Origin of the sequence: Segetibacter sp. 3557_3 (assembly GCF_004354985.1) — a bacterium.
Lineage (GTDB): Bacteria > Bacteroidota > Bacteroidia > Chitinophagales > Chitinophagaceae > Segetibacter.
In genome coordinates this window covers 1-57,671 of record NZ_SMSK01000006.1, presented here as the reverse complement: position 1 = coordinate 57,671, position 57,671 = coordinate 1, and the positions used below count along the sequence as shown (strand labels likewise).

Below are 57,671 nucleotides of genomic sequence, written 5' to 3'. Positions count from 1 at the left end.
TAAATTTTTAAACTTGGTAAACGCTACTTCTAATGACGGTTTTATTGGTGCAAAGCCTGTTAAACCAGTAAAGATTGTCCTGTTCGTACTTGTCCTGCTGTTTATTGACCAGGCTGTTAAGTTGTACATCAAGACGCACTATTATCTTGGGGAAGAAATCCGCGTCTTTGGTCAGAGCTGGTTCCGTCTTCACTTTGTAGAAAATGAGGGAATGGCCTGGGGCTGGAAGTGGGGCGGCGAGTGGGGTAAGGTTGTTCTGACGCTATTTAGGCTGGTGGCGGTTATTGCGGGTACGTTCATTATCCGGAATTTCATACGCAAACAGTACCACCGCGGGTTCATTCTTTGCGCTTCCCTGATTTATGCAGGAGCATTGGGCAATCTTATAGATAGTATGTTCTATGGTTTGATATTCCAGGAGAGTGATCCTTACATTCAAAATGTGGCCAAAGTAGTTCCTGTGGGGCAGGGATATGCTGGTTTTCTGCACGGCAAGGTAGTAGACATGTTGTATTTTCCAATCGTTTCCAACGCCCGCTATCCTGAATGGTTTCCGTTTTGGGGCGGGGAAGATTTTGAATTTTTCCGACCTGTGTTTAACATCGCAGATGCCTGCATTTCGATCGGCGTAATTACGATCCTGATTTTTCAAAATCGCTTTTTCAACAAGCAAACCGAAGAACGCCATACCACGGTTGAAACAAACGCTCCTGTCGACGACAATGTTCAGGTGCAGTAGCCCCATACTCAATTCTACTAATTTGAAACTGGGTTAAGCCATTCTTCCGCTTATCATAAGATCGTCGAACCGCTTATATACTGCTACTTTTCAACGAACTCCTGCTTAATGTTAATGGCAGAGTGGGTTGGTCAATACCGCCCATAGCTAGTGCGTTTCACATCAACCTAACATCGCTTTTTTATCCGCCTTTTACCACTACCTGTTTACCCAGCACCTTAATACCTCAATACCCGATACCTCAATACCCAATACCTCAATACCTCCACACCCAACACCGGCTACCGATAATAAAAAGGGTTGTCACCGTTCTGCGATAACAACCCTTTCTTATTCATGCTGAGGTTCTAATTAACCACAGCCCTAAACTTCCCGTTTGTAATTGGAACATTGGCACCAGTAGCATTTTTAGCTGTTCCGCTAAAGGTACCCTCTATAATCCTTGTCAGGGGTGCATAGCTGGTGACAACCACGTTTGTTACTACACCCGTAGTTTGTGGATCCGCTGCGTAGATGTCTCCTGCAGCGCTGTAAAAATTGAATATACTGCTGCTAACGGTTGGATAAGTTCCAGGCTGTATAGAGGTGCCTGGGAATAATATATCAATTTCCAACGTGTCGCCAGGTACGTTTGTTGACGGCCCGAAAAGTACCAGCGCGAAACCCAGTCCAGGTATCGTTGCGGTGAACGCAGTATCAATTTTTCCCCTGAAAAAGGTAGTTCCCTGGTTGAAAGACCATGCGCTGTCAGACTGGTTGATATTGCCGCCGCCTGAACCGGCAGTTACGTTAACAATGAAAGAACAGGTTGTTCCGCCACCTGTGAGGGCTATCGTAGCCGGACCAGCCGTTGTTGGTGTTCCTGATGCAGTTAAGGTTACTGTTTGTACACCTGTTGTTGTGAATACACCGCTCCCCGTGAAAGTAATGCCTGAAACAGGAGTAGAGCTAATCTGATAAGTTCCTGGTGTGGTTACGTTAACCGAAACATCTGCGCGGTTTGCGGGCGTTAAGGCTGTACCCGTTGCGTAGGTGCCCTGAGCAACTGTGCTGGAGCAATTACCGGCAGTACCAAGCGCGAAAGCTGCAGCAGGACCGGCCTGGGTAACGTTTACATTGAATGTACAGCTGCTTCCTCCGGCGGTTAAGGTAATGGTGTTGTTTCCTGCTGTTGTAGGGGTACCGGTACCCTGAAGAGTCACTGTTTGCGGTCCGGTAGTAACAAATGTACCTGTCGCCCTGAACGACATACCGCCGGCTGTTGTTGTAGTGATACTGTATGTGCCGGGTGTAGTTACGGTTAGATTTATAACTACCCTATTATTCGTTGACAAAGGGCTGCCAATCTGGTAAGTGCCTTGTACGTTTGCTTGCGTGCAGGCGCCTGCTGTTGTGCCAAGTGTAAAGTTGGCTGCTGAACCTGAAACGCCCGTAACTACACTAAACGAACACAGGCTTGTACCAAAGCTTAAGGTGTAGTCATTTGGACCCGTGAGCACCGGCTTTCCACGCCCCTTTAATTTAAATGTCTGAAGACCGGTTGTTGGGATAAAGCCTGAATCTCTGAATGAGATGCCATTTACAACATCGGTAAAGATTACGTATGATCCGGGATTGGTGATGTTTGCCTGAACCAATACATAATTGCTGTCTGTTAATGTAGAGTCTTGCAGGTAGGTGCCAAATACCGTAATCGGAAGGCAATTATTTGAGGTATCTTTTAAGCTTCCCGTTGCTACACCATTGGCGCCGGAGCCTTCTAAACTATACTCCTTCTGGCATGCCCAAAACAACAGGACGGTCGCCAATACCAGGGTAAAATGCTTGATAACTTTCATGGAACAAAGAAAAAGTTTTTTAATGAAACAAATCCTACCGCTTAGAGTTTTCTAAGATGCCTTGCGCTGCCCGACTTCAAAAAAATCGCTGACCAGCCGATTAACAGCCCTCAATTTTATCAACTGTTAAGGTTGTGTGCAGATGGCAATAGCGCAGAAGAAAATACGGCATTGTGATGCCGGAATGTTGGATTAATAACCGGTTATTAAGCGAGTAACGTAGATTGCGCGACTAAATTGTTCGACAGCAATAAATTTTGAACATTTTGTAAGGTAGTCGCTGCTATCTCATCCAGCGCCTCGCGGGTGAAAAATCCCTGGTGAGCGGTTACCAGTACATTTGGGAAGCTCATAAGCCTGCTGATAACATCATCATCTATGATGTTTGTCGACAGGTCGTGAAAAAACAGCTTTTCTTCCTGCTCGTAAACATCGATCCCCAGGTAGCCGATCTTTTTTGTTTTTAAGGCCTTTATGGCCGCCCTGGTATCAACAAGGCCACCCCGGCTTGTATTGATGATCATTACCCCGTCCTTCATCATGCTGATTGTTTCATCGTTAATGATGTGCCGGGTTTGCTCGTTTAAGGGGCAGTGCAACGAAATGATGTCGGCCTGGTCGAGGATGTCTACTAATGGAAGATATTTTACCCCGAGTGCCTCAACGTCGCGGCTTGCGATAAGGTCAAAAGCAATTACCTCTGCCCCGAAACCTGTCATAATCTTACAGAAACTCCGTCCGATGTTTCCTGTTCCGATAACACCAACCGTTTTACCACGAATATCAAAGCCCAGTAAACCGTCGATCGAAAAGTTTTGTTCCCGTACCCGGTTGTAAGCCTTATGCGTTTTCCTGTTAAGGGTTAAGATCATCGCTACCGCATGTTCCGCAACCGCCTCGGGTGAATAAGACGGCACCCTGCAAACGCGTAGGCCCATCTGCTTTGCCGCAACAAGGTCCACATTGTTGAACCCTGCACATCGAAGGGCGATCACCCTGATTCCGATTGCAGATAGTTTTTCGATAACTGCTGCGTTGAGTTTGTCATTTACGAATACACATACGGCATCAGACCCCTGCGCGAGGCCGGTTGTTTCAGCTGACAATGGTTCCGTAAAAAACTGAAGTTCCATATCGAAAGTGGCATTGTGTGCCTGGAAAAACAGTTTATCATAAGGTTGGGTGGAGAAGAATGCAATTTTCATAGTGTTGTAGTTCTCGCCGCCTTTAGTTGGCGAGCGTATTGTTAATTGTAGCCGTTTTGCGGAATGGTTTCGGGTAAACCAGTAAATGGCATTAAACCTGGAAGATATCTGTTATCCAGGGTATGCCGTTGCCATGATTCTGCAAGCACCGGGATCGGGTGCCCCTCCCTCCTGCAGCTTGCACCAAGCCATCGTAGGCCAATGTCGTTTAGTTAAGCATCCGTTTATTGTTGTGGGAACCTCACCTGTGAAGCTTCACCCGGTGAATGTTGAGGCAACAAGAAGAATTTACTGCTTAACTAAACGGCATGTTCCGGATATTACATTATGCTTTTGATAGATCGCCAACCATGTTGGCTGGTATTACAGCCTCGTCGAATTCCCCTTCCGTGAGGTAACCAAGTTTCACTGCCATTTCTTTTAAGGTGGTACCTTCTTTGTGTGCTTTTTGAGCGATTTCAGCCGCTTTATAATAACCAATTTTTGTATTGAGTGCGGTTACCAGCATGAGACTATTGTCAACATGGGTTTTGATATTTGCCGGGATTGGCTCCAGGCCGGCAGCACATTTGTCGTTGAAGCTCACGCAACCTTCACCAATAAGCCGCGCACTGTGCAGGAAATTATAGATCATCAAAGGCTTAAATACATTCAGTTCAAAATGACCAAGGGAGCCGCCGATGTTTATCGCAACATCATTGCCCATCACCTGTGCGGCAATCATGGTTAGTGCTTCCGACTGGGTTGGATTGACTTTGCCGGGCATTATCGAGGAGCCGGGCTCATTGTCGGGTATAAACAATTCACCAATACCGCTGCGAGGGCCACTTGACAACATCCTGATATCATTTGCAATTTTCATCAGGCTTGCTGCAACCGTTTTTAAGGCACCATGTGCCTCTACGATTGCATCATGCGCCGCAAGTGCCTCAAATTTGTTTTCGGCAGTAACAAATGGAAGCGCTGTAAGTGAAGCTATGTGACGGGCCACATTCTCCGAATAGTTTGGAGGGGTGTTAATACCCGTACCAACTGCTGTTCCACCGAGTGCAAGCTCGCTAAGGTGCTCCAGGGTATTTTTGATTGCTTTTAACCCATGGTTCAATTGACTTACGTAACCACTGATCTCCTGCCCCAGCGTCAGGGGTGTGGCATCCATAAAGTGGGTACGCCCAATTTTAACCACCTGCATATGCTCTTTACTTTTTGCAGCAAGGGTATCGCGAAGTTTTTCGATGCCGGGAATGGTGACTTCTGTTAGCGTTTTGTATGCAGCAATGTGCATCGCTGTAGGAAACGTATCGTTGGACGACTGCGACTTATTTACGTCGTCATTTGGGTGCAGGAATTTTTCTTTGTCAGTAAGTTGACCGCCCTTTAAAACGTGACCTCGGTAAGCAACCACTTCATTTACGTTCATATTGCTTTGTGTACCACTGCCTGTTTGCCAAACCACAAGAGGGAATTGGTCATCCAGCTTGCCCGATAAAATTTCATCACAGACCTGGCCGATCAAATCAGATTTTTCTTTGGGCAGAACTCCGGCCTCGAAATTTGTAATTGCCGCAGCCTTTTTCAGGTAGGCAAAGGCCCGGATAATTTCGCGGGGCATACGGTTGGTGTCCTGTGCTATTTTAAAGTTTTCTATACTACGCTGAGTCTGGGCTCCCCAGTACACATCGGCGGGTACATTTACTTCACCCATCGTATCTTTTTCTATACGGTATTCCATTTCGGTTTATTTAGTGATGTATTTAGAGCGCAAAGGTAAGTTTTCACACTACGTTTTAAAGGACTCAAATGTATACGGCCAATGGTGAAGGTGACTACTGGCCGCCTTAAAAGATATAAGCTGCCTGCCTTAAATGACGTATATGGACGTCCTTCTATCTGCAGGCACAACCCAGTTTGTCGCGTTGGATAAGATCGTTAGTGGAATATGCTGATGTTTAGTTGCCGGTAAATAGCGGCTTGCGTTTTTCGAGGAAAGCTGCGGTACCCTCCTGCATATCTTTTGTTCCAAAACAGGCCCCAAAACTATTAAGTTCAGCTTCGTAGCCGTTGCTTGACTCATCAAAAACTGCGTTTGCTGCCTCTATGCACATGCTTAATGCACGTGGTGCCTTCGAGTTGATGGTAACCAACAACGCCCGTGCATTAGCGATAAGCTCCTCTGATTTTACAACGGCATTTACCAGTCCATATTGGAGTGCGACACCTGCCGTGATCATATTGCCGGTAAGCATCATTTCCAGGGCCCGGCCTTTTCCAATCAGTTGTACCAGGCGTTGTGTTCCGCCATAACCGGGTATCAGGCCAAGGTTTACCTCGGGTTGTCCGAAACGTGCATTTTCACTTGCTACACGAAAATGGCAGGCCATCGCTAATTCACAACCACCCCCCAGTGCAAAACCATTAACTGCAGCTACAATGGGTTTAGGGGATCGTTCAATTTTCATGAAAAGTTCCTGCCCGGTTCTTGCTACCGCTTTGCCATCTTCTACAGACAATCCCATAAACTCGCTGATATCAGCACCTGCAACAAACGCTTTATCACCGGCACCAGTTAACAATACAGATCGTACGGAGGGGTCGTTATAAACCTCTTCAACAACAAGGCCCAGCTCGTGCATGACCTGCCGGTTTACTGCATTAAGTTTTGTTGGTCGGTTGATGGTGATCGTAAGGATGTTTTCTTTTAACGAGGTCAAAAGCGTTTCGTACATACGGCATTGGTTTAATCCATTCAAAGGTATGGTTAATGCCTTTTTGATAACAGGAGGATTCCGATCAGTTTATGCCGGGTAAGTATGAGCAAATGGATTCGGAGGGTAATTCAACTTACCGCCATGCATTTTGATAAGCTAAAGCCGAAGGTTATGGAACGATTGGTGCGGCATGGCTGCACTACCCGGCAGACATAGCATACCTGTGTGGCAATAAGGTTCCACCTGCAAACCTGCCTGTTGGGAGTAAGTTTAGTTTCGATTAATTTGTCAGCCGGTATAATGGCGGCTAAAACACGCAACTCAGCTGTTATTGCTGCTGTTGTTGCTGTTGTTGTTTTTGTTGTACTTCAAGATAGTGGCGATAGGAGTTAATTGGTTCGCCCGGATTCTTGGCCTGGTAGTTAAACACTGGCAGGGTAGGCCTTTCTTCCGAACGCCTAACATTCCCATTCGTGATCTCTACAGACACTTCAAGGGTGTGTTCGCCGGAACCCTTATAAGTACCTTTCACAGGGGTGCAATCATAAAAGTTTCTGCCCACTGCAAGCCTAACATGGCGGTCATTTACAATACAGTTATTTGTTGGGTCAAGTCCAAGCCAGCCGTAGCCTGGGATGTGCGCTTCAACCCACGCGTGTGTCGCCCCTTCGCCCCGCATCTCTTTATCTTTCGGACAGATGTAACCACTGATGTACCGTGCCGGAATATCATACATTCTTAAAAACACCAGCAGGATGTGCGCAAAGTCCTGACATACCCCGGCCTTTAGTCGCCACACTTCTTCCGTGGGCGTCTCCACGTTTGTGACCCCTTTCTGATAATTGAAGTTGTTGTAAACATAGCTCGACAGAGCCTGTCCGTTTTGCAATGGCGATTTTGAATAATCGATGAGGGAGTTTAGTTCGCCCCGAACCTCTTCTTCTGACGGAAAAGGCTGTTTGGTCAGGAAGTCCATATACAAAACATGATCTTTCAAATCGTAAAGGTGCTGCCATTGTTCGGCAGCCGGTATACCATCAATGGGCGGTTGCACGGGTTTCGTCTCTACGTCTGCGATTGACTCAATAAGCAATTCGGTATGTGGCTTAATAACCGAAAAAACACCGATATAGTTGCCAAAGTAATCAACAAAGGTTTCGATTACAGGATTATGGGAAATCTTAACCTCGTGTTTCTTAACCTCCAGGTTTGTATCAACGATGGGGTAAAGCATCACCTGGTTTGTACAGTCGATTACGGTTGATGCATAGGTGTAACGGGTAACATGGATGATTTTATAGGATGCCATAGTGCCTCAATTAGGTTTTACCAAAATAGAATTTGCTAAAGGAACCAGCGATCTCTACAAGGTCGGTCCTGGCTTTAAATAAGAACTCACCCAGCGATAAGGGATTATCTGTGTTGATATGGGTGTACTTGATGCTGTTTATCGTTTTGCCGATAAGGAAATCGAGTTGCTCATAATTCTCCGGCAAGCTTTCCGGCTTAAGCCTTTCGAAGAGGCGATACAGCCTGTCGAGGCTGTACAACACGGAATGCGGAAAATCGGTGTTGTACAACAACAGGTGCAATACACTCTGCGCATTAAACTTGCCCTTGTAGGTTTTCAGAAAGATCTCAAATCCGTACAGTGAATAAAGCAGGTAACGCAATCCCGGGGCACCTCCCGGGTTATTTGCCTCCTGTTTAAGGTCGGTAAGCTTAATTCTTAAAACATCAGTTATCTGTATAGACCTTTCCAGCAGTTTACCAATATTCATAAAGGTGAAGCCTTCATCCCTGGTCATGGTATTATCGACCGTTCCGGTATAGAGCAGGCATTTTTTAATCATCTCATCGATGGCCGAGAGGGGGTCACCAAACTTAACTTCCTGCTCAACATACGGTTCCTTAATAAAATGGTAAAAGTCGTTTAGGCACTGCCAAACCTCTTTGGTGATGTGGTCCTGTATGGACCTGGCATTTTCACGGGCCTGTACAATATTGTTATATGCAGAACCGATATTGCTCTTATCGAATATCAGGTACTCCAGCACCTGCCGCGAGTCATTTTCAATAGCCTTCCCTTCATCGTTTGTAAGCTGGCCATATTGTAAGATGATAGGTCGCCAGGGAAAGTTATGTACCTGGTCCTGGGAGGCAATGTAATTGGTTCGCAATACCTGTAGCATGCTACTGGTACGTTCCATATACCTGGCCTGCCAGTAAATAGTTTCTGCAACACGGCTTAACATCTATATCGTTTAGGTTTAAGTGATTTAGCGCCTGAGTACCTTTACTCCCCCGCTATGTTTTAGATGAACCAATCGTATCGTCCGGCGTGAACAAGCAAGAACTGTTCTCCCCCTGATGTATTGCCAGTTCGCTAGTAAAGGCTATTAACCACCATTGAGTACCCAGGTGTCTTTACTGCCACCGCCCTGTGACGAATTCACCACCAGTGACCCTTCCCTTAGGGCCACCCTCGTTAAACCACCCGGAACGATGTCTATTCCATCGGGTCCATAGAGCGCAAAAGGTCTGAGGTCAACCCTTCTCGGTTGTAATACCCCATTGATATAACATGGTGTTGAAGAAAGGCTGATTATTGGCTGTGCAATAAAGCCCCTGGGATCCGCAATTATCGCTGCTTTGAACTTCTCCATTTCCTCTTCGCTGGCACTATTACCCATCAACATACCATAACCGCCCGACTCATTTGTTCTTTTGATAACCATCCGGTTCATGTTCTCAAATACATGCTGGCGGCTGTCAAGGTTATCCATCTGGTAGGTCGGAACGTTCTTGAGTATAGGCTCTTCATTCAGGTAATACCGGATCATATCCGGCACGTAGGCATAGATGGCCTTGTCGTCGGCCACACCATTTCCGGGAGCGTTTACCAAAGCAACATTGCCCTTGCGATAAGCCCAGTAAATCCCTGGTACGCCAAGCATACTATCGGGTCTGAACACCAATGGATCAATAAACTCGTCGTCTACCCGCCGGTAAATCACATCAACTTGTTTGAGCCCTCGGGTTGTTTTCATGTAAACATGATGGTTGTCTACAATCAGGTCTTTGCCTTCAACCAGCTCGATACCCATTAGCCGGGCGAGGGTGGTATGTTCGAAATAGGCAGAATTATAAATACCCGGGGTTAGCAGTACGACTGTTGGATCGCTGATTTGCCGGTTGGCGACTGCCTGTAAATTTCTAAACAGTAGATCAGGGTATTCTTTTACTGAACGGACATTGTTTTTTGGTATGAGATCGGGAAAGATCCGGTAAGTGATACTCCGGTTCTCGAGCATATATGATACCCCTGATGGCGTTCGCAGGTTATCTTCCAACACATAGAACTTTCCGTCGCCATCCCTAATCAGGTCCACCCCCGCAATATGGGTATATATGTCAAATGGCACATCTACGTTAACCATTTCCCTTAAGAAGTAGGGACAAGTATAAATGAGTCGCGCAGGGATAATCCCGTCCTTAATAATAAACTGGAGATGATAGATGTCTTTTAGAAATACATTCAATGCCCGGAGCCGCTGCTTTATACCTGCTTCGATTTCGTCCCATTCGTCTTTTGTTATTATCCGGGGAATAACGTCAAAAGGAAAAATCTTTTCGATACCCTCTCCGCTGCTGTACACCGTAAAGGTGATGCCCTGGCTCATGAACAGCTTCTTGGCCATTTCATCTTTATGGGTCATCTCCAGCTCGGGCAGGTTTTCAATCGCAGATACAAAATTCCGATACTGCGATCGCACCCCATTGGAGCCAAACATTTCATCCCAAACTTCCGGTTGATCCTGGTAGGATTGTAATAAAGAGTGCTCCTTCATAATAATTGAATATACAAAACAATAAAAAGGGAATCCAATCCGGTTAAAAATACAGAAATGAAGGCAAACAAAGAGACACTTACATCGATATGAAAAATCTTAATATGTTTATCGGGAACTTGTCTGCTATAAAATGGCTGATTAGCTCTAAAATAAGTGAGAAAATTAGACCGGTTCCGGCTGGAAGAGCTGTTTTAGCAGAAATTATTTAAAAATGGCGGTGCGTTGCAACCCAGTCATTTATGTAACCTGCAATCTCAGTAGTAGGAGTGCCCGGGGGAAAAAGTTTGCCAACCCCCATAGCCTGCAGTGCTTTCATGTCTTCTTCAGGGATGATACCACCACCGGTTAACAATACATCGTTCATGTTCCGGTCTTTCATCAACGCAATTACTTTAGGAAATACAGTCATATGGGCGCCGCTGAGTATGCTAATGCCAATTGCATCAACATCTTCCTGTAAAGCTGCCTGTACAACCATTTCCGGCGTCTGCCGAAGACCGGTATAGATCACCTCCATGCCCGCGTCGCGTAAAGCCGTGGCGATCACTTTAGCCCCCCGGTCGTGACCGTCGAGTCCGACCTTTGCTACAAGAACCCTTAACCGCCGCTTACTTTCTTTTTGCATGATCGCTTATGTGTTTACTTCCGGTTACAAAACTCTTGCTTATTGGAGCATTGCTGCGGGTTAACCGTTGGTACAAGAGTGCGACGCAACGACAGCTTCATAGATGAACTTATGCCGGGTCCATAAAAAAACATTACCCGCGCAGGAGCCAAAGTTATAGTTGCAAAATGATTTTCATTATTGACATTTCATACCAGGTTCAGCCATGATGGGGCCGGACTAATGTGCAAAACCAGGGCGGCCGTTACCCTAATTAACTCAGGTATTTGCCAACAATGGGCATTCTTCGGCCTACGCCAAATGCCTTGGGACTGATGCGAATGATCGGGCAAAACTGGTTTCTTTTGTATTCATTTGTATTCACCAGTTTGATGATCCGATCTACCAGCTGTGCATCAAAGCCCTTTGCTTTAATTTCATTTGGGCCCTGGCGACGTTCGATATATTGGTAAAGTACCTGGTCTAATACCGGGTAATCAGGAAGGCTGTCGATATCTTTTTGGTCGGGTCGCAACTCGGCGCTTGGCGGTTTGGTGATGATGTTATCGGGTATAATTTCTTCGTTGCGGTTGATGTATTTGGCAAGCGTATAGATCTGCATCTTATAGCAATCTCCCAAAACCCCTAGTCCGCCGGCCATATCGCCATAAAGGGTTCCATAACCCGTAGCCAGTTCGCTTTTGTTAGAGGTGTTTAACAGAATATAATTAAACTTGTTGGCGATCGCCATCAGGAGGTTTCCGCGCGTGCGGCTTTGCAGGTTCTCCTCAGCAATACTAAAAGGCAGGTCGTTGAAAACAGGCTTCAAGGTACCCAGCAGGCTTTCATAAACCTGGTCTATCCGGATGATGTCGTACGGGTTTTGAAGTTTTTTGCTGAGGTTCACGGCATCATCAACGGAATGGCTGGTGCTATAAGGCGAGGGCATAAGAATGGCGCGAACATTATCTTTACCCAGTGCCTCACAGGCAAGGGCGAGGGTTACTGCACTATCGATACCACCGGAGGAACCGAGGATCGCCTGCTTGAAGTTCATCTTGGTAAAGTAGTCGCGTATACCAAATACAAGCGCGCGGTGAATAAACGAAATATTGCGCTCATAGTCGAGCTCGGTTGGGTTTGGCTTGTATTGCGATATCGGCTTTATGTCACTTGGGGTTTCGCAATTTGTTGTTCCGTCTTCATTCAGGATTACGCCATCAATTGCCTCGTCGAACAGCGGAAGCGCCTTACAAAGCTTTCCATTTTTATCGAAGATCAGTGAAGCTCCATCAAACACAATCTCAGTCTGGCTGCCTGTGGCATTACAATAAAACATGGGTAGTTTGTACTTAAGCACATTCGCCTTTATGATGGACTGCCGTTCTTCTTCGTGGATATAATCAAAAGGCGACGCGCTCAGGTTGATCATCAGGTCGGGGTTTTGTTCCATGAGTTTATCCATGGGTGCCGAACGGTACAGCGGATTGTCGCCCAGGTTCCAGATGTCTTCACAAATGGTAACGGCAAGGCGTTTGCCTTTAAACTCGAGCACCTTCCATTCATACGCCGGTTCAAAATAGCGGTATTCATCAAAGATGTCGTAGGTGGGCAGAAGTGTTTTGTGAACCTCACCTTTTACCTGTTTATCGTAAAGCAGGAAGGCCGCGTTAAAGAGGTCCTTGCCTTCGATGGTTGGATTTCTTGCCGGCGAACCCACCAGCACCCCAATGGTGTCGGCATGTTCTTTTATCCGGTCGATAGCTTCGTAACATTTATTGATGAAGTCGTTAAACTCAACAAAGTCGCGGGGAGGATAGCCGCAGATGCACAACTCGCTAAACACAACAAGGTCGGCTTTCTGCCGCTTGGCTTCATTAATGCCGTCGATGATCTTTTGTGTATTGCTTTCGAAATTTCCAATGTGGTAGTTCTGTTGCGCTAGTACTATTTTCATAATCTAAATTACTATTAAGATTGATTTAACCGCAATGTTCATGTCATAATGTAATTTGCCCGCAAAGTAGTTACATGAAAAGATTGCTGTGGCTGTTGTTGCTTTTCTGCTGTGTGTCGGCGTGCAAAAATAGAAACCTTCCCGATGTATCGGGGATAAAGGTTAACCTGCCACTTCAACGCTTCGAGCAAGACTTCTTTGCGATTGATACCACCAATATCAACGTTGCCCTTGAGCAGCTGAATCAAAAGTACCCTGGTTTTCTACAAGACTTCATCTTTAATATTCTTGCGCTGCCGGCCGAACCCGACAGCATCAGTGCGGTTGAAAATGGGGTTCGTTCGTTCATCAGTTCGTACCGCGAAATAAAGGATACCAGCGATATTGTATTTCGCGATCTGGAGGGCATAAACAAATCCATCGAAGAAGGTCTAAAGTACGTCAAGTACCACTTTCCAACGTATAAGCTGCCTGCAAAACTCATCACCTTCATCGGGCCCATCAACAGTTATGGTAACATCATAACCCCCGATGCGTTAGGCGTAGGCCTGCAATTGTACCTGGGAAAAAACTACGGGCTTTATGCTTCGGAAGCCGGCCAATCGCTTTACCCGGCATATGTATCACGCAGGTTTGAGCCGGTTTATATACCAGTGAACACCATTAAAACAGTAATAGACGATATGTTTCCTAACAATAGTGGAGGGAGACCGCTTGTTGAACAAATGGTAGAAGCCGGTAAACGGCTTTATGTTCTGGACCAGTTACTACCGGGAACGGCCGACACGCTTAAAACAGGATATACCGAAGAGCAGCTTAAAGGAAGCCGGGAGAATGAGGCCCTGATTTGGGGACTCTTTTTACAAAATGAGATGCTGTATTCAGCTGACCCTGCCGTTACCAAAGACTATATGAATGATGCTCCAAATACTCCCGTATTGGGTCCTGGATCGCCTGGGTTTATCGGGCAGTTTGTAGGTTGGCAGATCGTTAAAAAGTGGATGGATAAAAACGGGGAAAGCTCCCTGCAGCAGCTGATGGAAACAGGTGCCCGTAAAATTTTTGATGAGGCTAAGTATAAGCCAAAGTAGCCTTAACATTAAATCATACAAATAAAAAAGGCTGCCTTACAAGGGCAGCCTTTTTTGTTGAAGATTTATGCGTGTTAGTTCATTTTAAATGGAACAATCATTTCAAAAGCAGGAATATTTACTTCAAAAGTTTGTTTGTTGTTCTGGTTTTCCATTACGTACTTACCATGCATTTTGCCCATCTCCGTACGAAGATTGCAGCCACTTACATACTGAAAATGTTCGCCCGGAAGCAATACCGGTTGCTGCCCAACAACACCTTCGCCCTCTACTTCTTTGTACTCACCATTGCTGTCGAAAATGTGCCAGTGCCTGCGCAACAATTGCACGGTAAAAGCATTGTGATTTTCGATAGTGATGCGGTAGGCAAACATAAACTCGTTATTGCCCGGATTGCTATAGTCGGCCTGGTAAAATGTTTCGACACTTATTAAAACGCCATCGGAGATTTTCGATATCATAACAAAAGCATTTGATGGAGGAATTCAGCTAAAAGAAGGAATTTGAAAAGCCGTGAAGTTTGTTAGAATTAACGCTACCTAAAATTAACAATATTGCCAGAAGAAGCACATAAAACAAAATTAAATTTTGCATTTCTTTTTCAGATCAATCAGCCGTTGTTCTTTCTGGAAAAATGGCTGTTTCAGGCAACCTGTACTTAACAAAAAAGGTGCCGGGTACTAGGGTCTCAATCCGCCAACACCTACCTTTGCCTGCCTTTAGTATAGGTTTAAACGTTCTATTATGAGAAAAATTGCAGTGGCCAACGGAGATGGTATCGGACCTGAAATTATGCAGGCAGTATTGCACATATTTAATGCAGCAAACGTACCGCTGCAATACGATTTTGTCGACATGGGTAAGTGGGTGTTTGACAAGGGCTTTAGTAATGGCATGACTCCTGAAGCACAGGAAACCATCGAAAAGGTTGGTATCCTGTTCAAGGGCCCAATGGAAACGCCGAAGGGTAAAGGGGTAAAAAGCGTAAACGTTACTGCGCGCAAAACCTGGAATACCTACGCTAATAAGCGCGTATTTCAAACCCTGCATGGTGTAGACACAGTATTTTCGAAAGCCGGTATACCCATCGATATAACTATAGTTAGAGAGAATATTGAAGATACCTATGGCGGTATCGAGCACATGCTTACCCAGGATGTTGCGCTTAGCCGCAGGTTTATCACCCGGCCGGGAAGCTTGCAGGTGATCAAATACGCTTTTGAAATGGCAAAGAAAAAAGGCGCCACGAGAGTGACCTGCGGCCATAAGGCAAACATCATGAAGCTTACGGATGGATTGTTCCTGGATACCTTTTACGAGGTTGCTAAGGAGTATCCTGAGCTTAAAAGCGACGATATTATTGTTGACGATCTGGCGATGAAACTTGTTGTTCGGCCACATGAATTCGACGTAGTTGTCATGACCAATTTACAGGGCGACATAATAAGTGACCTTTGTGCAGGCCTCGTTGGTGGTCTTGGTTTTGCCCCTTCCGCAAACATCGGTGACCATATCGCAATCTTCGAAGCAGTACATGGTACGGCCCCCGACATTGCCGGCCGCAACATTGCAAACCCAACTGCCCTGTTACTTAGTGGTATTACCATGTTACGACACCTTGGGCTAATGCAAAGCGCAGCAACAATTGAAAACGCGCTGCTTTATACACTTGAGCAGGGCGTGCGTACCGGCGACTTTGGCGATAAATCAAAGGAAGCCAAAAACACCACCGACTTTGCTGAAGCAATCATCGGGAACTTTGGACAGAACCCGCAACATGCTCCAAAGCCTATGTTGCCCGATATGCCGGTGACCCAAACGATATTCAAACTTGAGGGCAACCCTATGCTGGGTAAAAAGGCAATTCACGAAGCAACCATTGTGGGTGTAGATATGTTTATCGAAAGCGCAGAACAACCCAATGTTGTTGCGGAGAAATGCCTTAGGTATACAACCGACCTGTTCAAATTGGTAACGATCAGCAACCGTGGAACCCAGGTATGGCCCAAAGGCAGCATTTTTACCAACCTCGTAAATCAGTATGCGTGTCGGTTCGAAAGCATTGGTGAAATTGCCGTTACGCAAACCGATATTATAGAGCTGTATAAGCGATTGGCGACAGAATTCAAAATATGTTCAACAGAGCTGCTGAACGTTTGGGATGGAAGAAAGGCTTATTCCCTTGCACAGGGACAATAGTCTCCTTATAGTAATCGGGGCGGCCAAAAAGAGGTTTATTTGGAGGTCGGCAGAAGATCAGGAATGAGACATCCTTGCGACGCTCCATTCAACTGTATAGCTATGAGGAGCTTAACTTACCCGTTGAGGATGGTCGCGGATTGGTGAACTACGGCGCTGCTGCGGTCATAATTTCCTGGTATTGTTGTAACCATTTTTCAGCAGCCACTGTAAGATCTTGTCACGTTGGTCGCCCTGGATGATTACGAGCCGGTCTTTTACGCTTCCGCCAGTGCCGCAATGGTTTTTTAGCTTTTTACCGAGGTCTTCAAGGTCGTCTTCGATCCCGATAAAATTTTGTACAAGCGTCACTGCCTTGCCTGCCCTCTGTTTTGTATCAAGCTTGATGCTTAATTTCTGCTTTGCAGGGGGTAAGGTCTCCTCTTGTTCGTTTGCTTCTGATTCGTATTTAAAGTTTGGATCGGTACTAAATACAATACCCCTGGTATCTGGTTTATTCTTCTTGCTCATGGCAGGCCTATTCGTTTGTTGTTATTTCAGCTTTCAGGCTAAGATCCAGGCTTTGCGCCTGGTGAATTAATGCGCCGATGCTGATATAGTCAACTCCCGTTGCAGCATAAGCTTCCATATTCTCCAGGTTTATTCCCCCGCTTGCCTCGGTTTCAAGTTGTCCGTTTATTAATCGCAGCGCTTCCAATATTTGTTCGGGCTTAAAGTTATCCAGCATAACCCGGAACACTTTGCCGGCACCCACGTTGAGTACGGTTTTAACATCCTCGATGCTGCGGGTTTCTACTTCTATCTTCAATTCCGGTTTGTGGGTTTGTACATATTGCCAGGCCTGGTTTATTGCGGGTTCAATACCGCCTGCAAAATCAATATGATTGTCTTTTAGCATAATCATATCAAAGAGGCCGAAACGGTGGTTTATGCCACCGCCTATTTTTACCGCTTCTTTTTCGAGCAACCTGAAATTTGGGGTAGTCTTGCGTGTATCAAGAATACGGGTGCCATACGGCGCCAGCTTGTCCACATACTTTCGGGTAAGTGTAGCAATCCCGCTCATCCTTTGCATACAATTTAATACCAGCCGCTCGCAGGTAAGTATCGTGCGAATGTCGGCATAAACGTCAAAGGCTTTTTCGCCAATGTCCATGAGCTCGCCATCCTTTTTAAAAGCTACAAACCTGGTACCTGGATCAACTATGTGAAAAATCTGTTCGGCAACCCCTATGCCTGCAAGCACACCTGCCTGTTTTATCTTCAATACCGCTTTACCTTTTGCGCCTGCAGGAATACAGCTCAGGGTTGAGTGATCACCATCACCTGCATCTTCCTGCAATGCTTCATACACGAGGTGTTGTAATCTTTCATTGAAATTCATGTTGACAAAACTACAAGAATTGAATCACGCAAGATTAGGCCACGGGAGAATTTGACTTCAACCAAATATAAACTGTGAAGATTACCACAAACAAAAAGCCCCGCGATGCGGGGCTTTTTGTTTGTTAAGTATGAATTTAATTAATTCGAACCGTAATAATTTGCTGTTTGTCCTCCTTGCTCTTCATCATGAGGGTAAGATTAAAACCCTTGGCATCATTAAGCAATTTACCGGTGATATACATGGTACCGCCCATTTCGCGCTGAGAAGCAAGTTCAAATCCGGTTATGTTATTTTCACTGAAAAAGGATTTAAGCGCAATGCTAGCCTGGTTTTTTCCTATACTTTTAATTTCATCTTTTTCAGGAAATTTAATATCCAGAAATTTGTCGAAATAAGACCCTACCTCGGTTGCATCGCCTGCTTTAAGCGCCTTTACTATATTCCCTCCATCCGCCTGTCGCACAAACGACAAGGTAAGTAAGGAGAATATAGCGATTAGAACTGTTTTCATAATTTTTTCTTGAACGCAAATGTTCTTGCGAAAAATATGCCAAACCTCAGATTATAAATTCAATATGAATGCTTCCTCTCACAAATCACCAAATACAGTAGCTTTAGCCCATGGAAAATAAACGTGTTATCCTTGTTATCATGGATGGATGGGGTCTAGGTAAAGTCGACTCCAGCGATGCAATCAAACATGCCAAAACACCCTTCGTGTCATCATTATATTCAACCTATCCAAATACCACCCTCGTAACTTGCGGCGAAGCGGTCGGCCTGCCGGAAGGGCAAATGGGTAACAGCGAAGTAGGTCACCTTAACCTAGGTGCAGGCAGGGTAGTCTACCAGGAGTTGCAGCGTATAAATGTAGCCATTCGCGACGGATCTTTTTTTAGTAATCCGGTTTTGCTCGAAACCATCGACTACGCCAAACAAAACAACAAACCTTTGCACCTGCTTGGCCTGGTAAGCGATGGCGGTGTTCACAGTCATACCAGTCACCTGCATGCAATTCTGAGCCTGTGTGCAGACAGGCAGGTATCCGAGGTTTATGTTCATGCCTTTACTGATGGCCGTGATACCGACCCGAAAAGCGGGCTGGGCTTTTTAACAGCGCTGGAGGAACATTGCCGTAACACCGGTGCACGTATAGCAAGTGTTAGCGGCAGGTATTATGCCATGGACCGCGATAAAAGATGGGAGCGGGTTAAACTGGCATACGATTGCCTGGTAAACGGTGAAGGTCCGAAAGCAACAGACGCCCTGGCTGCTGTACGCGAATCTTACGACCATGACATTACTGACGAGTTCCTGCTGCCAACGGTAATTGTTAACCAGGATCAAACACCCGTAGCTACAATAAAGGATGGTGATGCGGTCATTTGCTATAATTTCAGAACGGATCGATGCCGGGAAATAACGGTGGTGCTTACACAAACGGATATGCCGGACTATGGTATGCATACCCTGGAACTAAACTACACCACAATGGCGGAGTACGACGCCAGTTACAAACACGTGAACATTATTTTCGATACTGATAACCTGCAAAATACCCTTGGGGAGATCATTGCCAATAACGGTAAAAAACAGATACGCATAGCTGAAACAGAAAAATACCCGCACGTAAGCTTCTTCTTCAGCGGTGGCAGGGAACTGCCTTTCGAAGGCGAAACAAGGATCATGATACCCTCACCAAAGGTGGCCACCTACGATCTTCAGCCCGAAATGAGTGCCTTTGAACTTACCGATGCCATAATCCCCGAAATCCAAAAGGAAAATCCCGACTTTATATGTCTCAATTATGCGAATACCGACATGGTTGGTCATACAGGCTTTTTTGATGCAGCAGTAAAGGCCGCCGAAACAGTTGATCAGTGTGTTGAGCGGGTTGTGAATGCTGCACTTGAACACAACTACACGGTTTTCCTTACAGCAGATCACGGTAATGCTGACTTCATGATTAATGAAGATGGTTCGCCTAATACCCAACATACCTTAAACCCTGTTCCCCTGTTTGTTATCGACAAAGAATGGCGGGGATCACTAAAACCTGGTAAGTTGGGCGATGTTGCTCCAACAATCTTAACCATGATGAATTTGCCCATACCAAATAAGATGACCGGTGAAGTGCTAATTAATCCTTAGCAACCTTCGCCACTGTCTCAAGTCATTTGGTATAATTACTAGTGGCGTTCAATCGGCATGCTAACGCGCAACTCAAAGAAACTACCGGAGGCTCAGTTGACGCGCTTCCGGTATTGAAGAGGATCAATGAAAATACTCAGAAACATAACAGGTGCCCTCTTCGTTGTACTGGCTGTAGTGCCTGTTGTATTTTCAGCGCTGTTTCTCTGCCAACAACATAATATCAGGGAGCAGATGGAGATGGCTTTGGAAGAAGATGAGCTGGTTACGGTTCTACTATCCTCCAAAGCTTTGCTCTGGCATAAAAAGCATAAAGAGATCCTCCTCAATGGTCATCTTTTCGATGTTCATTCAATAATTGAGCTGGAGCCAGGTATTCTGGAGGTGAAAGGCTTGTATGATCACCAGGAGCAGGCACTGCATACCAGGATCAACGACCTGCTTTCTGGCAGAAGCAAATCACTGCCTGCGTTTCAAGGGTTCACCAGATGGTTTTCGATTCTTTACCACGATCAATTGCCATGTGATACATTACCAAAACCTCCGGTTCTGAACGGGCTAGTGGTTTACCTTGAACTCAGGGTCCAACTTACTCCTGCATTTACCACAATAGAATTTCCCCCTCCGCGACGGATAGCTAACGATTTTGCTTTTACGCACCGATCCTGGCAAGACTAGCTGGTATGCGGTTTCCATAATGACAACCACCAGTATCAAAGCTGCAGTAGTTCCGGGAAGGCTGAGTGTACCGCATCTTCAATGGGATTACCAACCATTCGCCATTAGGGGACTAACATCGACGGGTACGAACTCCTCTTGGCGTACCCCGGGGGAAGAAGGCCATTCCTAACTTATTTGGTCGGATTTTGCCATTGTAACCTGTGAGGTATAATGAGGTGTACCAGGTGCGTTGCCAGTCCGGAACTCCGTTCGTAAGCGGGTCGGCCCTGATCTTTTTAATCTGTTTCGCTGTTCGACTTGTGCAGCGCTTCGGGCATAAGAGCCAAAAGGAAATCACATCATAAGGTTTTCCTTGATCAACAACATCGATTTGCTATAACGAGTCGGGTACTCCTGTTGTTTCCAACAGCAACAACTTCAAACAATAATCTATGATTCGAAATATATTCTTGTCCGGCGTATTTGCCTGTATCACTGTAATGCTTTCTGCACAAAAAAATGGAACAGACACGTTAACCGGCGATCTTGATGACATATACATTTCTGCAAACAAATGGGAACAGAACCGCAACGAAATACCGAACGCCATCCTCCGGGTGAGCCGAAAGCAGGCGATACTGCAAAACCCCCAAACCGCTGCCGACCTTTTAGGTATGACTGGCCAGGTGTTTATTCAAAAGAGTCAACTGGGTGGTGGCAGTCCTATGATCCGCGGATTTTCAACTAACCGGGTGCTGATTGTTGTCGATGGAGTGCGGATGAACAATGCCATCTACCGGAGCGGCAACCTCCAGAACCTGATCTCGCTGGATGCACTTTCAACCCAAAGTGCTGAAGTCGTTTTTGGTCCGGGTTCCATCATATATGGAAGTGACGCGATTGGTGGGGTCATGGACTTCCACACCCTTCAACCTACCCATAGCAACACCACAAAAATGCTCGTAAAAGCAAACGGCGTCATCCGGCATTCAACCGCAAATAACGAACAAACCTCTCACCTGGATCTGAACCTTGGCTTTAAGAAATGGGCCTTGCTCGGTAGTGCTACTTATAGCGACTTCGGCGATCTGAAGATGGGGAAAAACGGCGGGCAGGACAGCTATCTTCGAAATTTCTATGTTGAACGCATCAACGGAAAAGACAGCGTATTGTTTAACCCCGATCCTTACCGGCAAAAACAAACCGGTTACCACCAGTTAAATGCCCTCGCAAAACTGCGCTTCAAGCCCAATGAGCACTGGGACCTGCAATATGCTTATCACTATTCCGCAACAGGCAATGTGCCGCGCTACGATCGCCTCATAGAACTAACCGGCAGCACCCCCACCTATGCGGAATGGTACTACGGTCCCCAGGTTTGGAAAATGCACCAGGTGCGGGTGGATCATGCTACCCCAACGACGATGTACGATGATGCCCGGCTCATACTGGCAATACAGGATTACGAGGAAAGCCGGAACGATCGTCGCATCAACAATGCAAGGCTTCGAAACCAAACGGAAACTGTCGACGTTTTTTCGGGCAATCTTGATTTTGACAAAAAGTTCGGCGACAAAGCAGAACTCTTTTACGGACTTGAGTATGTACACAACAGCATAGGCTCTGTTGCGCGGCGTACCAATATCAATAATGGTTCAATAGAAGGAACTGCCACCAGGTACCCGGATAATTCAACCTGGGCCTCCGCCGGCCTGTACAGCAGTCTTAAAACCTACCTCTCAAAAAAGGCTACGCTATCAACAGGCATTCGGTACAACCATGTAACCTTAAACGCGCCGTTCGATTCTACGTACTTCAAATTTCCGTTTCATAGTGCCGAAATCAGGGATGGTGCTGTTACCGGTAATATCGGGCTTGTTTTACGACCCTCAACCGAATGGCAGTTGAATGCTAACCTCTCAACAGGTTTTAGGGTACCTAATATCGACGACCTTGGAAAGGTGTTTGACTCGGAAGTAGGGAACGTGATTGTTCCCAATCCAAACCTGCAAGCTGAGTACGCTTACAATGCTGATCTCGGTATTGCCGGCAAGATTAGCGACAAGCTCACATATGATCTGACGGTATTCCATACCATTCTCGATAATGCAATTGTACGTCGGCCCTTCACCTTCAATGGAGAAGACACCATTATCTACGAAGGAGTACGAAGCCGGGTACAGGCGCTTCAAAATGTAGCACGGGCAAAGGTCTGGGGTGTACAGGCGGGGTATAATTGGAAGTTTGCCAAACACTTCAGCTGGGAAACAAGGGCAAATTACATCGATGGCCGGGAAACAGATGATACACAAAATAAAGATGTGCAGTTGCGGCATGCCCCGCCATTTTACGGGAGATTGGCCATTGCTTATGAACGTGAAAAGTTGATGATCGAACTCTCTTACAATTTTAACGGCTCGGTAGCAGCAGCAAACCTTGCACCTTCAGAACAGAGTAAGCCATTCATTTATGCGACAAATGCTGCCGGTAAACCTTATAGTCCATCATGGTATACACTCAACTTAAAATCGGTTTACCGCTTTAGTAAACACCTGACCGCTACAGCGGGATTCGAGAATCTAACCAACCAACGTTACCGTGTTTATTCATCTGGTATAGTATCACCCGGCACAAATTTTATAGTATCCCTTCGTGCAGGTATATAACCCCATGCTGTACTGCAACCACCCGTTATCACACAGGAAAAGGCTTCTACGGACAACCTTTCACCGGCACAAATATCATCCGCTATGGAAAAAATTGTAACTCTTACACTTAACCCCGCAATCGACAAGAGCACAACCGTAAAGGCAATTGTACCCGACAAAAAGCTAAGATGTGCTGATCCGGTTTTCGAACCGGGTGGGGGTGGGGTAAATGTTTCGCGCGCGATCAGGAAACTCGGCGGAACATCAACAGCCGTATACCTTGCAGGTGGCTATTCTGGTAAACACTACGAGCACCTACTACACGAAGAAGGCCTTAACTCTAATGTGGTTGAGATCTCCGGGCACACCCGCGAAAACCTGATTGTCATGGATGAGTCTTCGAACCTCCAGTATCGTTTTGGTATGCCCGGTCCACGAATAAAAGAACACGAATGGCAGAAATGCCTGCAAATTCTGGAAGAGGCTCAAGGAGTTGAATACATTGTTGCCAGTGGAAGTTTACCAGAGGGTGTGCCGGTCGACATCTTTGCAAAACTTGCTGCGATAACCAGGAGGAAAAACGCTCGGCTTATTCTTGATACATCCGGGGAGCCGTTAAAACAGGCTATGGATGATGGTGTTTTCATGATAAAACCCAACCTTGGAGAACTGAGTGCATTACACGGTGTTGAAGAACTTCACCGTGAAGACGCTATTGAAGCCGCTCAACAAATCATCCGCCAGGGTGGTTGCGAGGTCATGGTTATCTCGATGGGACCTTCAGGGGCAATGTTAATTACGCGTGACAACGTTTATCAATCACCGTCACCAACCGTAAAACGGAAAAGTACCGTTGGGGCGGGAGATACAATGGTTGCCGGTATGGTACTTTCTTTAACCCGGGGTTGGGAATGGGGTGATGTATTGAAATACGGGATTGCCGCGGGTACCGCCACTACCTTAAATGCCGGTACCGAACTTTGTAAATTAGCGGACGTAGAAAAACTTTACAAACATCTGAAGAGTGTTAAGGTGGACGCTCATTTTGCCTGAAGCCATTATTAAGGTTCCTTTGTTCGTGAAACACATGAGCTATCATTTACAAATGCATCATCTATTTATATGTTTAAAGCACCCTGGTTATTTACAGTCCTCTGCTGTGCCATTGTATCTGCATCATGTAACAATGGAGCTCAAACGGCACCGCGTGACAAAGACGGCGACACAAGTGTGGTGAGCATCAAGGAGGAGGCGGTAACCTACGCCTTGGATACGGTTACCCTGAAAGGTTACATCACTTACGATCAAAACTCAGAAGCCGTCCGCCCAGCCGTATTGGTTCTCCCGGAGTGGTGGGGCCTGAACGATTATACCCGCTCCAGGGCACGGCAACTTGCTTCCCTGGGTTATATTGCGATGGCAGTAGATATGTACGGACAAGGGAAAATCGCTGCGGACCCAACGGAGGCACAAGCACTGGCTACCCCATTTTATATGAACCCGCAACTCACCAGGTTTTATGTAGATGCTGCACTCTCCAAACTAAAAACTTACAAACAAGCAGACACCTCGAATCTGGCGGCAATTGGTTACTGTTTTGGGGGTTATGTTGCATTGAATGCCGCCAAGCTTGGGGCTCCGCTTCAGGGTGTCGTGAGTTTTCATGGGAGCCTTGGCGGAGTGGCACCCGCAAAGGACCTGTTGAAAGCTAGGGTGCTTGTATGTCATGGCGGGGCCGACAACTTTGTTCCCGACGCGGAGGTGAATGCATTTAAGAAAAGCATGGACTCCGTAGGTGCGGACTACACCGTGAAAATTTATCCAAACGCGACGCATGCGTTTACCAACCCTGATGCTACCAGGACAGCCGAAAAGTTTAAAATGCCTATTCAGTATAATCCTGCAGCCGACAGTGCATCGTGGAACGATATGAAAGCCTTTTTCCAGGCAACATTTAAGAGGTAAAATTTATTTGGTCCCCAACCCAGGTTGTTGACCGATCAATTGAATGGCTCAGGCACTAGAATCAAAAAGCCGGTCAACCGCAAATGGATGACCGGCTTTTCCGTCAATTGCAGCTACACAGTAGTTTTCTGCTGAGGAACCAACTCGTGGTTAGAGAGGGAATAATAAATATTTTGAAGCTGGTGTAAAAACCGGATTTTCTCTATTGGAACACTTTTTAGTTCTTCTTCAATTCCCCAAAAATAAGAGCCCTCATCGATGCCGATGTAAAGCTTTTTAACGTCTCCCACGGAATTTATAAACTCCTTATAATAATCTGACTTTGTTCCCTTTTTAAAACCGAATTGCAACAGTATTTCCGGCGTAATTAAGATTGCCTTGTATGCAATCAATCCATTGCCATTGCTGATCTGCAACAGCTTGGTAATTTGATCAATCTCGGACCCCGTAGCAATTTGTTTTGTTGTATAAATATCTTCTGTTATGGAAGTTTCACTCAGCATTGCAATCCAGTTCCCAATTCTTAACTCTTTCCCTTTTAGCATATATGCGGCGAATTTACTGGTAATTAGAATTGCTTGCAGGTAAGGAAATGTAAATTTATATCTCTTTTTAATGTGGTTCCCCAACACGTCTCCGGAAGAAAACCTCGGTGTCGGTAGCAACCCACCGGCCCGGGCCAGCGCTTAATTGGTCTCAAGCGTCCACTTAGCCATCCCATGGATCCATTAAGAAATCCCAGGAATGAACTTCCTTCAAATCTCATGACTTATATAATGGAACATCATCATGTTTAGCTTTTTCGACCCGCTAACTGCTGAAAACCCTTGGCTTTTCCCCTTCATTCGTTACTTTTGCACCCAGTTAGGAAAATTGGGGCGGAAACTGGTGCCATTTCAACTAGTATTCGTCTGGTTTTCAAGAGGCTATTCCCTAAAATTCTGAATCAACAAACATGAGCGGCCAATTAAAAGAGGTTCGTAACAGGATCAAGAGCGTACAAAGCACCCAACAGATTACCAAGGCTATGAAAATGGTAAGTGCAGCAAAACTACGCCGTGCACAGGAAGCTATTGTTCAAATGAGACCTTATGCCGAAAAGTTACAGGAAATGCTCAGCAACATCGTTAGCAATTCAGAAGGCGATATTGGTGGATCCCTTGCTACTGACCGCGGCAATGAAAGGGTACTCTTCATTGTTATCACCAGCGATCGGGGACTGGCCGGTGGTTATAACGCTAACATCGTAAAAACAGCACGCCAGGCCATACAGGAGAATTATAGCAGCCAACAAAAAAAAGGAAATGTTACCATTTGGAACATTGGCAAAAAGGGGTACGAGAGCCTGAGCCGTGGTGGTGAATACAAAACGAACGCAGATCATAAAGACGTTTTTCTAAATCTTACTTTCGAAACAGTTCAGGCAGTAGCCATTGCAGCAGTGAAAGCCTTTGAAAACAAGGAATTCGATGTAGTAGAAATTATTTACAGCGAGTTTAAAAATGCCGCTACCCAGCGCTTTGTAGTTGAAAGATTCCTTCCCATCCCAAAGGTTGAACGGCGTGAAGGGGCCAAGAAAGCAGATTTCATCTTTGAGCCCGCCAAAGAACAACTTGTAGCTGAGTTGATGCCAAAAATCCTGAATACCCAGCTCTTCAAAGCAATACTAGACGCCAACGCCAGCGAGCACGGCGCCCGAATGACGGCAATGGATAAGGCCAGTGAAAATGCCAATGAACTGCTGAAAGTGCTTAAAATTTCTTACAACCGCGCAAGACAGGCGGCCATCACCACTGAACTTACCGAGATTGTTAGCGGTGCAGCGGCACTCAACGGATAGTACCGTTAATACCAATCAAACACTTTTTTTGAGCCAAAAGCCGGAACTTAAAACAGCCCCTTAGGGGGTTTTTGGGGTTATGGAAGTTTCTGAGATCATTCCACATATCGAAGCATTAATCTTTGCCAGCGATAAACCGCTGACAAGCCTCGATATTGTCGAATTGATCAACAACGCCTTTGGCTTTATGGAAGAAAGGATTTCACTTGACCAGGTTGAGGCTGCAGTCGAAGGTATTCGCGAAAAATATAACGCTGAGTTTTACCCCTTCGAAGTAAGGGAGAGTGGAGGGGGTTGGCAGTTTCTGACAAAAAAGGAATTTCACGCTACAGTAGGCCAGCTAAACGGCGACAAATTCCTGAAACGCTTATCGAATGCAGCATTGGAGACCCTTGCAATCATTGCGTATAAACAACCAATCACGAAGGGCGAAGTTGAAGCCATCAGGGGGGTCAACAGCGATTACTCTGTTCAAAAATTACTCGAAAAAGAACTGATCGTCATCTCGGGCAGAAACGAAAACCTGCCAGGCAAGCCTCTTGTTTACGGAACGTCGAAGTCGTTCATGGATTACTTTGGGATCAATGATACCAACGATCTGCCAAAGATCAAGGAAGTACTTGCAGAGCAGATGATTGAAGCAACCGTCGTCAATTCCGCCCTTAATGCACACGAAGATGGCGCATACCGCGAAAACCTTATTGACGATACACCCAAGCAACAAATCGAACTTTTTGTTGAGGGGCAATCCCATCCGGATCACAATCCATCAGAGTTTACCCAAATAGCTAATGCACCTATACCACCAGAGGCTGTTCACGGGCCGCAACCTGAAGTTTTAGAAAGTTTAGCCCCCGGGAGCCCCGCTGCAGAAAATCTTCCGCCTGCCGACATCGAAACTACGCCCCCAGCAGCAGAGGAAGACAACGCCACTGCAAGTGAACGAAAACAATTTGAATCACCCACCGAAGAAGCACCTGCTGCTGAATAGTAACCGCCTCAATTACCATCTAAGACCCGATACAATGCCGCAATCTCTTTCTCACAGCGCACTCATCGATATTGCAAACACCTTTGGAACGCCATTATACGTTTACCATGCGGAAAAGATCAAGTCGCAGTACGAAAAACTGGTGAATGCGTTTTCCAATAGCGATGTAGTTTTCTTTTATGCCTGTAAAGCACTTACCAATGTAAATGTGCTCAGGTATGTCCGTTCAATTGGTGCAAGCGTCGATTGCAGCTCTGTTAACGAAGTAAAACTTGCGATGCACGCGGGCTTTACCCCAACAAATATTCTTTATACCTCCAATGGCATCTCTTTCGAGGAAATCGAAGAAGCGGCATCACTTGGTGTAAACATCAATATCGATAGCCTTTCCAATCTCGAAAAGTTTGGTAGAAAGTACGGCCATTCCTATCCTGTTAGCGTTCGGTTACGCCCCAACATCATGGCCGGCGGACACCTTAAAATATCTACCGGGCACGACAAAAGTAAATTTGGGATCCCTGTTGAACAGGTTGGTGACCTCGTCACCCTGGTGAAGGAACATAACCTGTTTATCCGTGGCCTCCACATCCATACCGGGAGCGAAATAAAAGATGTAGATGTCTTCCTTAAAGGAATTGAAGTGCTATTCGAGATAACGCCAATGTTCAACGAACTCGAGTTTATCGATCTTGGCGGAGGATTTAAAGTGCCTTACAAAGAGGGTGACGAAGAAACAGACATCAACCTGCTTGCAACGAAAGTTGCTGAAGCGTTTGCCAGCCATCCCAATCCCAATAACCGGCCATTGCAAATCTGGTTCGAACCTGGTAAATACCTGGTGAGCCAGGCGGGCTATTTTATAACAAAGGTGAACGTAATTAAGCAAACAGGCTCTACCATATTTGCCAGCGTTAACAGTGGCTTCAACCACCTTATCCGGCCTATGTTTTACGACTCCTATCACCATATCGAAAACATCAGCAATCTTGGTGGAGCGCTAAAGAAGTATTCAGTTGTAGGAAATATCTGCGAAACCGACAGTTTTGCCTGGGACCGGAACCTTAACGAAGTTAGCGAAGGCGACTACCTGGTGTTCTATAACGCCGGCGCTTACGGCTTTGAAATGTCAAGTAATTATAATTCGCGTTTTAAACCAGCTGAAGTTTTGGTAAAGGATGGTGTCCCGCACCTCATCAGGCAGCGCGAAGAATTTAACGACCTTCTTCGAAACCAGGTCGAATTATCATTCTAAACTTCAGGCATTTATTCAAGGGATAGGGTTTACTGCCGGGCGACAGGTTTTTTTTATGGACCAGGCACTGGTTCTTTTATTTAGCCCCGGTTGCGTCGCACTCTTGTACCGAATCACACTCTTCACCCCGGCGAATACAATTGTTACCGCCATTGCTGTAAAATAGATTTACAACGGCTGATATAAGAACCGCCAAACAGTACGGCATGAACAAGTAACGGGTACAATTGGGTTAAACTTACTCTTGTTCGCCACTGCTTTTCGAGCCTGAAATTGCTTTCATAACATTCATAGAACCGGCTGTGAAATCCGCCAAAAAGCAGGCTCATTCCCAGGTCCATTTCGTGATGACCAAAATACACAGCAGGGTCAAACAATGCCGGCACAACCTTCGCTTCTGCACCAACAACCGCAAGAAAGTTCCCGCTCCATAAATCGCCATGTAATAAAGCTGGTGGTTCTTCCGGGAACAACCCTGGCAAACGTTTGCAAACCGCCTCTGCATCTTTAAGGTCGGCATTGTCAAAGACCTTGGAATTATACAGGACTTTCACCAGGGGCATAATCCGCCTTGTGGCATAGAACAAGCTCCAGCTTTCCTGCCATTCATTTGATTGAACCAGTGCTCCTATATAGTTGTTCCCGTGCCAGCCAAATTGAGGGTTGGTCTCATCGTGTATCATTCCAATTCCAACAGCCAGTTCATCCCAGAAGTCGGGGGGCGGTGTACCGGAGTCCATCCATTCCAACCACAGGTATTGCAAATTGTCGTGGTGTCCAGCTGCAACTGCAGCAGGAATTTTTAATTTACCTGCTTTAGCCAGAGCTTGCAGTCCTTCGGTTTCTTTTTCAAACATGCCCGGGTATTTTGTAGCATCATTTAGTTTCAACATCAGTTTGCCTTTGTCAATGCTTACACAATAGCTCCGGCTCATATCGCCACCACTAACCACTTGCAAACCGCTCACCCTAAATCCAATCTTTTCTGCGATTGCTCTTATAACCTGCTCCATAGTTTTGTCATTATAGAAATCGCAGCGTTGCCGGGTCAGTTGGTTTTGCATACATCATCACCAGCAAACTGATCTTTTATATATTTTGCATATTTGCCCTAAGTTAATTCCGTTATGACTATCGAAGAATTTACAACCAGCCTTTCTCAACCGGCACCTCCGCCAGGTTTATCAGTATACGCCCGGGCCTTGTGGGTCGATGCAAGGGGAGATTGGCAGGGTGCGCATGCACTCGTACAGGAACTGAATGATGATCAGGCAGCATGGGTGCACGCCTACCTCCACCGCAAAGAAGGCGACACCTGGAATGCGGATTATTGGTATAGCCGGGCAAAACAAAAACGACCTGATCTTAAGCTTCCTGCTGAGTGGGAGCAACTGGTTGTCTATTTTTTAAAGGATAATAGCCATTCCCGTTGAACACACTATTCTCATTGTGGAGGCTCCAGGTTAACGCTCAATCCTGCATCAACAAACATTACTCGTAAGACTATGGACATAACCACAGAAGTACTTGGTTGGGCAGAAATATTATGGGATTATCACCATTTGCACAACGAACTGCAACCAGCGGATATCATCCTTGTCTTGGGAAGTCACGACACCAGGGTTGCCGACTGGGCAGCAAGCCTTTTCCTCGAAGGCTGGGCTCCTTTACTAATGTTTTCCGGGGGGCTTGGGCGTTTGACAAGCGGGGTTTGGCAGGAATCGGAAGCGGATAAATTTGCCCGGATTGCCACCGAACAGGGTGTTCCTTGCGAACGTATTTTAATAGAAAATCGTTCGACCAATACTGGTGAAAATATCGCGTTTTCCCGTTACCTCCTGCAGGAAAAAGGGTTGGATCCAGAGAGCTTTATCGTTGTGCAGAAGCCCTATATGGAAAGAAGAAGTTATGCCACTTTCAAAAAGCACTGGCCCGATAAGGATTTATTGATCACTTCTCCCCAAATCTCATTTCATGATTACGCCACTGCAGAAATCCCGATGGAAAAAGTGATTAACATTATGGTTGGCGATTTACAGCGCATAAAACTTTATCCCGAAAAGGGGTTCCAGGTCTATCAACACATACCGGCATACGTCTGGGAAGCCTTTGAAAAGCTGGTTAGCTCAGGTTACAACAAACAACTCGTTCAATAACGGTTGCGCAAAAATTTGGGGTTGAAAAATAATAGGGCTGGGTGTAGGTTATCAATCGGCTGAGTAAGACGTCCTGTGTTGCTATTCAATGTTGTCACTCGGTATATGACTCCGGTTTTTACGGCTACTGTTTGCAACCGAGTAAATGATAATGCCAATAACGGCAACGACGACAATAATAAACGGAACAAGCATATAGATAGATTTACTGGAGTGTCCTACAAGATACAAAGCATTATGAATGTTTTTGCTTTTATATGTTGAAAGATTGTTAATGGACCCGACTTTTCACCGGGTTGTTTAACCATCCTTTCCCAATACTTCAAAGTTCCGGGTAACCACTTCTCCTTCACTGTCCACAAGGGTAATCGTATGCTTCCCTGGAAGTGGATTTAGCGCCATTTGATGAAACCTTACCGTGGTGCCCAGGTATTGATTGTCGAGGTGCCAGAATATCCGCTCATTTGTATTTCGATGTGCTGCCGTGAAAACCGTTTTGCCCCGGTTGCCGGTAATCTCAAGTGGCACATAAATTTTAGCGTTCGCTTCCGGGTAAACGAGTTCAAGCTGTTGTGCGTTTGTTGCCATGCAACCCGGTTTATAGGGCGGTAATGGTTTGTAGTCCGGGTGTTTTTGCCTGTAGTAATACTCCATTCCTGGCGGAAGTACAAACCATTTAGGATGAACCATTGCAGATGGCTGCTCGCAATTTTCCAATACCCGAAAACTGCCGGTTCTATCAAGGTGAAGTACCCGGTGGTATGGACATACGGGAGCGTTTTTACCCCGCATAGATACCATCATCGTATCAACCCGTGCGCAGTCAGTACCTGCTTTGAAACCGCTTTCGTGGCAAACGGGTAACCAGGCAAAATCGTACGTTGGCGGCTCAAACCAGGGTGAGGCTGGCAACGCCCTGAAAATGTCGAACATAATGGGCGCTGCCGTATTAATACCCGTCAGGTCAGGTCTGCCTTCCCCATCCGTATTGCCCACCCAAACGGTTACACAGTACCTGGGCGTAACGCCAATGGCCCAGCCGTCGCGGTAACCGAAACTGGTTCCCGTTTTCCAGGCTACTCTTTGTGCAGCATTAAACAGGTTCCATAATCCTTCTTCGCCCGGCCGCATAATTTCCTGCATAGCATTGAACATGTGCCATAGCGATGTGTAGTCTACAAAGTCAATCGTTCCGTCTTTGCTTTTTTTGTTTAACTGAGGCGCGCCATTATCCGCTTGATATCGGGGCATGTGCCAGTCGGCAGCAAGCACTTTGCCTTTGTTTTTTCTTTGGCGATTGTAACTGCGGGCAAGGCTGCTGTAAACACCGGCAAGCTCCCAGGGGGTAATTTCACATCCACCCAGGATCAGGCTTAACCCATAATAGTCTGCAGGTTGTTTTATGGTGGTAAATCCAAACTGCTGTAACAAATCGTAAAATCGTTGGTATTTAAACTGCTGCAGCATTTTTACGGCAGGTATGTTCAGGCTTCGACTTAGCGCACGGTTTGCGGGTACAGCACCATCAAATTCAAGATTAAAGTTTTTGGGGGTGTAGCTGCCAATTTGTGTGGGCACATCGGGTATAAGCTGCTTTGGTAGCAAAACGCCATCACTTTGCATCGCCGCAAACAGCAAAGGTTTCAATGTGCTCCCGGGGCTGCGCACAGCGGTAAGTACATCAACATGACTTTCAAGTTCGGGATTTGCTACATCGTAGATGTTGCCGACATAGGCCAGGGTATTGCCACTTTCTACATCCAGCACCAGCGCAGCCGCATTGTTTATGCCATTGCCTTTAAATCCCTGGTGGTACCGGGTAACAATCTCGCTCACTAATTTCTGTAGCGAGGCCTGCAGTGTTGTTGTTATTGCCGTTGACTGCTCCTTAAATGAGCGGCTGTAAAAGTCTTTCCTGAAACGGTTAAGTAGATGAGGCGCCAAAGCAGGTAAAGGCAGGGGATTACCTGGCAACGGTTCAGCTTTAGCCAGGCCGCAGGTTTCCTGGTCAATGATGTTTTGGGTGAAAAGTTTATCCAGCAGTTGATTCCTCTTCGTCAGCAGAATAGTGCGGTTACGGCCGGGATGGACCAATGTTGGTGCATTCGGAAGTACTGCCAAGGCGGCCATTTCTCCCCAACTCAACTGGTGTGGACTCCTTCCGAAGTATCGCCATGCAGCAGCATCAAGACCAACAACGTTACTGCCAAACGGTGCATTCGCAGCATATAGCGCAAGAATTTCATTTTTGTTGTAACCGCACTCAAGTCGTATCGCCTGGATCGCTTCGATACTTTTTTGAAAATAGCTGCGGTCTCGTTTACGGCTTAGGCGAATCACCTGCATCGTTAAGGTGCTGCCGCCACTTATTACCTGCCGGCTGCTAACGTTCTGCCAGCCGGCCCGGCCTAGAGCAACCGGGTCAACACCAGGATGGTAGAAGAAGCGTTTGTCTTCAAAGGTAGTTATGCAGCTGATAAATTTTTGGGGCACTGCTCTGCCAGGTGGAAAACGCCATTGCCCGTCGGCTGCTATAGATGCGCCTAATAATATTTCCTGGCTATCGCTGATAACAAAGCTTGTGGGCGACTTAAACAGCGTATGAGGCAAACAAAAGTAAAACAGGGTTGCCAGCCCAAATACAACCACTAACCAGGGTCTAAACGAAATCGTAATGGCCCCGAGTCTTATCGTTATGTACCTGTAGGTGGTATTGTTCATAGGTTGTAAAAAAAGGTTTCTGCCTCAGGCGACTTCAAATGACTGGTAATAACAGCATGGAAAGTCTTATGCTTATGGAACTTTCGCTGTAACCTCCGCGCAGCCATAACGTTTAAGGCGGGTTATCACGTTTTCCGGTAACCAGGCCCCAGGTGCCGAACCGTTTCTTATAAGCGAACCGGCGCTGTCAATTAGGCGTTTTTATTGCACCTGCACCCATCTTCCATTTACTGCAGCACTAACGCCGGGCTCATACATAGCCTGGCAGTAAACGCCCGGCCAATAAAATTTGCCAGGGTACGCAGCATTTAGGTGAACATAATACGTTAACGTCTCACCCGCTTTGATGTCGAAGTAATGGTATACACGGTCGTCCCGGATGTCCATATACGCCGACGGAGACGACTTATAAGGTCCTTCCGCATTATACAATCTCGTGTTCAGGATTTCCCATCCGCTTGGGAAGATCGACGAAAGTGCCATTTGCGAAAAAGTGCCCCGCTGACCAGGGTTCCTTACCGTAACTTTCGCAACAAAATCAGTTCCCTGCCGGATAGCCCCCGGATCCAGCGTTTCCCCGGTGTTAGAAAAGAAGTTGACCGAGAGTCCAAGAATGCCCGGATCGTTTTGCACGCTCATGCTGTCACCGGCAACAGGCTGGCCCTGGTTAATGACCCGCACATACAGAACATTGCTGCCTTTATTAGTGACCTGTACCGGCACTTTGCCGTTGTGAAAAACGATATTAGCCTGGGACAAATAGTTTTTTGAATTTATATCAAGGTTGTTGTCACCCACTTTGCCCGTAACCATCAACTTGCTACCATTCTCATTTTTACCACAAAACTCGGCAATAGCGATAAGGGCATACGCAGTAGTTTGCGTGCTGTACCAGGTTTGCTGCGAGAGCTTTGCTGCAATCGTGCGAACGAGCCGTTCAGCTTCCGCCCACCTGCCCATAATTGTGAGCGTTTCGAGAACCATTGCCTGGTCGCGCAGATCGCTTCCAAAGGTTATCCCCGGAGAAGGCCGTGGTGAGAAGGTGGTGGGTAAACCACTGATAAGCTGGAGGGCCATGCCCGTTTGACCTGCAATATGGTAGGCAGCAGCCAGCCGCCATTTTGCCTCAGGGGTTAAAAACCGGTATTCCCTTAGCCTGTTCATGGCCCCTAACTCGGGTGCTTTAGCAAGTGCCAGCAAGTATAAACGGTAAGCCTGAACCAGGTCGCCGCCGTAGTAAACCGGCCCGGTCTGGTTCCATGCATTAGCTTTCGCGCGCTCATATGCACGCCAGGGCTGCAACATGCCGCCGGCAACGTTAAAGCCGCTTTCGCTTGCTTCAAGTAAGAAGTGTCCGGCGTAGTTGGTGCCCCATTCGTCCGAAGCATTGTCATTTGGCCAGTAGCTAAAGCCGCCTTCTGTTGTCTGGAAGTTTGTTATGCGGTCTATGGCTATTCTCACATTTGCGTCTGCCTGGCGTTTTTCAGCATCATCAAGTTCCATCAACTGCTGTAATACGAGTTGCGGAAAAGCTGCGGAGGTTGTTTGCTCTACACAGCCATGCGGATATCGAATGAGGTAATTCAGGTGTTTCGCAAGGTTGATAGAAGGGATACTCGAGATCTCCAAGACGGCCTTGTTGGTTCCTGCCGTACCAATGGGGGCAACAGTACTGCTCCAGCGCTGACCAGCACTAAGAGTGAATTCAGTAACACTCGTAACGGGTGGATTTGGATTGCGAATATCAATCTCGACCGCATAAGTACTCCTTTCCTTGCCGCTTGCGGCGGTAATCTGCACTGTGCCGATGCCGGTTGCCGGTTTAACAGTGGCATCAAAATACACCAGCTGTTCACCGGTGCCGTTAAAATGTACCACCTGGGTTGCACTGCCCGTTGCACCTATAAAAGGATTTGCGGCTATGCTTAGACTTACATCCCGGATACTTTTTTCTGTTGCAAATACGCTTACAGGTATACGTATTTGTTCTGATGGCCCAAGTACCCGGGGCATCGTTGCCAGTAGCATTACGGGTTTTTTTACCGCTACAGCCTTTTCTGCGAAGCCATAGGCACCGTTGTTTGCTGCAATTACCATTGCTCTTACGCTGCCCATATACGCCGGTAAAGTAAAAGAGTGGCTTTTAGTACCCCCACCGGATTTAAAAGGTCCCATAAACTTTACAATGGGTTTGAAACGATTTGCTTTCTTTTCTTTTGCTCCACCTTCTGCTTCATTATCGCCTCCGATGGTAAGTATCCGTTCGATATCGCCTGACCATGCACCAATTACATAGTCAAATACGTCCCAGCTTTTTACGCCCAGTGCTTCTTTCGCATAAAAGGCTTTATGTGGGTCGGGAGTTTTGAACCGTGTGAGATCTAGCAATCCTTCATCAACGAGCGCTACCACGTAGGTCATATCTTTTCCGGACGCCTCGGATACCGTTATCTTGTTCTGCTGTTCCGGTTTTATAACATCCGGAATTTGTATGACCGGCTTTAGCAATGTTGCTTTATCCTCGATCATAATTGGTATAACCCCATACATCCTGATGGGGAGATCGTTAACGGTTTGTGCATGCGGTTGCAACAGGCTTACAGTGGCATACACATTTGGCGACATTTCTGGTTCTGCTTTAAACTTAAAAGTGGTTTGTCCCTGCCCCGTTTCTGTGATAAAAGTTTTTACAACATGACTTCCATTTTCGATGCTGATTAGTGCACGACCACCTTTACTGCTTGGAATAGTAAGGATAACGTCTTCTCCTGCATTGTACTTTGGTTTGTCGCTGGCAAACGACAGCATAGCAGCAGCCGATGGGTCGTCGTTGTTACCCCTGGCCTGCCAATACGGATCATCTACATAAAACGTTTCCCCGGTTGTATGGCCACTTTGTTCGTTTCGTACGAGCAACAGGTACCTGCCCCATTCGCTGGCTGGCACATTCACCACATAAGCACCCTTACCATTATTAAGTGCAATAGTTTCTTTCCTGACGAGTTTGTTGTAGTTGTCCTGTGTAAAATTGCTTAAATCATCACCCGTGTTGTCCCACCACCACTTCCATTGAATCTTGTATAGCTCAATCGTACAGCTTTGTTTGCCGGCCAGGAGTTTCCCCCTTGTATCCACGTTTACCAATTGTACCTGGTGTTGTTTACCAGCCGCAAGGAAGCCCCATGGTTTTGCACCTTCCGGTACCCGAATCCCAACATAACTGTTGAATGGATGATAGGGGATAACGGTGTTATCAATGCTGAAGTTTCCTCCCGGCTCAAAAACCTTGATTAGCAAATTAGCGGAGAGCACCCCTGGTGCGTCAGACCCGGCAGTAAAGTCCGGATTTATGGATGCGCTGCCTTCGCTGCTTAATGGACCATCAAAGATGGTTTTCAACTGTGTTTCAAAATTTGCTGTTGGATTATCAAACACAAAATTTTCGTAACCCGCGAAGGTCGTTTTTGTCCTGTAAAGCGAAGCATCGACCCGGGCCTTTAGGTTTTGTGCTGGGGCACCAAAAAGCCATCTTGCTGTTAGGGTTCCACTCGCAGATGAACCTTTCCCTAGCACTGGTTGTTCGCCAAAGTTCAGGTCAATTTTCAAACGGTTTGGCATAACCGTTTCGATTTTAATCTTTCGCTCAAAAACAGCTCCACCAGCTCTCACTTTGCACAACCAGTTGCCTGTAGGTGCTGCCGGATCAGTGGCTGTTTTAAAAACATTAAAGCCTTCATTGCTGTTGGTTTGTACCATCTTTTTGTACAGCTGCCCGGTAGGAGAATACAATTCCATCTCGATTGGATGGTCCTCTGGTAGCTTATTCTGCTTGTCTTCGATAATGCAGCTGAGATATAGACTATCACCAGGCCGCCATACCCCGCGCTCACCAAAAATGAAACCTTTGATTCCGTTTTTTACTGATTCCCCGCTTACTTCAAACCGGCTCAAAGGAAGAGCACTGCCATCATCAACTTTCAGGTAGCCTCGTTCTTCGCCTTTTTTTGCAATCAACAGGTAAGGCTTTTTTGCTAACGGAATGTTTGCAAGTCCGTCGCCGTCAGATTTAGCTGTTGCGATTAACTGGTGCTGATAGTCCAATACGTCAACAGTAACTCCACTGATTGCTGCTGTGGAAAGGATGTCGGTTACAACCAGGTTTAATACGTTGTCGTTCCCTCGTTTTGCAGTTAACCCTATGTTGCTGGCAATAATATTTCTTGCGGCAAACCGTTCTTTGTTGTAGTACGATTTGCTGCACGGATTATCCCGCTGCTCCCAATTGTATCCATAAGGATGATATTGGTCATAGCTGTTCCAGAATGCTTCATCTTCATCCACCTCGGTGTTAGACGCAAAATCAAATGGTTCCTCAGTCACATCGCTGCTTTCCTCATCATCAGTCGTGGCCGTACAGGTGTACAATGAATAAGTAGGCCGAAAGCCAATATACACCCTGTAAATAGCTCCTGGTTCAGTTCTAAGGTATTTATCAACGTCGAGAGAGAACCGGTTTCTTTTGTGTAGGTTAAGGGTTTTATCCTCGTCAAGTGCTATGGTTGCTTTAACAACGGGCTTCGCCACACGCCGCAGTTCATTTTCACCATTTAGGTCATTGTTTTGAAGGAATTGTACCACATTGTTCTCATAGATCTTGACAATGCTTACATCTACTGCGCGAAGGTTGGTTGCTTCGAAAGGTAGCACAAGTTTACCTCCACTGCCGGGTAGTATACTTCCTCGTCCTTGTATCTTAACGGAGGGCAATCTGTTTTCAAAAAACACGTTTGCGGAAAAACGTTTATCCAGTTTTTTGCCGGCAGCGTTTACAATGCCGGGGTGAATGGTAACGGCAAAATCTCCTTCCAACTTACCGGAGGTATAGGCCTTAACTTCACTACCCCTGATGGTGTAACTAATCTCACCCTGGTTGCTAACAGTTATTAAACCATTCAGGTCCTGGTTATAAGCAAGTTTGTCGCTAAACTGCACCAGTACATACTCCTCAGATTCCTGCACGGCCCGAATATTTAAAACTTTAAAGTCACCCAGCGCCGGAACTTCAATTTTTTTACTGCTTTTTTGATCACCCCCAATCGGCTTACCATCCCAACTAATTGCAAGGCTGCCCGGTTTTTGGTCGCGGCGGATGCCTTCGATAACAAAGCCATGTAGTTTGTTGCTTTCGTTATGTTGCCAATTAATTTTTTGCACACCACCGTTCAGTGAAGCCTTAAGCGTCTCTTCGATTTCCTTTCCGTCTTCAACATCGGCGGTGGTAATCTCACCTGTGAGACTCATGTGATCGTCTTTATCGCCCGCTACACGAAGACCAAACTCCTGCACCGAAATAGAAGGTTTTACCACCTGCACATCAAAACTAAACGTCTTGAATTTCGAAGGAACGTCCATCACTTTGCCCAGGTCAAACGAAACGACATACACTTTCGCAGATTCCAGGTCTTTCGCAGGTTTAAACTCTATTGTTCTTGAGTCCACCCAATAAGCTGAACCATCTACATTTGGTGAAAAATCAAAGAGGTCCTCCTGGATGGTTTCATTCAGGCTATGTGTTGTTGATGCCTCCGCCGCAAATTGAATACGGAAGGTGCTTTTTTTGGAGATTACTCCCGACGTATAAGACTCGATGTATTTGCTAAAGCCCGGATCAACTATAATTGGCTTTCGATCTTTACTACACGAGCAAAGACTTATAAATAAAAAAGTAAAGATTAGCCAGCAGCCATTGCTGAGTGGTTTACGGGTGGGAATGAACATGTTAGTTGATCAGTTAAGTGCAGGAAACCTGTGCTAGAAAGTTAGTGCAACAGTAGCCACATTTGCAAGTAAACTTCACTATGTACCTAATATTTATGCTTTTAAAAACAAGTCAGAAGGCACATGATGGAAGGGTCACAATGTACCGGATGCCGGTAATCGGAACGGATCAACAATTTAGAGCCTGAATTATGGGTGCGTAGCATCTGGCGTGCAATGTTTAGCCGGGGAGTAACTGTTTGTCACTTGCTTGAATGGCACTTACATTGCGTTTCGGGGTAGTTCTCAAAGAGCTCTTTTCGGTTCACTGTATTAGATTGAGCCGGTTACATGAGACCGCTATAGTTTATAATTTGTTAGGTAATTGAGTTAGCTTAGCCAACTGTTTGGAAGTCAATGGTACGCACACGCAAAAGCAACCGTAATGGTCAACGCGCATTTTTCAGCTTTTAAAAAAAACATAAGTCACCCGATCAGGTTCAGGGTATTCATGCTTACAAGATTGCCTTCGGCCTGGTTTGCAGGTTTGAAGCTTGTGAGTCTTACAACTGAAGAAGCCAAGGTTAGCGTACGTCAGAAATGGTTTAACAAAAATCCATTTCGTTCCATTTACGTGGCGATACTATCCATGCCATCCGAGGTAAGTACCGGGGTACTATGCATGGGTGCGATCTATAACAGAAAACCGCCGCTAAGCATGTTAGTCATCAGTAATGAAGGTTTTTACTACAAAAAGGCCACCGGCACAATTGTCTTTACCTGTAATGAGGGAGCAGCAATTAATGATGCGGTAGAAAGAGCCATCCAAACAGGGGAGGCCACTACCATACGATGTCACACCATCGGAACAAATGAGAAGGGAGAGGTTGTTGCCGAATTTTATTACACCTGGAGCTTCAAACAAAAAGGCTCCGCAAAAGTCGCGGGTTAATCAGGCATGTTGTTATAACTATTTGGCTAATTGAAACTCAAAAATCAACTATACCTTCCGTGGCTGCTTTCGTCCGTAATTTCGGAACAGATTGCGTTAGCCTGTATGGTTACATCCTGTCAACTTGTACACGTATTTGAAACTATTCCCTTTAAACCAACAGAATGAAATTATCTTTTCACGGCGCAGCACAAACCGTTACAGGTTCCAAACACCTATTAACACTGCAAAACGGACGAAAGCTTTTGCTTGATTGCGGGCTTTTTCAAGGGCTTGGTGCTTCCGGTGATGCGATGAACCGTAATTTCGGTTTTGAGGCTTCTGAAGTTGACTGGCTCGTGTTATCCCACGCCCATATCGATCATTGCGGACTGATACCCAAACTTGTTAAAGAGGGCTTTAGGGGAACCGTTTATTGTACGCCAGCTACCCGCGACCTTGCCGAAATATTGCTAATGGACAGTGCTGAAATACAGCGCGACGATACCCGTTTCATCAATAAAAAGCGCGCAAAAAAGAACCTTCCACCTTTTGAAGAACTCTATACCATTGACGATGCGCGCCAGGCTATTGCCTTATTTGAAAGCAGGAGTTATGATGAATGGTTTCATATCGCTGACGCCGTAGAGGTACTATTTACCGATGCCGGGCATATTATAGGTAGTGCTGCAGTCAATTTGCGGATCTCAGAAGGGGAAAGGGTCACCAATATTACGTTTAGCGGCGATGTAGGCCAATATCGCGATGTCATCCTAAAGTCTCCCGCACCATTCCCCGCGCCTGATTACCTCTTGCTTGAAAGCACATATGGAAACAGGTTACATAATGACCGTCGACATACAAATGATGAATTGCTAAGGTGGATATCACACACCTGTTTAACAAAAAAGGGTAAACTTATTATCCCGGCTTTTAGTGTCGGTCGTACCCAGGAGTTACTGTATGCACTTAATACGCTCGAGCAGGAAGGCCGTTTGCCGCCAGTAAAGTATTATGTGGATAGTCCGTTGAGCAGGGAAGCTACAGCGGTGGTTAAATCACATCCTGAAAATTTCAACGCAACACTTGAAGATGCACTTCGGCATGATAAAGACATCTTTGATTTCAAGGGCCTTATATATACCGGGTCAGCCGATGAGAGCAAGCGGATTAACCTGGTAGAAGAACCTTGTGTAATTATTTCGGCAAGTGGTATGGCCGATGCGGGCAGGGTAAAACATCACATCAGGCATAATATATCGAACGACAAGAACACCGTTTTGATGGTCGGTTACTCGGAACCAGCATCACTTGCAGGGCAATTGCTTAATGGCAACAGCAAAGTTAAAATCTTCGGTGAGCTCTTCCAGGTAAAGGCTGAAATTGGCTCCATGCAAAGCATGAGTGCCCATGGTGACTATGAAGACCTGCTGAAGTTTATTTCCGGTCAGCGACCTGACACATTAAAGAAAATCTTCCTGGTACATGGGGAATATGCTGTACAAAAAGATTTTGCCAATCGTTTAACGGGGCTGGGATTTCAGGTAGAGATACCGGGTATGCATTATGCTATTGAGATATAACGAAAAAATTAAAACGGCATTTAAAGTGCCGGATCCTTTGCGATCTAATATTGTAATATCATCAGTTTTATGCGGATATCTTTTCATGGAGCAGCCCGTACTGTTACGGGGACAAAACACTTGATTAAACTCGACAACGGGACCCAAATATTGTTAGACTGTGGAATGTTCCAGGGAATGGGAACCCAAACGGATGAACTTAACAGGAACTTTGGATTTGACCCACGTGACATCAATTACCTGTTATTATCCCATGCACACATCGATCATACCGGGCTTATTCCAAAGCTCGTGAAAGATGGGTTTGAAGGCAAAATCTTTTGCACCCCAGCTACAAAGGACCTTACTGAAATACTTCTACACGACAGTGCCGAAATCCAGTGTTACGATCTGGAATACATAAATAAGAGAAGAGCAGCAAACGACCTTCCTCCACACGAGCCTTTTTACGACGTTGAGGTAGTCGGCAAGACTATGGAGCGCTTTGAAACCGTTGACTATGATCAATGGACAGCCTTGGAGGATGGGATGGAATTTATGTTCTCCAATGCAGGCCACCTCATAGGAAGTGCAGCTGTAAACATGCGGATCAACGAAAATGGAAAGACAACCAGTATAACGTTTAGCGCAGATATCGGTCGTTACTCCAGTGTAATCCTTAGTCCCCCCGCCCAGTTCCCCCAGGCTGACCATGTTATTCTTGAAACCACTTATGGAAACAAGCAACACGACGCGCTCTTCAATACAGTTGATACCCTACGCTCATGGATTAAGAAGACTTGCATCGAGAAAAAAGGTAAATTGATTATTCCCGCATTTAGCGTAGGGCGTACACAGGAGGTGCTTTACGCACTTAATCAGTTGGAGCTCGAAAAACGGCTTCCTGAATTAAGCTACTTCGTCGACAGCCCCTTGAGCCAAAAGGCTACCCAGGTAGTTAAGAGTTATCCCGACAACTACAATGAGAAGGTCCAGCGAATTCTCAAGATTGATGAAGATCCGTTTAAGTTTAATGGGTTGAAATTCGTTGAAACTGTAGAGGATAGTCGGAAGCTTGTTGACTACCAGGAACCATGCGTTATCATTTCTGCAAGCGGCATGGCGGATGCCGGAAGAGTAAAACACCATATCATGAGTACGATTGGTGAAGAGAAGAATACCATATTGTTTGTTGGGTATTGTGAGACCCGCTCCTTGGGCGGCCAGTTACTCAGCGGCGAAAAACAGGTCGAAATTTTTGGTGAAGTATATGACGTTATTGCCGAAGTTGGCCAGATGCAAAGCATGAGCGCCCATGGTGATTACGATGACCTGCTGAAGTTCCTTTCGTGCCAGGAAGCAGAAAAAGTAAAGAACGTTTTCCTGGTTCATGGTGAATACGATGTTCAAAAGGATTTCGCAGAAAGGCTTCAACGACGAGGATATGAAAATGTAACGATCCCCGCTTTGCATAGTGAAGTGGTGTTATAAGCCCCAACTTGTCCCACCGATTGAGCCTTGATTAACGTCAAGGCTCATTTTTATATAGCCAGGACCTAAGATATTTGTGAGAACAAAGTACGTCTAATTGAATTGTTGCATTTTTCAGATAGCTGAATTCGGTGTCGTTACTCCTACTGCCACCAGTACACCATTCGGTATTTTATATCCCTGCGCAAACGTTCTGTCCGGCGCTTTTAAGAAATACAGCAAGGTTTTTGTGGCATAAGCAAACAACTTAAGCAAGAAATTTGTATGTATACTTTTTCGGATTAGCGGAATTGAGTAAAATAAATGTACATTGCCGGGCTTCCACCTAAAAAATCAATCTGCTACCTACCCTTGAAAACGCCACTTTTAACAATTCTGTAACCTCTTTTGTGGTGCATATTGCAGCATCGAAGACGTGCGTTTCGAATTGAGGCTGAGGACTTTAAATTTCAGTAATTTTTAATTCGCGGTCGCTGTAGAACCAGGTAGTTTTGCAGCTGAAGTTCGCCCAGGATGTTCGTTTCACCAAATGACGGGTCACAGTCTTTTACTACCCGGTTATTGGTTGCAAAAAACAGATAAACAGGAATTTTGCTGTTTCTTTATTCCCAAGCCGATGTTCAACACATCCAGTACTCTTTCTAACGCCTTTTTTTAAAAAATATTAACCAGAAAAGAAAAATTGATGAAAAAAATTAGTGCTTTCGCTTTCATGGTGCTCTTTTCCTTTATTGGTTTGGTCGCTGTTTCGCAAACAACTGTTCCGTTTTATATCATAATCGGTCAATCTAATACAGGATGGTCTACAGCAAATGAAATGAACAGCCAACAAGCCGCATTGTACCGGGGAGTTGTACCAAATACAATGATTTGGAATCCGGCAGTAGGCGCATTTTCGGCTCAGTGGCAACCATTGAATGTCGGTGTAAATACAATGCCGGAGAATTATGCAGATCCTGCACAGTTTGGTCTTGAAGCATCTTTGTTTAGAAGTTTGCACCAGGCGCAGCCTAGAAAGAGATTGGTGTTTAAGCAAGGGCAAGGTGGTACCACGCTTGCTACTGACTGGAGACCACCATCCCCAGGAGAGGCTCTTTGGCAGTCAGGTGTTCGGTGGCAACAATTCCAGGAGTGGCTTGGTCTTGCAGTGTCGCAAGCAAGTTCACAAGGACACAAACTTGAACTTCAGGGTGTGATCTGGATGCAAGGTGAAGATGATGCAAAAACAATCGTTGATGCCAATGCATACCTGGCGAACCTAAATAAATTCTTTGTTGCTGTTGATAATGTCTGGAGAGGTCTCGCCAGTTCAAATGGTTTTAGCTATCAGTCCTATAAAAAAGTTCTTGGACGTATCTATGCACCTACCGCTTATCCTTTCAGGGATATCGTAAGGGCCGCCCAGGAGGCTTATTGTGCTGTTCCATCCAACAATGCGATCCTTATAAACTGTGACAGCTATCCACTGCAGGATTGGGTACACTACAATGCAACAGGACAAATTCAGTTTGGATTAGACATTTATAATGCTGCTCAGTTCGAAAATGGTGCAGAGACTCCTCCACCATCGGGTCTTTCGTTTTCCGGCAAGGTTTTGTTGCAAGGTCCTTATAATGCCTCTAACAGGTTAATGACCACCTACCTCAACTACTACGGAATACTTGATCAGCACGCACGCAGTCAACCATACAATATGGGTAATTTTAATTACTCCGGCTCTGAAAGTGTTCCTTACGGTTTCTTTCAATCACACCCAAATATTGTAGACTGGATACTGGTTGAACTTAGAAACGCTTCAGCTCCCTCGCAAATTGTAGCCCGTAAAGCGGTGTTCGTTAACAACGATGGAACCATTGTAGACCTCGACGGTACTTCTACAAGCGTTAGTTTCCCCGGAGTGACACCCGGTAATTACTTCGTTGTTATTCGTCACAGAAACCACCTCGGTATACGTTCGTCCTCGGCCCTTGATTTCAATGATGGTAGTGCTAATCACGATTTCACCGCCAATGCAAACAGGGCTTACCAGGTACAGAACTATAGCTCAACCGTTGGTGTAAATGGCAATTGGCTAATGCGTGGTGGTAATGCCGACCTTAATATGAATGTTAAGTACAACGGTCCGCAAAATGATCAGGATAAAATCCAAAACATTACTCTTGGTGGTTCCCTCTCACTTATTCTTAATGTGGTTTACTCGCCTGGCGATGTTAATATGGATGGAAATATCCGTACAAACGGGCCCGACAATGATCAAAACATCTTGTTGAATAAATTGCTGGATGGCCTGATCGGGGCAGTATACTTAGAACAGCTATAACTAAAATAAAACATAATAAGCCGGGACCAACATCCCGGCTTTTTTATGCCATCAATATGCCTTATCGTTTCTTTGTGGAAGCCTGGTAGTGTAGATCGAATACTTCTCCCCTTTCGCCATTTCACTGGCCAGCCCTTGTACCACAACTTCGCCGGTAGCGGTGTTTACCTTTACAACGGTACCACCACTGTAAAACTGGGGGTTTGAATATTCAAAGGCTCCGCGTGACCGCTCATTTGTTAAGGTGACGAAGTCACCAGCTTTGATTTTATTAGCTGACTCGCTGATGAAACTCCAGGAATTTTCCCTTTCATTTACGGCTTGTATGGCCTTAGCTTCTGAAGCAATGTTTTCCGATTGTACCCCGCCCTGATCGATTTTGTACCCTTTGCTTCTTACGGTCACAAAATTATAACGAACCCTTCCGGCAGTAACGATAAAGGGTGCAGGTATCTCGCCCTTGTCTACAAGAACATCGTTTACTGATAACCCAATTTGATAAATGGGCTTACCATACAAAGCAATCAATGTTTTGTCGAAAACTGCATCATCACATTGTAATACTTGTCTGGGGTTCCTGATGAGTTTGTCTTTTTCAAGTTGCGAGCCCATCAGGTAAATAAGACAGTTGGTGATGTAAAAAGTATTGCTTCTTTGTTCAAAACAACCTCCGAGGGAATAAATTTCCTCCGCAAAACCATTCATAAAGTTCGATGCATTGCCAAACCATGCGCCAACCCTGCAAAGGTATTTCACCTGGGCAATGTTAAACCCGTTGACAATTGGCGGGCAGGCGCTTCCACCTGATGTGTAGCTGTAGCTATCAAACACAGTTTGTGTCTGTCCCCAGCAGGTGAAGTTTTCAATTCGAACCTGCCTGTTCTGCGAACTACCCGTGGACACTGCGACGTTTGAATGGTCTGACCAACAGTTTGTAAGAAAGATGTTTTCGCCATTTTGCAAGCCTGCAGGACTAATGCAGAAATTCGCGACAAATGAACTGATATAAACGTTGTTGATCTTTATACTGGTACTACCGCTGTTACTTATTTCGGTATAATATTTAAGTTTTTTGGGGTACCTAAACCGGGTTGTTGCCGTATAAAAAGGATCGATTACAATGCCTGCATGGGGTGCGTTGGCATTATCAGCAACCCCATTGGTGGTAAAACTTTTCGTATTTACCATGTCCCATATGCTGAAGTTAAACAAGCCAGTGTTTTGGCCTTCGATCTTTATATCGGATATGGTGCAGCCTTTACCTTTTTGCAGGTAAATGGCAGCACCGGTTTTATCGAGTAACTTAAGTTTTGTTCCACCGCCGATGTTCGGATCAAAGGCATTTCCATCACCGTAGAGATCCATTGTAACATATTCGGAGGGCTTGCCTTCAGGACCATTCCTGATAACTATGCCTTCGCTAAGTTCGATTTCTCCTTTCGGTAGGTTAAGACTTACACCTTGTTTGATGCATTCGTTAACAGCTTTTTGAAGTGCCGGGTAATCATCTTTGCCATCGTTCACAATTACGCCCCACCAGCTGGCTTCGGCCCTGCCGTAGAAAACCCTCCGGTAATAATTATTACCACTTTTGGTGTACAGTACGCCAACATCTTCAGTCGTAAGTTTTCTTCCATGGTCAGCGGTAGACACCAATTGCCAAACTGGTTTCTCAAGGTTAATTTCGGTTTGTGATTGAGCTGCAGGGCTAAACAAAAGAATAGTTGCTGCTACTTGAAAGAGATGTTTCATCATTGATAGAAGTTTTGAAAGGTGTGATGCTGTTAAGCTACAGGAAAACATGGAAGCATCTTTCGGGAGTATCGCCTGCTGAATTGTGTTATGAAAATATTAACCATCAAAGTGTAGAAAACAAAAGGCCCCGATAGAAATCGGGGCCTTACAAATCAGCATGAGAAAATATTTGAAACCTGTTTAGGTATGTTGGTCGATATATTTGTGCAACCTCCCGGGCGCATTTTGATTATTGCTGCCCTTTAACGACACCAGCTATCATTTTATTGCAACTAATACAAAAACTTTACGGCTTAATAATATGTACACCCTGTTGTTAGGCCGCGGCAACAAACTGAGCAAATTGCAACAGGGAATAAATAAAAAAGCCTTGAACCAGTTGTGATACTGTGTTCAAGGCTTTTATCCTGTAGAGCGTACGGGAATCGAACCCGTGATTCCTCCGTGAAAGGGAGGTGTCTTAACCCCTTGACCAACGCTCCATCTCTTTAAGGGAGTGCAAAAATAGGGGCATCATCCATTTCCGCCAAAACTTTTTTGAAATTTAATTCGAATGTGGTTTACCCATTTATAGGGCTACATATATAAGGATGTTTGAAATAAGTATTGACGATTTAAACATGAGCCATGGAGTGCCTGTTAGATGGAATACCAGATATTGCAATAATGTGAAGCAGAATAAAGCTTTGCTGTACAAGAGAGTGACACAACGATGTTGAATTAAGTATCAACGCTGGCTCAAAAAAAATTGTGATACCATATACCGGCATTCATTGTAATTTCGCGTCGGTTTTTTTCACGTATAAAAAAAATTCTATGAGTACAGTAAAAGTAGCCATTAACGGTTTCGGACGTATTGGTCGGTTGGTGTTTCGTCAGATTTACAACATGGAAGGTATTGATGTTGTAGCAATTAACGATTTGACCAGTCCTGCTGTGTTAGCACACCTACTAAAATATGATAGTGCACAAGGTCGCTTTAATGGCCAGGTGAGTAGTTCGGAAAATGCAATAACTGTAGATGGTGAGGAAGTAAAGATTTATGCGCAGAAAGACCCGTCTCAGATACCCTGGGGAGAACACAATGTAGATGTTGTTATCGAAAGTACCGGTTTCTTCACCGACAAGACCAAGGCTGAGGCCCATCTTGCCGCAGGAGCAAAAAGGGTAGTCATTTCAGCTCCTGCAACAGGTGAGCTAAAGACCATCGTTTTTAATGTCAACCACGAGATCCTGGATGGTAGCGAAACAATCATTTCCTGCGCATCATGTACCACTAACTGCCTTGCACCAATGGCGAAGGTGTTAAACGATACATTCGGAATCGTTACCGGGTTTATGACAACAATCCACGCTTATACCAACGATCAGAATACACTTGATGCACCACATCCAAAAGGAGATCTCAGGCGTGCAAGGGCTGCTGCAGCGAACATTGTTCCCAACAGCACCGGTGCTGCAAAAGCTATCGGCCTGGTGTTGCCGGAATTAAAAGGCAAACTTGATGGTAGTGCACAACGTGTTCCAACAATCACCGGCTCGTTAACAGAACTTACAACTATACTGAACAGGCACGTGACCATTGAAGAAGTAAACGCCGCCATGAAAGCAGCAAGCAATGAAAGCTTTGGTTATAACGAAGATGAAATCGTAAGCACAGACATCATTGGTATCGACTTTGGTTCTTTGTTTGATGCAACGCAAACAAAGGTGATCACTGCGGGGGAAAACCAACTGGTAAAGACGGTTAGCTGGTACGATAATGAGATGAGCTATGTTAGCCAGCTTGTACGTACGGTTAAATACCTGGCGGGGTTGATTAACAAGTAAACCTATCTGGAGCGTTTAACTTTCAGGCTGCCGCGAAAGAATTGCGGAAGTAATATTTAAACCGCGGCGTGAATGCTGCGGTTTTTTTGTTTTCCGATGTATTTTCTTTACTTCAATTTCGCCACAAAGCACAATTGGGCATAATAAGCTATCGGTGGTACAAATATTATATAGTGGTAAGTTAAGAGTGGTTGGTTACTGTCGGATTTGAGTGTATAATCGGCCAGGCGCCCGTACACAACCACGAGCAGAGCTTGCTGACCTTACCAGACGAGTTCGGCAGCAATCATGCAAACCGGATGGTAACGCCGGCAGGGTGAAGCCCAAATACCTGACCAGCTAACATAGATTTATGACAAGTACACCACTTTGTAACGCTTACAAATCATTTTTAAACCAATAATCATGAGCAAATTTCAGGAACACACTTTTTCAGGTCAGAAAGCGCTGGTACGTGTAGACTTCAATGTACCGTTGGACGATAACAACCAAATCACCGATGATAACCGGATTAGTGCGGCCGTTCCAACAATTCAAAAGATTCTTGCCGATGGTGGAAGCGTAGTTTTGATGAGCCACTTGGGTCGACCCAAGGGAGGACCAGAGGAAAAATTTTCTTTGAAACACCTTGTCGCCCATCTTGGAACATTGTTGAATACAAATGTTCAATTTGCCGACGACTGCGTAGGGGAGTCCGCTGTTCAGGCTTCGCAAAAACTTCAACCCGGAGAGGTGTTGTTACTCGAAAACCTTCGCTTTTATAAAGAAGAAGAAAAAGGCGACGTTGGTTTTGCAGAAAAGCTCAGCAAACTTGGGGATGTTTATGTAAATGATGCGTTTGGAACTGCACACCGCGCGCACGCTTCCACTGCAGTAATAGCGCAGTTTTTTCCAGGTGATAAAAAGATGTTTGGACTACTCATGGAAAGTGAAATTGTGAATGCTGATAAAGTTCTGAAATCCGCAGAACAACCTTTTACCGCCATCCTCGGGGGAGCAAAGGTGAGTGATAAAATACAGCTTATTGAAAGCTTATTGGAGCGCGCCCACTTTATTCTGATTGGCGGTGGAATGGCTTATACATTTTTAAAGGCGCAGGGTAAAGAAATTGGCAATAGCCTTGTTGAAGAGGACAAACTCGAACTTGCAAGAGAGTTGCTGGAAAAAGCAAAAGCAAAAAGCGTAAACATCATGTTGCCCGCCGATAGTGTGGTAGCAGATAAGTTTGCTGCTGACGCAAACACCAAAACCGTTTCAAATGATCAAATACCCGAAGGTTGGATGGGGTTGGACATCGCGGAAGAAACAGTGGACCTTTTTGGAAACATCATTTTGGGAAGCAAAACAATCATGTGGAACGGGCCAATGGGCGTTTTTGAAATGGAGAAGTTTCATTACGGAACGCTGGAGATAGCTAACCTCATCGCAAATGCCACGCAAAAAGGTGCATTTACGCTTGTTGGCGGTGGCGACAGTGTAGCTGCAGTAAACAAGTTTGGTTTGGCTGACAAGGTGAGCTATGTAAGCACCGGAGGTGGAGCAATGCTCGAGTATTTTGAGGGTAAACAACTGCCCGGGATCGCAGCGATAAACGATTAATAACCGGTTAAAAGCATAGCGTTTATTTAATCTGTAGTTAATGTTAATTGCGCGTCGAGGAGTTGAGCCTTAATTTGTTCTGAATAACACTACATTTGGTGCACAAAAATTAAAACAAACAATGAAGACAAAAAATTTAACCCTGATCATAATTATTGCAGCTGTGCTTTTACTTGGTGGTTGTGGTTGTGGTCAATATAATTCACTGGTTACTCAGGATGAGACCGTGAAGAACGCATGGAACAAAGTGCAGAGTGATTACCAACGCCGGAGCGATCTGATACCAAACCTGGTTGCAACCGTCAAGGGTGCAGCGAACTTCGAAAAAGAAACGTATACCCAGGTAGCATTGGCGCGTGCAGGTCAACTTAAGCAGGCTGTAAATGTACCGGTAGACAGCCTTTCGCCGCAGAAAATGCAGCAAATTCAGCAGGCCAGTACTGAAGCGTTAAATGCCGCAAGAATGGTGATTAACGTAGCCGTCGAGCGTTATCCTGATTTAAAGGCAACAGGTAATTTCAGCAACTTACAAGTTCAGCTGGAAGGAACCGAGAACCGGATTAAGACTGCCCGTAATGATTATAACGATGCCGTTCAAACCTACAATACACAGGTTCGTCGTTTTCCAACCAACATTTTCGCAGGCATGATGGGCTTCAAACAGAGAGCAGGTTTTGCAGCCGAGGCCGGGGCTGATAGAGCCCCCGATGTTCAGTTCTAACTTAAAAGTATTTGGGTATGGACTTATTTCCTTTTAAGAAAAAGAGGCAATTTTTCACCCCTGAAGGGCAGCAGCAAATAGTTGCTGCCATTCAGGAGGCTGAAAAGAATACAAGCGGCGAAGTAAGGGTTTATGTTGAAAGCAAATGCAACTACGTTGATCCCGTGGAGAAGGCCCGTGAACTATTCTTCAAGTTGCAGATGGAAAAAACCAGAGACCGCAACGCGGTGCTTCTCTACATTGCAATTGATGATCATCAACTGGCCATCTTTGCTGATGAGGGCATATACCAACGTTCTGGTGCGGACTTCTGGAACATTGAGGTGAAAAAAATGATATCCGACTTTACAAAAGAAGATTACACGACCGGTATCGCCAACTGTGTCATCGATATTGGTGAGGCGCTTAAAACCCATTTCCCCTACGAGAAAAACGATAAAAATGAATTGCCGGACGAGTTGATCTTCGGGCACTAAATCACAATCCCGCCAGTTCGCGGGATTTCTTAATATTATGAAGTTTCTCTTATCAATATTCTTACTGGTATTAACGGCTGTGGCAGGCTACGCACAGGATATTCCTGCACGGCCAAATCCACCCCGGTTAGTTACCGATTACACGAATACCCTTACTGCCGATCAGAAAGCCGAACTGGAAAGAAAACTCGTCGCTTACGACGACAGTACCAGCAACCAGATCGCTATCGTTATTGTTCCTAATACCGACGGTTATGCCCCTGTAGATTACGCAACCAAACTCGGACGCGACTGGGGCATTGGCAACAAGAAATCAAATAACGGCGTACTTATTCTGGTCAGCACCGATCCTAATGAGCGTGCCGTTTTTATAGCCCCTGGTTATGGTCTCGAGGGGGCCTTACCTGACATCACCTGTAAAGCAATCATCGACAACGAAATTCTGCCAAACTTCCGGGCCAATGATTATTTCCGTGGTCTTGACCTCGGCACTACTGCCATTATGCGAGCTGCAGCGGGAGAATATAAGGCTCCCGCAGGTTATCGACAACGCAAGTCAAACTCTGGCGGCGGAAGTGTTCTGGGGATAATCATTATTATATTTATCATCATAATGCTTTCAAGCCGTGGGGGAAGAGGTGGCGGCGGTGGAATGATGAGCCGACGTGGATATGGTGATATCGCTACCGGAGCAATCCTCGGAAGTTTGCTTAGTGGAGGCAGGAGAGATGGTGGATTTGGTGGCGGCGGTGGTTTTGGAGGAGGATCCGGCGGCGGTGGATTTGGTGGTTTCGGGGGAGGTAGTTTTGGTGGTGGAGGTGCAGGTGGTAATTGGTAGCGTTCATCACTTAATAAATAAAATTAAAGGGGCCGTACAGTTGTACAGCCCCGTTATTTTTTAAGTGTAATTAGTTTAACGGTAAGTGGTAGTATCTACCGCCAATAATTAAGACTTCTCTTTCAAAAACCTATCGATGTATTCAGCTTGTTCCTGCCTGGTAGTTTGATCACCAAGCTTGCGATTGTTGAGCTTCTTGTTTTTTAGCCCGGTTAACTGCTTGTTTATTTCATCTTTGTATTCTTTCGAAAAAGATGCAACCCGGTCTCTGAACGCTATTATACGATCAACTCCTCTGTGGAAATTTGTTGAATTTGTAACGTTCCCCAAAAAGGTCAGGTAAGTCTTTAATTGAACAAATTTTTCATACATCGACGCACTGTCAAAGGCAAGTGTCATCCTGTCGAAGTCCTTGTCCGAAAAAGTCAGCACCTCAGCCAACTTCAAGGCTTCCGCAAGACGTCCGCGGGCATCTTGTTGTAACTTTGGTAATAGGGGCACAACGGCTTCCTCATCAATGCTCATCAAGGCCTCCAGCGCTGCTCCGGCAACCGAATACGAAGAGTCAAAAAGTGCTTTTAAAAAGAACTGACGGTAGGAGCTATCCTTCTTTCGTGCAAGCAGGTCAATTGCTTCGGCCCGTGTGGTTCGCTTCTCATCCTGCTCGGCAATCATACGGACCTTGCGGAAAACCTCTTCAGAAACTTTAGATGCATTTAAACCACTTAACGCACGTTCCCTCAACTCATAATAGCGATCAGCCAGCGCCAGTTCTATAATTGAATTTGCGATCAATGAGTCCCTGTTCTTTATTGCATATTCTAAAGCTTCCCTGCGATCCACATAGTTCCCAACCTTATACTGCAACATATACGCTTCTGCAGTTTTGGTGTCTTTCTTTTCAGCCAATAAAACCTTGTCTGCATCAACATTAATCAGGTCTGGTTTTGAGAGGACTTTAAAGGTGAAGGTATCTGTTTTGCGATCGGTTTCAACGTTATAATGCTGGCGGTTCTGTCCAGAATAAATGTCTATGGCAAATGGTAATTTAAAGGCGTTGTCGCTATTCTGCGTTTGCTTCAGGTATACAGACGCGGTTGTGGTTGTGGCATCATAACCATAACTGATTTCAAGCCGCGGGTGACCACTGCTATAATACCATTGGTTCCAGAACCAATTCAAGTCTTTGCCGGTAACCTCTTCAAATGCAAGCCTGAGGTGGGTCGCTTCTGTGTTCTTAAACTTATGGGTTTTTAAATAAAGGTTTAGCCCTTTAAAAAAAGCAGAGTCCCCAATGTAGTTCCTTAGCATATGAACAATACGACCGCCTTTATTATAGCTAACCAGGTCAAACATCTGTTCTTTGTCGTTGTAATTAAAGCGCACCAGGTTGTCATTATGTGCCGGGAGTGATGATGCATAAGCCTGCATATCTTTATAGTTGTGAGCATCGGCCGCATCCTTTCCATAACGGTGTTCTAACCAGATTACCTCACTATAATTAGCCATACTTTCATTTACAGTCAGGTTGCTCCAGCTTTCTGCAGTCACCAGGTCACCAAACCACTGGTGAAACAACTCGTGCGATATATAATCTTCAAACTGGTTGCCGTCTACAAGCTCTCTGGCGTTCTGTTGCAGGGCTTCGCGGTGAAGCGTTGCCGTAGTATTTTCCATTGCTCCACTTACATAGTCACGACCAACAATTTGTGCGTACTTGATCCATGGATATTCTACACCAAGTACCTGCGAAAAATGCCGCATCATAGCGGGTGTTTCACCAAAGATTTTCCTTGCAACACCCGCGTATTCTTTTTCAACATAGTAGCTAACTTCCTTTCCTTTATAGCTGTCTCTAATAATTGCGTATTCGCCAACGCCCATAAAGAATAAGTATGGCGAGTGTGGTAGGTCCATTTTCCAATGGTCCGTTCGAGTGCCATCTTTATTCACCTTTTGGCTCATCAACTTGCCATTTGATAATGTTACGTACTTCGAGGGCACCGTCATGGTGATCTCCTGTGTGCACTTTTGATTTGGCTTGTCAATGATGGGCACCCATACAGAAGTTGCTTCAGTTTCGCCCTGCGTCCATATTTGCGTGGGCTTGTTTTTTTCAGTACCCAGGGGGTTAATAAAGTATAAACCCTTTGCATCCTGGATGGCTTGGCTGCCCTTGCCTTTATACTCATTAGGTTTGGCCGTGTATTCAACATAAACCTGGTATGTTTCAAGGCGGGAGTACGATCGGTCCAGTTTGATGCGCAGGTTCATTCCATCATATTCGTGCTTGAGTGGGATTAATTTGTTGTTTTTAGCAAGCGAAACCTGCGAAAGGGTCATGCCTTTTGCATCCAGTCTCAGGGAGTCTGTAGCATAAAAATGTGGCTTCAATGTTAGCCAAACTTTACCGGAGAGATAGCTTTTTGCATAATCAAATCTTACATCAAGTTTAGCATGTTCTACGTTGTTGATCCGTTCGTCGGTCGCACGGTAAACGCTACTTCGTGCACCGGCTTTCGTTAAGGTTCCCTGGCCAAAAACCGCTAGTTGGGTCAAGAGCACTACACTTGTTAATAATCTTCGCATCTATTCGTTTTTCTTTTTTTGGTTACCGGCAAAATAACAACATTCAACATCGTTGTGTCACTCACTTCAACTTAGGGTGCAAAGCCGGGCTTTCTCTGTGCATATAAGATGCCAACTACGTAGTTAACCTTAAACGGGTTTTGTCATGCATTGAAGCTTCGTCCAAAAATTAATTAACAAAGGATAAAAGACTATTGTTGAAGAGCTGGGAAGTATATAGTACAATCAGCAGTTTTTTTTGGCAAATAACAAACCTGATCACTTTCCCGATTGCCTTCGTACAATTGCAAATCAACCTGTATAGCAAGGGTTGCGATTATTATGCGTTACTTTCTTGAAGTTAGCTATTCGGGCGAGCGTTATGGAGGTTTTCAAATACAAACAAATACGCCAACTATTCAATCTGAGGTTGAACGGGTATTAGCCGTTTATTTCCGCTCCCCGGTTAAACTTACCGGCGCCTCACGCACCGATGCCGGGGTTAATGCGCTTAAGAACTATTTTCATTTCGACACCGGGCACCCCGTAAGTGAAAGATTAATTTACAACCTTAATGCAATGCTTCCTGTAGACATTGCGGTCCGTAGCATCAAACAGGTACGTCCTGATGCTCATGCAAGGTTCGACGCAACCAGCAGGAAGTATCAATATTATATTTATAATTTTAAAAATCCTTTTTTATTCAACAGGGCCTGGTATCATCCTTACCCCCTCGACATTCTCCGTTTGCAGGAAGCTGCCGCGATTTTATTGGGTTACTCCGACTTCACTGCTTTTTCCAAAAGAAATAGTCAGGTAAATAACCATATCTGTCATTTGCATAGGAGTGAATGGAGTACAGATGATCATTGCCTGGTTTACGCTGTTGAGGCAAATCGTTTTTTAAGAGGAATGGTGCGTGGACTGGTGGGCACCATGGTGGAAGTTGGCCAGGGTAAACGTACGCCAGCCGACTTTCGCAAGATTATCGAAGCAGGCGATCAAACCAAAGCAAATTTTTCACCCCCGGGTAAAGGGCTGTTTCTGGTAAATGTTCACTATCCGGAAAACATTTTTTTGTAACGGCATTCGTTCTTTGTTTTGTAGAAATGATCCTCCACACTCCGTACGTTTAGGCCTTTAACAAATTTTTACCTGAGATTTAGAAGTTATTACAAGGCGTATAAGTTTCGTTCCTATATTTGCACCCCGCTATCAAAAAAGCGTATAGTTCTTTAAGGTTGCAAGGGCATTTTTGGGAATAGAACTTTTTTCTGTTTGCGTTATTGAGGCCGAAAAAAAATCTAAAAAAAAAGGTTGATTTGAACATCAAAAAGTTGGTGGTTTTCTACAAACCTTTTACCTTTGCACTCCGGTTTAAAAAACAACACAAACCTGGTGGTTTTGGCGGTTCATCCGCTTCAGTTTATCCAGGTTTTATATAGGTTCTTTCTTTATGGTTTTGCTCGTTTTTGGTTCAAATAATTTGAAATGAGTTAAGATTATTTAGTTAGAGCAAAAGTTCTTTGACAGATTGGAAAGTAACAGCGTGAGATAGATGAGTGATCATTTATTTACACAGGTAGGTTAGCGTTAGAAACAATTAGATCAGACGTTAATTATTTTTATTTTGAGAATTATTGATGTCAGCGATCAAAACTCATTTACAATGGAGAGTTTGATCCTGGCTCAGGATGAACGCTAGCGGCAGGCTTAATACATGCAAGTCGAGGGGCATCGGGGTAGCAATACTGCCGGCGACCGGCAAACGGGTGCGGAACACGTACAGAACCTTCCTTTAAGTGGGGGATAGCCCAGAGAAATTTGGATTAATACCCCGTAACATTATTTAGTGGC

42 protein-coding genes, 1 tRNA gene and 1 rRNA gene are annotated in these 57,671 nt (G+C 45.4%); 24 read left to right on the top strand and 20 right to left on the bottom strand.

The window, feature by feature from the left end; all coding sequences use genetic code 11:
• Positions 1-13: 13 nt before the first annotated feature.
• Positions 14-739, top strand: a complete 726-nt coding sequence (locus EXU57_RS11320; RefSeq protein ID WP_243745572.1) for a lipoprotein signal peptidase — start codon at positions 14-16, stop codon at positions 737-739.
• 347 nt (positions 740-1,086) lie between these two features.
• Here EXU57_RS11320 and EXU57_RS11315 read toward each other — a convergent pair whose 3' ends face one another.
• The 9 genes from EXU57_RS11315 to EXU57_RS11275 all read right to left on the bottom strand — a co-directional run bounded on the left by EXU57_RS11315 (position 1,087) and on the right by EXU57_RS11275 (position 12,905).
• Positions 1,087-2,577 carry a hypothetical protein gene (locus EXU57_RS11315; RefSeq protein ID WP_133268326.1) on the bottom strand — a complete coding sequence of 497 codons (1,491 nt, stop codon included), beginning with the start codon at positions 2,575-2,577 and terminating at the stop codon, positions 1,087-1,089.
• Positions 2,578-2,783: 206 nt separating this feature from the next.
• Complete coding sequence (locus EXU57_RS11310; protein WP_133268325.1) at positions 2,784-3,782, bottom strand: 2-hydroxyacid dehydrogenase; 999 nt, start codon at positions 3,780-3,782, stop codon at positions 2,784-2,786.
• Between the two features lie 325 nt (positions 3,783-4,107).
• Positions 4,108-5,514 (bottom strand): class II fumarate hydratase, encoded by a 1,407-nt coding sequence (fumC, locus tag EXU57_RS11305; protein ID WP_133268324.1) that lies wholly within the window; start codon positions 5,512-5,514, stop codon positions 4,108-4,110.
• 217 nt (positions 5,515-5,731) lie between these two features.
• Positions 5,732-6,508: an enoyl-CoA hydratase/isomerase family protein gene (locus tag EXU57_RS11300; protein ID WP_133268323.1), complete on the bottom strand. Its 777-nt coding sequence runs from the start codon at positions 6,506-6,508 to the stop codon at positions 5,732-5,734.
• Between the two features lie 310 nt (positions 6,509-6,818).
• Entirely contained in the window at positions 6,819-7,799 is a 981-nt protein-coding gene (locus EXU57_RS11295; RefSeq protein WP_133268322.1) for a transglutaminase domain-containing protein, read from the bottom strand.
• Positions 7,800-7,809: 10 nt separating this feature from the next.
• Positions 7,810-8,745 (bottom strand): alpha-E domain-containing protein, encoded by a 936-nt coding sequence (locus EXU57_RS11290; RefSeq protein ID WP_133268321.1) that lies wholly within the window; start codon positions 8,743-8,745, stop codon positions 7,810-7,812.
• Positions 8,746-8,889: 144 nt separating this feature from the next.
• Complete coding sequence (locus EXU57_RS11285) at positions 8,890-10,341, bottom strand: circularly permuted type 2 ATP-grasp protein (RefSeq protein ID WP_133268320.1); 1,452 nt, start codon at positions 10,339-10,341, stop codon at positions 8,890-8,892.
• 208 nt (positions 10,342-10,549) lie between these two features.
• Positions 10,550-10,969: a cobalamin B12-binding domain-containing protein gene (locus EXU57_RS11280; protein ID WP_133268319.1), complete on the bottom strand. Its 420-nt coding sequence runs from the start codon at positions 10,967-10,969 to the stop codon at positions 10,550-10,552.
• Between the two features lie 253 nt (positions 10,970-11,222).
• Positions 11,223-12,905, bottom strand: a complete 1,683-nt coding sequence (locus EXU57_RS11275) for an NAD+ synthase (RefSeq protein WP_133268318.1) — start codon at positions 12,903-12,905, stop codon at positions 11,223-11,225.
• 74 nt (positions 12,906-12,979) lie between these two features.
• Between EXU57_RS11275 and EXU57_RS11270 the strand changes: the two genes are divergently transcribed.
• Complete coding sequence (locus EXU57_RS11270) at positions 12,980-13,996, top strand: hypothetical protein (protein WP_133268317.1); 1,017 nt, start codon at positions 12,980-12,982, stop codon at positions 13,994-13,996.
• Between the two features lie 74 nt (positions 13,997-14,070).
• On the opposite strand, the gene apaG is transcribed toward EXU57_RS11270, so the two are convergent.
• Positions 14,071-14,457 (bottom strand): Co2+/Mg2+ efflux protein ApaG, encoded by a 387-nt coding sequence (gene apaG, locus EXU57_RS11265; protein ID WP_133268316.1) that lies wholly within the window; start codon positions 14,455-14,457, stop codon positions 14,071-14,073.
• A 283-nt stretch (positions 14,458-14,740) separates the two neighbouring features.
• Here apaG and EXU57_RS11260 point away from each other — a divergent pair, with 283 nt between their 5' ends.
• Positions 14,741-16,195, top strand: a complete 1,455-nt coding sequence (locus EXU57_RS11260) for an NADP-dependent isocitrate dehydrogenase (RefSeq protein ID WP_133268315.1) — start codon at positions 14,741-14,743, stop codon at positions 16,193-16,195.
• Between the two features lie 165 nt (positions 16,196-16,360).
• Here EXU57_RS11260 and EXU57_RS11255 read toward each other — a convergent pair whose 3' ends face one another.
• The 3 genes from EXU57_RS11255 to EXU57_RS11245 form a co-directional block, all read right to left on the bottom strand.
• Entirely contained in the window at positions 16,361-16,705 is a 345-nt protein-coding gene (locus tag EXU57_RS11255; RefSeq protein WP_133268314.1) for a translation initiation factor, read from the bottom strand.
• Between the two features lie 7 nt (positions 16,706-16,712).
• Positions 16,713-17,579, bottom strand: coding sequence for a carboxylating nicotinate-nucleotide diphosphorylase (gene nadC, locus EXU57_RS11250; protein WP_133268313.1), 867 nt, complete (start codon positions 17,577-17,579; stop codon positions 16,713-16,715).
• 136 nt (positions 17,580-17,715) lie between these two features.
• Positions 17,716-18,093 carry a DUF4783 domain-containing protein gene (locus tag EXU57_RS11245; protein WP_133268312.1) on the bottom strand — a complete coding sequence of 126 codons (378 nt, stop codon included), beginning with the start codon at positions 18,091-18,093 and terminating at the stop codon, positions 17,716-17,718.
• Positions 18,094-18,203: 110 nt separating this feature from the next.
• Between EXU57_RS11245 and gpmI the strand changes: the two genes are divergently transcribed.
• The 5 genes from gpmI to EXU57_RS11220 all read left to right on the top strand — a co-directional run bounded on the left by gpmI (position 18,204) and on the right by EXU57_RS11220 (position 25,006).
• Entirely contained in the window at positions 18,204-19,733 is a 1,530-nt protein-coding gene (gene gpmI / locus EXU57_RS11240) for a 2,3-bisphosphoglycerate-independent phosphoglycerate mutase (protein WP_133268311.1), read from the top strand.
• Positions 19,734-19,859: 126 nt separating this feature from the next.
• On the top strand, positions 19,860-20,411 hold the full coding sequence (locus EXU57_RS11235) for a hypothetical protein (RefSeq protein ID WP_133268310.1): 552 nt from the start codon (positions 19,860-19,862) through the stop codon (positions 20,409-20,411).
• 434 nt (positions 20,412-20,845) lie between these two features.
• Entirely contained in the window at positions 20,846-23,059 is a 2,214-nt protein-coding gene (locus EXU57_RS11230) for a TonB-dependent receptor (RefSeq protein ID WP_133268309.1), read from the top strand.
• 84 nt (positions 23,060-23,143) lie between these two features.
• Positions 23,144-24,094: a 1-phosphofructokinase family hexose kinase gene (locus EXU57_RS11225; RefSeq protein WP_133268308.1), complete on the top strand. Its 951-nt coding sequence runs from the start codon at positions 23,144-23,146 to the stop codon at positions 24,092-24,094.
• A gap of 69 nt (positions 24,095-24,163) precedes the next feature.
• Positions 24,164-25,006, top strand: coding sequence for a dienelactone hydrolase family protein (locus EXU57_RS11220; RefSeq protein WP_133268307.1), 843 nt, complete (start codon positions 24,164-24,166; stop codon positions 25,004-25,006).
• A 113-nt stretch (positions 25,007-25,119) separates the two neighbouring features.
• Here EXU57_RS11220 and EXU57_RS11215 read toward each other — a convergent pair whose 3' ends face one another.
• Positions 25,120-25,551, bottom strand: a complete 432-nt coding sequence (locus tag EXU57_RS11215) for a hypothetical protein (RefSeq protein WP_133268306.1) — start codon at positions 25,549-25,551, stop codon at positions 25,120-25,122.
• A 410-nt stretch (positions 25,552-25,961) separates the two neighbouring features.
• Between EXU57_RS11215 and atpG the strand changes: the two genes are divergently transcribed.
• From atpG to lysA, 3 genes are all read left to right on the top strand, one after another.
• Entirely contained in the window at positions 25,962-26,846 is an 885-nt protein-coding gene (gene atpG / locus EXU57_RS11210; RefSeq protein WP_133268305.1) for an ATP synthase F1 subunit gamma, read from the top strand.
• 79 nt (positions 26,847-26,925) lie between these two features.
• On the top strand, positions 26,926-27,837 hold the full coding sequence (scpB, locus tag EXU57_RS25610; RefSeq protein WP_243745571.1) for an SMC-Scp complex subunit ScpB: 912 nt from the start codon (positions 26,926-26,928) through the stop codon (positions 27,835-27,837).
• A 34-nt stretch (positions 27,838-27,871) separates the two neighbouring features.
• Complete coding sequence (gene lysA / locus EXU57_RS11200; protein WP_133268304.1) at positions 27,872-29,089, top strand: diaminopimelate decarboxylase; 1,218 nt, start codon at positions 27,872-27,874, stop codon at positions 29,087-29,089.
• A 143-nt stretch (positions 29,090-29,232) separates the two neighbouring features.
• On the opposite strand, the gene EXU57_RS11195 is transcribed toward lysA, so the two are convergent.
• Positions 29,233-30,102: a fructosamine kinase family protein gene (locus EXU57_RS11195; protein ID WP_165958111.1), complete on the bottom strand. Its 870-nt coding sequence runs from the start codon at positions 30,100-30,102 to the stop codon at positions 29,233-29,235.
• Positions 30,103-30,216: 114 nt separating this feature from the next.
• Between EXU57_RS11195 and EXU57_RS11190 the strand changes: the two genes are divergently transcribed.
• Positions 30,217-30,522 carry a hypothetical protein gene (locus tag EXU57_RS11190; protein WP_133268302.1) on the top strand — a complete coding sequence of 102 codons (306 nt, stop codon included), beginning with the start codon at positions 30,217-30,219 and terminating at the stop codon, positions 30,520-30,522.
• Positions 30,523-30,594: 72 nt separating this feature from the next.
• Positions 30,595-31,245, top strand: coding sequence for a YdcF family protein (locus EXU57_RS11185; RefSeq protein ID WP_133268301.1), 651 nt, complete (start codon positions 30,595-30,597; stop codon positions 31,243-31,245).
• Positions 31,246-31,545: 300 nt separating this feature from the next.
• Here EXU57_RS11185 and pbpC read toward each other — a convergent pair whose 3' ends face one another.
• Together pbpC and EXU57_RS11175 are read right to left on the bottom strand one after the other, a co-directional pair.
• On the bottom strand, positions 31,546-33,966 hold the full coding sequence (gene pbpC / locus EXU57_RS11180) for a penicillin-binding protein 1C (protein ID WP_133268300.1): 2,421 nt from the start codon (positions 33,964-33,966) through the stop codon (positions 31,546-31,548).
• Positions 33,967-34,167: 201 nt separating this feature from the next.
• A complete protein-coding gene (locus EXU57_RS11175) occupies positions 34,168-39,744 on the bottom strand; it encodes an alpha-2-macroglobulin family protein (protein WP_133268299.1) in 5,577 nt (1,858 codons plus the stop codon).
• A gap of 424 nt (positions 39,745-40,168) precedes the next feature.
• Between EXU57_RS11175 and EXU57_RS11170 the strand changes: the two genes are divergently transcribed.
• The 4 genes from EXU57_RS11170 (at position 40,169) to EXU57_RS11155 (ending at position 46,027) form a co-directional block, all read left to right on the top strand.
• Entirely contained in the window at positions 40,169-40,675 is a 507-nt protein-coding gene (locus tag EXU57_RS11170; protein ID WP_133268298.1) for a DUF4442 domain-containing protein, read from the top strand.
• A gap of 164 nt (positions 40,676-40,839) precedes the next feature.
• Complete coding sequence (locus tag EXU57_RS11165; protein WP_133268297.1) at positions 40,840-42,237, top strand: MBL fold metallo-hydrolase RNA specificity domain-containing protein; 1,398 nt, start codon at positions 40,840-40,842, stop codon at positions 42,235-42,237.
• A gap of 120 nt (positions 42,238-42,357) precedes the next feature.
• Complete coding sequence (locus EXU57_RS11160) at positions 42,358-43,707, top strand: MBL fold metallo-hydrolase (protein WP_317130027.1); 1,350 nt, start codon at positions 42,358-42,360, stop codon at positions 43,705-43,707.
• Between the two features lie 685 nt (positions 43,708-44,392).
• Positions 44,393-46,027 (top strand): sialate O-acetylesterase, encoded by a 1,635-nt coding sequence (locus EXU57_RS11155; RefSeq protein WP_133268295.1) that lies wholly within the window; start codon positions 44,393-44,395, stop codon positions 46,025-46,027.
• Positions 46,028-46,078: 51 nt separating this feature from the next.
• On the opposite strand, the gene EXU57_RS11150 is transcribed toward EXU57_RS11155, so the two are convergent.
• Both EXU57_RS11150 and EXU57_RS11145 read right to left on the bottom strand, forming a co-directional pair.
• Positions 46,079-47,782, bottom strand: coding sequence for a hypothetical protein (locus EXU57_RS11150; protein WP_133268294.1), 1,704 nt, complete (start codon positions 47,780-47,782; stop codon positions 46,079-46,081).
• A 410-nt stretch (positions 47,783-48,192) separates the two neighbouring features.
• Positions 48,193-48,264, bottom strand: a tRNA-Glu gene (locus EXU57_RS11145).
• Between the two features lie 334 nt (positions 48,265-48,598).
• Here EXU57_RS11145 and gap point away from each other — a divergent pair.
• From gap to EXU57_RS25765, 5 genes are all read left to right on the top strand, one after another.
• The gene (gene gap / locus EXU57_RS11140) at positions 48,599-49,612 is read left to right on the top strand and encodes a type I glyceraldehyde-3-phosphate dehydrogenase (protein WP_133268293.1); all 1,014 of its coding nucleotides are present in this window, start codon (positions 48,599-48,601) and stop codon (positions 49,610-49,612) included.
• Between the two features lie 405 nt (positions 49,613-50,017).
• The gene (locus EXU57_RS11135; protein WP_133268292.1) at positions 50,018-51,211 is read left to right on the top strand and encodes a phosphoglycerate kinase; all 1,194 of its coding nucleotides are present in this window, start codon (positions 50,018-50,020) and stop codon (positions 51,209-51,211) included.
• A 121-nt stretch (positions 51,212-51,332) separates the two neighbouring features.
• Complete coding sequence (locus tag EXU57_RS11130) at positions 51,333-51,932, top strand: LemA family protein (protein ID WP_133268291.1); 600 nt, start codon at positions 51,333-51,335, stop codon at positions 51,930-51,932.
• A gap of 17 nt (positions 51,933-51,949) precedes the next feature.
• Positions 51,950-52,408, top strand: coding sequence for a TPM domain-containing protein (locus tag EXU57_RS11125; protein WP_133268290.1), 459 nt, complete (start codon positions 51,950-51,952; stop codon positions 52,406-52,408).
• A 37-nt stretch (positions 52,409-52,445) separates the two neighbouring features.
• Positions 52,446-53,246, top strand: a complete 801-nt coding sequence (locus EXU57_RS25765) for a TPM domain-containing protein (RefSeq protein WP_133268289.1) — start codon at positions 52,446-52,448, stop codon at positions 53,244-53,246.
• A gap of 108 nt (positions 53,247-53,354) precedes the next feature.
• Here the strand turns inward: EXU57_RS25765 and EXU57_RS11115 are convergent, their stop codons facing one another.
• Positions 53,355-55,835 (bottom strand): M1 family metallopeptidase, encoded by a 2,481-nt coding sequence (locus EXU57_RS11115; protein WP_133268288.1) that lies wholly within the window; start codon positions 55,833-55,835, stop codon positions 53,355-53,357.
• A 321-nt stretch (positions 55,836-56,156) separates the two neighbouring features.
• Between EXU57_RS11115 and truA the strand changes: the two genes are divergently transcribed.
• Together truA and EXU57_RS11105 are read left to right on the top strand one after the other, a co-directional pair.
• On the top strand, positions 56,157-56,897 hold the full coding sequence (gene truA, locus EXU57_RS11110; protein WP_133268287.1) for a tRNA pseudouridine(38-40) synthase TruA: 741 nt from the start codon (positions 56,157-56,159) through the stop codon (positions 56,895-56,897).
• A 583-nt stretch (positions 56,898-57,480) separates the two neighbouring features.
• Positions 57,481-57,671, top strand: a 16S ribosomal RNA gene (locus EXU57_RS11105); the annotation flags it as partial.

What these genes read in the sequence shown, in the direction of transcription:
- EXU57_RS11315 (WP_133268326.1), bottom strand. Translation starts at nt 2,577, where the DNA reads ATGAAAGTTATCAAGCATTTTACCCTGGTATTGGCGACCGTCCTGTTG.
- EXU57_RS11310 (WP_133268325.1), bottom strand. Translation starts at nt 3,782, where the DNA reads ATGAAAATTGCATTCTTCTCCACCCAACCTTATGATAAACTGTTTTTC.
- fumC (WP_133268324.1), bottom strand. Translation starts at nt 5,514, where the DNA reads ATGGAATACCGTATAGAAAAAGATACGATGGGTGAAGTAAATGTACCC.
- EXU57_RS11300 (WP_133268323.1), bottom strand. Translation starts at nt 6,508, where the DNA reads ATGTACGAAACGCTTTTGACCTCGTTAAAAGAAAACATCCTTACGATC.
- EXU57_RS11295 (WP_133268322.1), bottom strand. Translation starts at nt 7,799, where the DNA reads ATGGCATCCTATAAAATCATCCATGTTACCCGTTACACCTATGCATCA.
- EXU57_RS11290 (WP_133268321.1), bottom strand. Translation starts at nt 8,745, where the DNA reads ATGTTAAGCCGTGTTGCAGAAACTATTTACTGGCAGGCCAGGTATATG.
- EXU57_RS11285 (WP_133268320.1), bottom strand. Translation starts at nt 10,341, where the DNA reads ATGAAGGAGCACTCTTTATTACAATCCTACCAGGATCAACCGGAAGTT.
- EXU57_RS11280 (WP_133268319.1), bottom strand. Translation starts at nt 10,969, where the DNA reads ATGCAAAAAGAAAGTAAGCGGCGGTTAAGGGTTCTTGTAGCAAAGGTC.
- EXU57_RS11275 (WP_133268318.1), bottom strand. Translation starts at nt 12,905, where the DNA reads ATGAAAATAGTACTAGCGCAACAGAACTACCACATTGGAAATTTCGAA.
- EXU57_RS11270 (WP_133268317.1), top strand. Translation starts at nt 12,980, where the DNA reads ATGAAAAGATTGCTGTGGCTGTTGTTGCTTTTCTGCTGTGTGTCGGCG.
- apaG (WP_133268316.1), bottom strand. Translation starts at nt 14,457, where the DNA reads ATGATATCGAAAATCTCCGATGGCGTTTTAATAAGTGTCGAAACATTT.
- EXU57_RS11260 (WP_133268315.1), top strand. Translation starts at nt 14,741, where the DNA reads ATGAGAAAAATTGCAGTGGCCAACGGAGATGGTATCGGACCTGAAATT.
- EXU57_RS11255 (WP_133268314.1), bottom strand. Translation starts at nt 16,705, where the DNA reads ATGAGCAAGAAGAATAAACCAGATACCAGGGGTATTGTATTTAGTACC.
- nadC (WP_133268313.1), bottom strand. Translation starts at nt 17,579, where the DNA reads ATGAATTTCAATGAAAGATTACAACACCTCGTGTATGAAGCATTGCAG.
- EXU57_RS11245 (WP_133268312.1), bottom strand. Translation starts at nt 18,093, where the DNA reads ATGAAAACAGTTCTAATCGCTATATTCTCCTTACTTACCTTGTCGTTT.
- gpmI (WP_133268311.1), top strand. Translation starts at nt 18,204, where the DNA reads ATGGAAAATAAACGTGTTATCCTTGTTATCATGGATGGATGGGGTCTA.
- EXU57_RS11235 (WP_133268310.1), top strand. Translation starts at nt 19,860, where the DNA reads ATGAAAATACTCAGAAACATAACAGGTGCCCTCTTCGTTGTACTGGCT.
- EXU57_RS11230 (WP_133268309.1), top strand. Translation starts at nt 20,846, where the DNA reads ATGATTCGAAATATATTCTTGTCCGGCGTATTTGCCTGTATCACTGTA.
- EXU57_RS11225 (WP_133268308.1), top strand. Translation starts at nt 23,144, where the DNA reads ATGGAAAAAATTGTAACTCTTACACTTAACCCCGCAATCGACAAGAGC.
- EXU57_RS11220 (WP_133268307.1), top strand. Translation starts at nt 24,164, where the DNA reads ATGTTTAAAGCACCCTGGTTATTTACAGTCCTCTGCTGTGCCATTGTA.
- EXU57_RS11215 (WP_133268306.1), bottom strand. Translation starts at nt 25,551, where the DNA reads ATGCTAAAAGGGAAAGAGTTAAGAATTGGGAACTGGATTGCAATGCTG.
- atpG (WP_133268305.1), top strand. Translation starts at nt 25,962, where the DNA reads ATGAGCGGCCAATTAAAAGAGGTTCGTAACAGGATCAAGAGCGTACAA.
- scpB (WP_243745571.1), top strand. Translation starts at nt 26,926, where the DNA reads ATGGAAGTTTCTGAGATCATTCCACATATCGAAGCATTAATCTTTGCC.
- lysA (WP_133268304.1), top strand. Translation starts at nt 27,872, where the DNA reads ATGCCGCAATCTCTTTCTCACAGCGCACTCATCGATATTGCAAACACC.
- EXU57_RS11195 (WP_165958111.1), bottom strand. Translation starts at nt 30,102, where the DNA reads ATGGAGCAGGTTATAAGAGCAATCGCAGAAAAGATTGGATTTAGGGTG.
- EXU57_RS11190 (WP_133268302.1), top strand. Translation starts at nt 30,217, where the DNA reads ATGACTATCGAAGAATTTACAACCAGCCTTTCTCAACCGGCACCTCCG.
- EXU57_RS11185 (WP_133268301.1), top strand. Translation starts at nt 30,595, where the DNA reads ATGGACATAACCACAGAAGTACTTGGTTGGGCAGAAATATTATGGGAT.
- pbpC (WP_133268300.1), bottom strand. Translation starts at nt 33,966, where the DNA reads ATGAACAATACCACCTACAGGTACATAACGATAAGACTCGGGGCCATT.
- EXU57_RS11175 (WP_133268299.1), bottom strand. Translation starts at nt 39,744, where the DNA reads ATGTTCATTCCCACCCGTAAACCACTCAGCAATGGCTGCTGGCTAATC.
- EXU57_RS11170 (WP_133268298.1), top strand. Translation starts at nt 40,169, where the DNA reads ATGGTCAACGCGCATTTTTCAGCTTTTAAAAAAAACATAAGTCACCCG.
- EXU57_RS11165 (WP_133268297.1), top strand. Translation starts at nt 40,840, where the DNA reads ATGAAATTATCTTTTCACGGCGCAGCACAAACCGTTACAGGTTCCAAA.
- EXU57_RS11155 (WP_133268295.1), top strand. Translation starts at nt 44,393, where the DNA reads ATGAAAAAAATTAGTGCTTTCGCTTTCATGGTGCTCTTTTCCTTTATT.
- EXU57_RS11150 (WP_133268294.1), bottom strand. Translation starts at nt 47,782, where the DNA reads ATGATGAAACATCTCTTTCAAGTAGCAGCAACTATTCTTTTGTTTAGC.
- gap (WP_133268293.1), top strand. Translation starts at nt 48,599, where the DNA reads ATGAGTACAGTAAAAGTAGCCATTAACGGTTTCGGACGTATTGGTCGG.
- EXU57_RS11135 (WP_133268292.1), top strand. Translation starts at nt 50,018, where the DNA reads ATGAGCAAATTTCAGGAACACACTTTTTCAGGTCAGAAAGCGCTGGTA.
- EXU57_RS11130 (WP_133268291.1), top strand. Translation starts at nt 51,333, where the DNA reads ATGAAGACAAAAAATTTAACCCTGATCATAATTATTGCAGCTGTGCTT.
- EXU57_RS11125 (WP_133268290.1), top strand. Translation starts at nt 51,950, where the DNA reads ATGGACTTATTTCCTTTTAAGAAAAAGAGGCAATTTTTCACCCCTGAA.
- EXU57_RS25765 (WP_133268289.1), top strand. Translation starts at nt 52,446, where the DNA reads ATGAAGTTTCTCTTATCAATATTCTTACTGGTATTAACGGCTGTGGCA.
- EXU57_RS11115 (WP_133268288.1), bottom strand. Translation starts at nt 55,835, where the DNA reads ATGCGAAGATTATTAACAAGTGTAGTGCTCTTGACCCAACTAGCGGTT.
- truA (WP_133268287.1), top strand. Translation starts at nt 56,157, where the DNA reads ATGCGTTACTTTCTTGAAGTTAGCTATTCGGGCGAGCGTTATGGAGGT.